The organism is Sphingomonas oligophenolica (genome assembly GCF_039522915.1).
GTDB lineage: Bacteria > Pseudomonadota > Alphaproteobacteria > Sphingomonadales > Sphingomonadaceae > Sphingomonas > Sphingomonas oligophenolica.
Genome location: NZ_BAAAEH010000010.1, coordinates 53,603 through 109,355, shown reverse-complemented (window position 1 = coordinate 109,355; position 55,753 = coordinate 53,603). Strand labels below are relative to the sequence as shown.

General features: G+C 66.7%; 53 protein-coding genes (2 of these 53 cut by a window edge). 27 read left to right on the top strand and 26 right to left on the bottom strand.

From position 1 onward, the window contains the following. The 6 genes from ABD050_RS07345 to ABD050_RS07320 form a co-directional block, all read right to left on the bottom strand. Positions 1 to 181, bottom strand: partial view of a head GIN domain-containing protein gene (locus ABD050_RS07345; RefSeq protein ID WP_343888604.1) — the 5' end (the start) only. The gene continues 530 nt to the left of window position 1, outside the view; the window shows 181 of its 711 coding nt (coding positions 1-181); it begins with the start codon at positions 179 to 181; its stop codon lies off the left edge, out of view. A 42-nt stretch (positions 182 to 223) separates the two neighbouring features. Then, positions 224 to 970: a head GIN domain-containing protein gene (locus tag ABD050_RS07340; protein WP_343888603.1), complete on the bottom strand. Its 747-nt coding sequence runs from the start codon at positions 968 to 970 to the stop codon at positions 224 to 226. Between the two features lie 112 nt (positions 971 to 1,082). Next, the gene (locus tag ABD050_RS07335; RefSeq protein WP_343888693.1) at positions 1,083 to 1,616 is read right to left on the bottom strand and encodes a CarD family transcriptional regulator; all 534 of its coding nucleotides are present in this window, start codon (positions 1,614 to 1,616) and stop codon (positions 1,083 to 1,085) included. Between the two features lie 270 nt (positions 1,617 to 1,886). Continuing rightward, positions 1,887 to 2,228: a ferredoxin FdxA gene (fdxA, locus tag ABD050_RS07330; RefSeq protein ID WP_343888602.1), complete on the bottom strand. Its 342-nt coding sequence runs from the start codon at positions 2,226 to 2,228 to the stop codon at positions 1,887 to 1,889. Between the two features lie 49 nt (positions 2,229 to 2,277). Then, positions 2,278 to 2,580: an RNA-binding S4 domain-containing protein gene (locus ABD050_RS07325; protein ID WP_343888692.1), complete on the bottom strand. Its 303-nt coding sequence runs from the start codon at positions 2,578 to 2,580 to the stop codon at positions 2,278 to 2,280. Positions 2,581 to 2,602: 22 nt separating this feature from the next. Continuing rightward, positions 2,603 to 5,098, bottom strand: a complete 2,496-nt coding sequence (locus ABD050_RS07320) for a helicase-related protein (RefSeq protein WP_343888601.1) — start codon at positions 5,096 to 5,098, stop codon at positions 2,603 to 2,605. A 250-nt stretch (positions 5,099 to 5,348) separates the two neighbouring features. Between ABD050_RS07320 and ABD050_RS07315 the strand changes: the two genes are divergently transcribed. Then, entirely contained in the window at positions 5,349 to 6,815 is a 1,467-nt protein-coding gene (locus ABD050_RS07315; protein ID WP_343888600.1) for a M23 family metallopeptidase, read from the top strand. Positions 6,816 to 7,107: 292 nt separating this feature from the next. Here the strand turns inward: ABD050_RS07315 and ABD050_RS07310 are convergent, their stop codons facing one another. The 3 genes from ABD050_RS07310 to ABD050_RS07300 form a co-directional block, all read right to left on the bottom strand. Continuing rightward, positions 7,108 to 8,778, bottom strand: coding sequence for an ATP-binding protein (locus ABD050_RS07310; RefSeq protein ID WP_343888599.1), 1,671 nt, complete (start codon positions 8,776 to 8,778; stop codon positions 7,108 to 7,110). A 107-nt stretch (positions 8,779 to 8,885) separates the two neighbouring features. Beyond that, positions 8,886 to 9,605 (bottom strand): TIGR02186 family protein, encoded by a 720-nt coding sequence (locus ABD050_RS07305; protein WP_343888691.1) that lies wholly within the window; start codon positions 9,603 to 9,605, stop codon positions 8,886 to 8,888. 38 nt (positions 9,606 to 9,643) lie between these two features. Continuing rightward, positions 9,644 to 10,558 (bottom strand): sulfite exporter TauE/SafE family protein, encoded by a 915-nt coding sequence (locus ABD050_RS07300; protein WP_343888597.1) that lies wholly within the window; start codon positions 10,556 to 10,558, stop codon positions 9,644 to 9,646. A 277-nt stretch (positions 10,559 to 10,835) separates the two neighbouring features. On the opposite strand from ABD050_RS07300, the gene ABD050_RS07295 reads away from it, so the two are divergent. After that, positions 10,836 to 16,577 (top strand): alpha-2-macroglobulin family protein, encoded by a 5,742-nt coding sequence (locus ABD050_RS07295; protein WP_343888596.1) that lies wholly within the window; start codon positions 10,836 to 10,838, stop codon positions 16,575 to 16,577. A gap of 107 nt (positions 16,578 to 16,684) precedes the next feature. Then, a complete protein-coding gene (gene pbpC / locus ABD050_RS07290) occupies positions 16,685 to 18,868 on the top strand; it encodes a penicillin-binding protein 1C (protein ID WP_343888595.1) in 2,184 nt (727 codons plus the stop codon). Between the two features lie 172 nt (positions 18,869 to 19,040). On the opposite strand, the gene ABD050_RS07285 is transcribed toward pbpC, so the two are convergent. After that, positions 19,041 to 19,547: an RcnB family protein gene (locus ABD050_RS07285; RefSeq protein WP_343888594.1), complete on the bottom strand. Its 507-nt coding sequence runs from the start codon at positions 19,545 to 19,547 to the stop codon at positions 19,041 to 19,043. A 136-nt stretch (positions 19,548 to 19,683) separates the two neighbouring features. Next, positions 19,684 to 20,172 (bottom strand): outer membrane protein assembly factor BamE, encoded by a 489-nt coding sequence (locus tag ABD050_RS07280; protein WP_343888593.1) that lies wholly within the window; start codon positions 20,170 to 20,172, stop codon positions 19,684 to 19,686. A 110-nt stretch (positions 20,173 to 20,282) separates the two neighbouring features. Here ABD050_RS07280 and ABD050_RS07275 point away from each other — a divergent pair, with 110 nt between their 5' ends. After that, complete coding sequence (locus tag ABD050_RS07275) at positions 20,283 to 20,789, top strand: ubiquinol-cytochrome C chaperone family protein (RefSeq protein ID WP_343888592.1); 507 nt, start codon at positions 20,283 to 20,285, stop codon at positions 20,787 to 20,789. Beyond that, the gene (locus tag ABD050_RS07270) at positions 20,786 to 21,316 is read left to right on the top strand and encodes a YceD family protein (RefSeq protein ID WP_343888591.1); all 531 of its coding nucleotides are present in this window, start codon (positions 20,786 to 20,788) and stop codon (positions 21,314 to 21,316) included. Before ABD050_RS07275 ends, ABD050_RS07270 begins: the two co-directional genes overlap by 4 nt. Here ABD050_RS07270 and ABD050_RS07265 read toward each other — a convergent pair. Then, positions 21,307 to 21,849 carry a SixA phosphatase family protein gene (locus ABD050_RS07265; RefSeq protein ID WP_343888590.1) on the bottom strand — a complete coding sequence of 181 codons (543 nt, stop codon included), beginning with the start codon at positions 21,847 to 21,849 and terminating at the stop codon, positions 21,307 to 21,309. The two genes, ABD050_RS07270 and ABD050_RS07265, sit on opposite strands and share 10 nt — an antisense overlap. An 11-nt stretch (positions 21,850 to 21,860) precedes the next feature. Further along, complete coding sequence (locus ABD050_RS07260; protein WP_343888589.1) at positions 21,861 to 24,563, bottom strand: ATP-dependent DNA helicase; 2,703 nt, start codon at positions 24,561 to 24,563, stop codon at positions 21,861 to 21,863. 115 nt (positions 24,564 to 24,678) lie between these two features. Here ABD050_RS07260 and ABD050_RS07255 point away from each other — a divergent pair, with 115 nt between their 5' ends. Genes ABD050_RS07255 through ABD050_RS07245 form a run of 3 tightly spaced genes read left to right on the top strand, consistent with a single transcriptional unit; the run spans position 24,679 to position 28,423 of the window. Next, complete coding sequence (locus ABD050_RS07255; RefSeq protein WP_343888588.1) at positions 24,679 to 26,244, top strand: lysine--tRNA ligase; 1,566 nt, start codon at positions 24,679 to 24,681, stop codon at positions 26,242 to 26,244. Continuing rightward, positions 26,241 to 27,422, top strand: a complete 1,182-nt coding sequence (gene nhaA / locus ABD050_RS07250) for a Na+/H+ antiporter NhaA (protein WP_343888587.1) — start codon at positions 26,241 to 26,243, stop codon at positions 27,420 to 27,422. The genes ABD050_RS07255 and nhaA overlap by 4 nt, the downstream gene beginning before the upstream one ends. After that, positions 27,419 to 28,423 (top strand): histone deacetylase family protein, encoded by a 1,005-nt coding sequence (locus ABD050_RS07245; RefSeq protein ID WP_343888585.1) that lies wholly within the window; start codon positions 27,419 to 27,421, stop codon positions 28,421 to 28,423. The genes nhaA and ABD050_RS07245 overlap by 4 nt, the downstream gene beginning before the upstream one ends. 10 nt (positions 28,424 to 28,433) lie before the next feature. On the opposite strand, the gene ABD050_RS07240 is transcribed toward ABD050_RS07245, so the two are convergent. The 5 genes from ABD050_RS07240 to ABD050_RS07220 form a co-directional block, all read right to left on the bottom strand. Then, the gene (locus tag ABD050_RS07240; RefSeq protein ID WP_343888584.1) at positions 28,434 to 28,970 is read right to left on the bottom strand and encodes an AAA family ATPase; all 537 of its coding nucleotides are present in this window, start codon (positions 28,968 to 28,970) and stop codon (positions 28,434 to 28,436) included. Between the two features lie 67 nt (positions 28,971 to 29,037). After that, a complete protein-coding gene (locus tag ABD050_RS07235; RefSeq protein ID WP_343888583.1) occupies positions 29,038 to 29,967 on the bottom strand; it encodes an electron transfer flavoprotein subunit alpha/FixB family protein in 930 nt (309 codons plus the stop codon). Further along, positions 29,964 to 30,713: an electron transfer flavoprotein subunit beta/FixA family protein gene (locus ABD050_RS07230; protein ID WP_343888582.1), complete on the bottom strand. Its 750-nt coding sequence runs from the start codon at positions 30,711 to 30,713 to the stop codon at positions 29,964 to 29,966. The genes ABD050_RS07235 and ABD050_RS07230 overlap by 4 nt, the downstream gene beginning before the upstream one ends. 46 nt (positions 30,714 to 30,759) lie before the next feature. Continuing rightward, positions 30,760 to 31,959, bottom strand: a complete 1,200-nt coding sequence (gene sucC, locus ABD050_RS07225; RefSeq protein WP_343888581.1) for an ADP-forming succinate--CoA ligase subunit beta — start codon at positions 31,957 to 31,959, stop codon at positions 30,760 to 30,762. A gap of 100 nt (positions 31,960 to 32,059) precedes the next feature. Continuing rightward, the gene (locus ABD050_RS07220) at positions 32,060 to 32,371 is read right to left on the bottom strand and encodes a hypothetical protein (RefSeq protein WP_343888580.1); all 312 of its coding nucleotides are present in this window, start codon (positions 32,369 to 32,371) and stop codon (positions 32,060 to 32,062) included. Positions 32,372 to 32,420: 49 nt separating this feature from the next. Between ABD050_RS07220 and ABD050_RS07215 the strand changes: the two genes are divergently transcribed. The 3 genes from ABD050_RS07215 (at position 32,421) to ABD050_RS07205 (ending at position 34,185) form a co-directional block, all read left to right on the top strand. Continuing rightward, entirely contained in the window at positions 32,421 to 32,954 is a 534-nt protein-coding gene (locus ABD050_RS07215) for a sterol desaturase family protein (protein ID WP_343888579.1), read from the top strand. Further along, on the top strand, positions 32,951 to 33,700 hold the full coding sequence (locus ABD050_RS07210) for a sulfite exporter TauE/SafE family protein (protein WP_343888578.1): 750 nt from the start codon (positions 32,951 to 32,953) through the stop codon (positions 33,698 to 33,700). The genes ABD050_RS07215 and ABD050_RS07210 overlap by 4 nt, the downstream gene beginning before the upstream one ends. Positions 33,701 to 33,939: 239 nt before the next feature. Then, positions 33,940 to 34,185: a hypothetical protein gene (locus ABD050_RS07205; RefSeq protein ID WP_343888577.1), complete on the top strand. Its 246-nt coding sequence runs from the start codon at positions 33,940 to 33,942 to the stop codon at positions 34,183 to 34,185. Between the two features lie 49 nt (positions 34,186 to 34,234). Here ABD050_RS07205 and ABD050_RS07200 read toward each other — a convergent pair whose 3' ends face one another. Both ABD050_RS07200 and ABD050_RS07195 read right to left on the bottom strand, forming a co-directional pair. Further along, positions 34,235 to 35,170: a ribose-phosphate pyrophosphokinase gene (locus ABD050_RS07200; RefSeq protein WP_343888576.1), complete on the bottom strand. Its 936-nt coding sequence runs from the start codon at positions 35,168 to 35,170 to the stop codon at positions 34,235 to 34,237. A gap of 157 nt (positions 35,171 to 35,327) precedes the next feature. Beyond that, the gene (locus ABD050_RS07195; protein WP_343888575.1) at positions 35,328 to 35,894 is read right to left on the bottom strand and encodes a hypothetical protein; all 567 of its coding nucleotides are present in this window, start codon (positions 35,892 to 35,894) and stop codon (positions 35,328 to 35,330) included. A gap of 194 nt (positions 35,895 to 36,088) precedes the next feature. Between ABD050_RS07195 and ABD050_RS07190 the strand changes: the two genes are divergently transcribed. From ABD050_RS07190 to ABD050_RS07150, 9 genes are all read left to right on the top strand, one after another. Beyond that, complete coding sequence (locus ABD050_RS07190) at positions 36,089 to 36,385, top strand: hypothetical protein (RefSeq protein ID WP_343888574.1); 297 nt, start codon at positions 36,089 to 36,091, stop codon at positions 36,383 to 36,385. Between the two features lie 42 nt (positions 36,386 to 36,427). Then, positions 36,428 to 37,756 (top strand): glutamate--tRNA ligase, encoded by a 1,329-nt coding sequence (gltX, locus tag ABD050_RS07185; protein WP_343888573.1) that lies wholly within the window; start codon positions 36,428 to 36,430, stop codon positions 37,754 to 37,756. Between the two features lie 110 nt (positions 37,757 to 37,866). Further along, positions 37,867 to 38,523 (top strand): energy transducer TonB, encoded by a 657-nt coding sequence (locus ABD050_RS07180; RefSeq protein WP_343888572.1) that lies wholly within the window; start codon positions 37,867 to 37,869, stop codon positions 38,521 to 38,523. 84 nt (positions 38,524 to 38,607) lie between these two features. After that, positions 38,608 to 38,928, top strand: a complete 321-nt coding sequence (locus ABD050_RS07175; RefSeq protein ID WP_343888571.1) for a hypothetical protein — start codon at positions 38,608 to 38,610, stop codon at positions 38,926 to 38,928. Positions 38,929 to 38,951: 23 nt separating this feature from the next. Continuing rightward, complete coding sequence (gene ribD / locus ABD050_RS07170) at positions 38,952 to 39,929, top strand: bifunctional diaminohydroxyphosphoribosylaminopyrimidine deaminase/5-amino-6-(5-phosphoribosylamino)uracil reductase RibD (RefSeq protein WP_343888570.1); 978 nt, start codon at positions 38,952 to 38,954, stop codon at positions 39,927 to 39,929. Next, complete coding sequence (locus ABD050_RS07165) at positions 39,929 to 40,537, top strand: riboflavin synthase (RefSeq protein ID WP_343888569.1); 609 nt, start codon at positions 39,929 to 39,931, stop codon at positions 40,535 to 40,537. Before ribD ends, ABD050_RS07165 begins: the two co-directional genes overlap by 1 nt. Beyond that, positions 40,524 to 41,687 carry a 3,4-dihydroxy-2-butanone-4-phosphate synthase gene (gene ribB, locus ABD050_RS07160; RefSeq protein WP_343888568.1) on the top strand — a complete coding sequence of 388 codons (1,164 nt, stop codon included), beginning with the start codon at positions 40,524 to 40,526 and terminating at the stop codon, positions 41,685 to 41,687. Before ABD050_RS07165 ends, ribB begins: the two co-directional genes overlap by 14 nt. Further along, positions 41,687 to 42,106, top strand: a complete 420-nt coding sequence (gene ribH, locus ABD050_RS07155; RefSeq protein ID WP_343888567.1) for a 6,7-dimethyl-8-ribityllumazine synthase — start codon at positions 41,687 to 41,689, stop codon at positions 42,104 to 42,106. The genes ribB and ribH overlap by 1 nt, the downstream gene beginning before the upstream one ends. Positions 42,107 to 42,187: 81 nt before the next feature. Further along, the gene (locus ABD050_RS07150; RefSeq protein ID WP_343888566.1) at positions 42,188 to 43,561 is read left to right on the top strand and encodes a cytochrome P450; all 1,374 of its coding nucleotides are present in this window, start codon (positions 42,188 to 42,190) and stop codon (positions 43,559 to 43,561) included. Positions 43,562 to 43,671: 110 nt separating this feature from the next. Here ABD050_RS07150 and ABD050_RS07145 read toward each other — a convergent pair whose 3' ends face one another. Then, positions 43,672 to 44,760, bottom strand: coding sequence for an alkene reductase (locus ABD050_RS07145; RefSeq protein ID WP_343888564.1), 1,089 nt, complete (start codon positions 44,758 to 44,760; stop codon positions 43,672 to 43,674). A gap of 57 nt (positions 44,761 to 44,817) precedes the next feature. On the opposite strand from ABD050_RS07145, the gene ABD050_RS07140 reads away from it, so the two are divergent. Genes ABD050_RS07140 through ABD050_RS07115 form a run of 6 tightly spaced genes read left to right on the top strand, consistent with a single transcriptional unit; the run spans position 44,818 to position 50,777 of the window. Further along, positions 44,818 to 45,768, top strand: coding sequence for a DMT family transporter (locus ABD050_RS07140; protein WP_343888563.1), 951 nt, complete (start codon positions 44,818 to 44,820; stop codon positions 45,766 to 45,768). Between the two features lie 18 nt (positions 45,769 to 45,786). Continuing rightward, positions 45,787 to 46,449 (top strand): COQ9 family protein, encoded by a 663-nt coding sequence (locus ABD050_RS07135; protein WP_343888562.1) that lies wholly within the window; start codon positions 45,787 to 45,789, stop codon positions 46,447 to 46,449. Between the two features lie 60 nt (positions 46,450 to 46,509). Then, complete coding sequence (locus ABD050_RS07130; protein WP_343888561.1) at positions 46,510 to 46,782, top strand: FeoA family protein; 273 nt, start codon at positions 46,510 to 46,512, stop codon at positions 46,780 to 46,782. A gap of 12 nt (positions 46,783 to 46,794) precedes the next feature. Then, entirely contained in the window at positions 46,795 to 48,657 is a 1,863-nt protein-coding gene (gene feoB / locus ABD050_RS07125) for a ferrous iron transporter B (RefSeq protein WP_343888560.1), read from the top strand. A gap of 10 nt (positions 48,658 to 48,667) precedes the next feature. Continuing rightward, on the top strand, positions 48,668 to 49,207 hold the full coding sequence (ssb, locus tag ABD050_RS07120; protein WP_343888559.1) for a single-stranded DNA-binding protein: 540 nt from the start codon (positions 48,668 to 48,670) through the stop codon (positions 49,205 to 49,207). A gap of 22 nt (positions 49,208 to 49,229) precedes the next feature. After that, a complete protein-coding gene (locus ABD050_RS07115; RefSeq protein ID WP_343888558.1) occupies positions 49,230 to 50,777 on the top strand; it encodes a sensor histidine kinase in 1,548 nt (515 codons plus the stop codon). Positions 50,778 to 50,791: 14 nt separating this feature from the next. On the opposite strand, the gene ABD050_RS07110 is transcribed toward ABD050_RS07115, so the two are convergent. From ABD050_RS07110 to ABD050_RS07090, 5 genes are all read right to left on the bottom strand, one after another. Next, positions 50,792 to 51,202: a response regulator gene (locus ABD050_RS07110; RefSeq protein WP_343888557.1), complete on the bottom strand. Its 411-nt coding sequence runs from the start codon at positions 51,200 to 51,202 to the stop codon at positions 50,792 to 50,794. 63 nt (positions 51,203 to 51,265) lie between these two features. Next, positions 51,266 to 51,865, bottom strand: a complete 600-nt coding sequence (metW, locus tag ABD050_RS07105) for a methionine biosynthesis protein MetW (RefSeq protein WP_343888556.1) — start codon at positions 51,863 to 51,865, stop codon at positions 51,266 to 51,268. Beyond that, positions 51,862 to 52,299 (bottom strand): GNAT family N-acetyltransferase, encoded by a 438-nt coding sequence (locus ABD050_RS07100; RefSeq protein ID WP_343888555.1) that lies wholly within the window; start codon positions 52,297 to 52,299, stop codon positions 51,862 to 51,864. Before ABD050_RS07100 ends, metW begins: the two co-directional genes overlap by 4 nt. Next, positions 52,296 to 53,414: a homoserine O-acetyltransferase MetX gene (metX, locus tag ABD050_RS07095; protein ID WP_343888554.1), complete on the bottom strand. Its 1,119-nt coding sequence runs from the start codon at positions 53,412 to 53,414 to the stop codon at positions 52,296 to 52,298. The genes ABD050_RS07100 and metX overlap by 4 nt, the downstream gene beginning before the upstream one ends. 57 nt (positions 53,415 to 53,471) lie before the next feature. Further along, positions 53,472 to 55,028, bottom strand: coding sequence for an FAD-dependent oxidoreductase (locus ABD050_RS07090; protein WP_343888553.1), 1,557 nt, complete (start codon positions 55,026 to 55,028; stop codon positions 53,472 to 53,474). Positions 55,029 to 55,128: 100 nt separating this feature from the next. Here ABD050_RS07090 and ABD050_RS07085 point away from each other — a divergent pair, with 100 nt between their 5' ends. Further along, a protein-coding gene (locus ABD050_RS07085; RefSeq protein WP_343888690.1) for a prephenate/arogenate dehydrogenase family protein crosses the window boundary here: on the top strand, positions 55,129 to 55,753 show its 5' portion. 284 nt of this gene lie beyond the right edge of the window; only the first 625 of its 909 coding nucleotides appear in the window; the start codon lies at positions 55,129 to 55,131; its stop codon lies off the right edge, out of view.

Here is a 55,753-nt window from a genome sequence, read left to right as displayed (position 1 = left end):
CGTCGGTCGCGTGCGGATCGCCCTCGGCGCGCGCGCCCGGCGACGGGCCGATCGCGAGCCGGACGTCGAACGGTCCCTCGACGCGGATCCGGTCGAAGCTGCCGATCGAATAGGTGCGATCGGCGGCCTGGGCGGAACCGGGGGCGAGGACGATAGCGAACAGCGGGAGATAGCGGATCATCCGCCCGACATTCACCCTATGCGCCGCGCTGGCAAGCCCGGCTCAGCTGCCGCAGTGAACGTCGCCCGAGCCCATCTTGCTCGTGCTGCATTTCGCGCCCGAGCCGAGATCGACATCGCCCGACCCCATCACCGAGACCTGGGCCGGGCCGGTGACGTCGGCGCGCACGCCGCCCGAGCCCGCTACCGAGACATCGGCGCCTTCGGCCTTGAGCCCGCCGGCATCGACATCGCCCGAGCCGGCGATCGCGATCTTCAGATGTCTGGACGAGCCCTTGAGCTTCATTCCGCCCGAGCCGGCGATCGAGAAATCGCCCGTCTGGACATTGAGCGAGGCGACGTCGAGATCGCCCGAGCCGGCGCTCTCGCCCTTGAAGCTCTGGCCATCGACGCGGTCGACGCTCATATTGGCCGAGCCGGCGATGGCCGCCTCGGCGATCCGCGGCATCGTCACGAAGACCGTCACGCCCTTGTGGCTGCCGCCACCCCAATGGAAGCCGCTGCCATTGATCCGGCCGATCCGGAGCGTGTCACCGACCTTCTCGATCTTGAGCTTGTCGAGCTCGGCCGAGGGGCCTTCGGCCCGCACCGAAAAGCCGGTGCCGACGCGGATATCGACATCGTCAGAACCGCGCAGATCGACGCCGGTGAAATCGGCGACCGCAAAGCTGCGCGACGTGCCGGTGCCCGAGCCGGCAACGCCCGGCTTCGAATCGTCATCCGAATGATAGGAACAGGCAACGAGCGGAAGGGCGGCGATCAGGGCTGCCATCAGGGCGACAGGACGCATAAAATCCTCCAATGTGTGTTGTTTCTATAATACACCGAGGAACGCCGCGCAACCAAAAAGGGCGGCCGTTGCCGGCCGCCCCTCATGGTCTTCTCGAAACAGGCTTCCCGAATCAGGCGGGAATCTTGTCCTTGTTGTGGATCGCCGCTGCCTTGCGCAGAATCTCGAGGATCTTCTCCTGCGCGGTCGGCTCGTCGACCTGCTCCATCGCGGCGAGTTCGCGCGCGAGGCGGCTGGTCGCCGCTTCGAAGATCTGACGCTCGGAATAGCTCTGCTCGGGCTGGTCGTCGGCACGGAACAGATCCCGGACCACTTCGGCGATCGACACGAGGTCGCCCGAATTGATCTTGGCTTCATATTCCTGGGCGCGACGCGACCACATGGTGCGCTTCACGCGTGGCTTGCCGGTCAGCGTATCGAGCGCTTCGCGCAGGGTCTTGTCGGACGAGAGCTTGCGCATGCCGACGCTCTCGGCCTTGTTGGTGGGAACGCGGAGCGTCATCCGCTCCTTTTCGAAGCGAAGCACATAAAGTTCGAGTTGCATGCCGGCGATTTCCTGCCGTTGCAGCTCGATGACACGGCCGACGCCGTGCTTGGGGTATACGACATAATCGCCGACGTCGAAGGACAGCGCCTTGGCAGCCATTCCGTTGAGCCTTTCCATGGACCGATTCCCCTGAGGATGCGCGGCGGCAGCTAAGCTGCGCGCGCGCGAAAAGGGGGTGTTGATTTCAGCTTCTCCAGGCGGATGACGCGAATCCACGCCTCCGTCTTGATCCATGTAGCATAGTCGTAATAAAATTACCAGCCAAACGTCGCCGAACGCTGGCCGTTACCGCTATTATCAGGACAAAGACGACGCTATCCGGCGTTTCTGCCCTTCGCGCCCACCCATTCGGGCCGACGGATCGGCCGATCAATCGCCCTTGCCGGGTTCGGGCGAGAAGAATTTGTCATACTTGCCCGTCTCGCCCTTGTGCGCGTCGGCATCTTCGGGCGTCTGATCATTCTTGCGCGTGACATTGGGCCATTGCGACGAGAAAGTATTGTTGAGCTCGAGCCACTGTTCGAGCCCGCTCTCGGTATCGGGCAGGATCGCTTCAGCGGGGCATTCGGGCTCGCAGACGCCGCAATCGATGCACTCGCTGGGATTGATCACCAGCATGTTCTCGCCTTCGTAGAAACAGTCGACGGGGCAAACCTCGACGCAATCCATGTACTTGCACTTGATGCAGGCATCGGTGACGACGTAGGTCATTACGGCACTCCCCTCGACCGGAACCCAGAACCGGCTGAACGCCCGTCTGCTATGCGCCGTCGCCGTCGCCGTCAACGCCCCTCGGCTCCTGCGAGACATTCTCAGCAAGCAGATCGACATAACAGGCCTGCGCTTCGGGTGCCGGGCCGCGGCGTGGCGGCAGCTTCTCGACCCGGATCGCGCGGACCCGGTCTCCCTGCAGAAAGGCAAGCGTCGAGCCGATACGGACCGGGACGTGCCCGCGCTCCACCCGGCGGCCATCGACCCGGACATTGCCGGCCTGGGCCAGCGCCTGGGCGGCGCTGCGCGTCCTGGCGAAGCGGGCGAACCAGAGGAAGCGATCAAGCCGCATCGCGCCGCCGCCGGCCCCGCCCTCAGCCAAAGGTCGACCCCAGGCCGGCGAGCGCGGCAAACGCATTGTCGCGCGACGGGGGCGCGACTTTAGCGCGGACGATGCCGCGCCACACCCAGCGCGGCGCACCCTCGACTGCGGCCGCGGTGCGGAAGCCGAGCGCCGCCATCAGGCGCGCCAGCGTCTCCGGCTTCACCCCCATCGAGATCGCCAGCGCTGGATCGGGCGCGAACGGCTTGCGGCCGGCGCGGGCATCATGCGCGGCGCGGGCAATCCGCTCGACCAGGTCGATCCGGACTGCCTGGGCGCCGAGCGGCCGATAGCCATCGGCCAGCGTGGCGCCTGACGCCGCGCGATCGAGCACGCTCGCGCTGTCGGGCGGGGCGGCGGCGAGTGTCTCGCCCCGGGCAATGCGCAACACCCGCCGCCAGCGTACGGGGCCGGGCTTGAGCAGCCTGGCATCGAACAGATCGAGCGCACCGATCGTCACGCCGTGCGCGCGAAGTTGCCTTCGCCCCGCCGAATCGAGCGAATCGACTGACGCGGCAATATCCGAACGGGCAGTGATGCCGCCGGCCGCCACCAGCGCGGCAGCGACGGCGCGAAGCGCGGGTGGCGCCAGCGGATCGCGCTGCGCCGTGTCGAGCGCGACCAGCCCGGGAAGCCGCCGGCCGAGCTGGCCGGCAAGCCATTGTTCGAGCCGGGCCTGGATCTTCGAGCGCAACCCGCGTTCGAGACAATCGAGCGTGCGATCGAGCATCACCCGCGGGCGAACCAGGGTCGGCCCGGCACCGAGCTGCGCCACTTCGAGGCCCTCCCAGCGAATGGCGGGCCGATCGCCCTCGATCGCCAGCGCCTCGTCGGCCGCCGCCGCCAGCGCAGCGCCGCGGCGGGCGCGCTCGTCACCGAGGCGGCGTTCCGCCGCGGCGAGGAGGAGGCGCTTGTCGCCGTGCCGGGCATCGGCCGCCACGGTGAATCGAAAACCCTCGAGCCGGCCGATCGCGTGATCCTCGACCATCACCTCGCCCTCGGGGCCGATGACGACGGGCAGCGCGCCGCGATCCGCGCCGATCTGGCGAAGCAGCATGGTCGTGCGCTTGTCGACGAAGCGCTGAGTCAGGCTGAGATGGAGCGCATCGGAGAGCCGCTCCTCGACCGCCGCCGCGCGGCCGGCCCAATGCGCCGGGTCAGCGAGCCAGTCGGGGCGATTGGCGATATAGGCCCAGCTCCGCGCCGCCGCGATCCGTCCGGCAAGAGTCTCGACATCGCCCGCGACATTGTCGAGCCGGGCGATCTCCTCGGCAAACCAGGCGTGCGGGACATGGCCCTGCCCTTCGCTGAGATGGCCGAACAGACGGCCGACGAAGCGCGCGTGCGGATCGACGCCGAGCTTGCGGAAATCGGGCAACCCCGCCGCCGCCCAGAGCCGCGCCACCATCGCCGGGGTACGGACACGGTCGCGCACCCAATCCTCCTCGGCGAGCCGCTTGAGCACCGCAAGGTCAGTCGCCTGCGGCGCGGCGCGCAGAACGCGCTCCGCAGGGCGCGCCTCGAGGCTCGCAACCAGCGCATCGATGCTCGACATGTCGGGCTCGCCGTCGCGCCAGTACAGGAAATCCAGGCGCGGAAAGCGATGCTCCTCGATCGCCGACACCTCCTCGGGAGTGAACGCCCCAGGCCCCTCCTCGACCAGCGCGCCGAACGTGCCATCGCGCTGGTGGCGCCCCGCACGCCCGGCAATCTGCGCCATCTCGGCGACGGTCAGCCGGCGCTGGCGGTGACCGTCGAACTTGTCGAGGCTGGCAAAGGCGACATGCGCCACATCCATGTTGAGGCCCATGCCGATCGCGTCGGTCGCGACGAGATAATCGACTTCGCCGGCCTGGAACATCGCGACCTGGGCGTTGCGGGTCCGTGGGCTGAGCGCCCCCATCACCACCGCCGCGCCGCCGCGCAATCGCCTGAGCATCTCAGCGACAGCGTAGACCTCCTCCGCCGAGAAGGCGACGATCGCCGAACGCTTGGGCAGCCGCGAGATCTTGCGCGCGCCGGCATAGCTGAGCGTCGAGAAGCGCGGCCGGTTGAGGATGTCGATGCCGGGCACCAGCGCCTTGAGCATTGGGCGCAGCGCCTCGGAGCCGAGAATCATCGTTTCCTCGCGGCCCCGGGCGCGCAGGATGCGGTCAGTGAAGACATGGCCGCGCTCGGGATCAGCGCCGAGTTGCGCCTCATCGACCGCGACGAACGCCAGATCGCGATCGAGCGGCATCGACTCGGCAGTGCACAGGAACCAGCGCGCGTCCCTCGGGACGATCTTTTCCTCGCCGGTGATCAGCGCGACCTGGCCCGCGCCCTTGATCTTCACCACCCGATCATAGACTTCGCGCGCCAGCAGCCTGAGCGGGAAGCCGATCATCCCGCTCGAATGGCCGCACAGCCGCTCGACCGCGAGGTGGGTCTTGCCGGTGTTGGTCGGGCCAAGCACCGCGGTGACCGGGCGTTCGCTGTCACGAGTCATGATGATCGATACATTAAGTGCCAATGGCCGCAGCGCAACCAGCGCTCCCGCAAAAACTGCGCTAACCATAGAGAATGCTTAGCGGATTTGGTGAATTCTCCCTTCGCCGCAGCGCTACAACGTTTCGCCGCACGAGTCCCGGCGCGGAACATTCCTTAATTTGACTTTAGGGGAATGTCGCCACAGTCATTTGACCTCGCGCCGGGGGGTTCGTTTCAGTCGGCGACATAACACGAAGGGCCGACACGCCTTGTTCCTGCGCAACGATCATGGCCTTGACCAGGCGGGTGGCACCGCCACCCTGCCGTTCGGGCGTGCCTTTGTGCCGATGGCCGAACCCGGCGCGCTCGACAAGATTCGCGACACGATCGCCCGGATCGACTGGGCGCCCGACCTCGGTTCGCGGATCGGATCGCTCGACTGGTGGCGCGGCGCCGCGACCTGCGCAGCGCTCTGCACCGCCACCTGCATGCTCGCGCCCGGCTTCCACCGCACGATCATCGGCGACACGCCGGCGGCGCTTGACGGCGCAAGCTGGGACGAGGCGCGCGCGCAATCGATCTCGCCGCTCGCCTGGGGCGCCGATACCGGCCGCCACATGGCAGCCAACGACCTTGTCGTGCCGCTCGCGGAAAGGCCCGAGCGGCCACGGGTCGAACTGACCGCGCCGCTCGGCCAGGGCGACAGCGTGACCCGCATGCTGCAGCGCGCCGGCGTCTCGGAGAGCGATGCCTCCAACGCGGTCAGGCTGATCTCCGGCGCTGTCCCGCTCGGCAACATCAAGCCGGGCACCCAGTTCGACATCACGCTTGGCCGGCGCCCCGACAAGACAGTCGCCCGGCCGCTCGAGCAGATTGCCTTCCGCGCGCAATTCGATCTCAGCCTGTCGCTCGCCCGCGTCGGCAACAGCCTGACCCTGAAGCGCCACCCAATCGCGATCGACCATACCCCGTTGCGCATCCAGGGACTGGCCGGCCGCAGCCTGTATCGATCGGCACGCGCAGCCGGTGCGCCGGCCAAGGTCGTCGAGGCCTATATCAAGGCGCTTGCGACTCACCTGTCGATCGGCCGCGACGTGAATGCCGGCGACACCTTCGATTTTGCCGTCGAGCAGGCCCGCGCCGCGACCGGCGAGGTCCAGCTCGGCGCACTGATCTTCGCCGGGCTCGACCAGGGCCGCAAAAAGACCCAGCTCGTCAAATGGACTGACGGGCAATGGTATGAGGCCTCTGGCCAGACCCAGCGGAGCGGCACCTTCGGCATGCCGGTCGCGGGGCACATCACCTCGAGCTTCGGCCTGCGCATGCACCCGATCCTCCACATGCTCCGCATGCACAAGGGGATCGATATCGGCGCGCCCTGGGGTACGCCGGTCCGTGCAGCGATGGACGGCGTCGTCTCCTTTGCCGGACGCAGCGCCGGCTATGGCAATTTCATCAAGCTCTCCTCGGGCGGCAACATCGCCACCGGCTATGGCCATCTCAGCCGGATCCTGGTGCGCAATGGCGAGCATGTCGCACGCGGGCAATTGATCGGCGCGGTCGGCTCGACCGGCCTGTCGACCGGGCCGCATCTTCACTGGGAAGTCTGGAAGAACGGCGTCTCGGTCAATCCACGCTCAATGTCCTTCTCGAGCGTGGCACAGCTTTCGGGCGAGGCGCTCCGCGCGTTCAAGGCGAAGTTCGCCTATCTGATGTCAGTGAAGCCGGGCCGCTGAAGCCCGCCGGCCATCTGGCCCGCAATTCTGCCCAGCAATGAGAAAGAGCCGCGCCATTTTTTGTGGCGTGGCCGGTCTATCTCGGTTTGACGCCCTGTTGAATCGGGACGCGTGCTACGCGCTGTGTTGGAAATGTCATGAGGGTTGCTGACATTTTGACAGGTCGCGCCCTCGCCACCGCCGTGGCGGCGGGAACAGGATAGCCTATCGTCTTCCCGATTTGAATCGGCGCGGGAGCCTTGGCGGCGGGCCGGGGAAGCGGGAAAGGGAGCGGCGACCGACGCGTGCCGCTCTACCGTCCCTGCGAGCGCCAGCGCTTGATGGTGCGTGCGATGATCTGATCTTCGTTGCCGACCTCGCGCCACAAATCGGAGAAGAGCGGATCGCCCGATGCCGGCCGCTTCGATTCCTCGAGATCGTCGAACGAGACCCGGATCGGGATGGCGACGCCTTCACCGCAGATGATGCATTCGCGGTTGCGCAGCGCGGGGATCGAATCGAGAAAGCCGCGCGCGCCCTCGGGCATCGCGGCGCGGACATAGGCCTGGTCGCGATCATTGTTGAGGCGCATCGCGATGATCGTGCCGAGCTGCGACAGCACGCCCTCGGCAAGATCGGACGGTCGCTGGGTGATCAGGCCGAGCGAGATACCGTATTTACGGCCTTCCTTCGCGATGCGGCTGAGGATCCGGCCGACCGAGCTGGCATCGGCATTGCGCTCGTTGGGGACATAGCGATGCGCTTCTTCGCACACGAGCAGGATCGGGCGCTGCGCCTCGCCGCGCGACCAGATCGCATAATCGAACACCATGCGGCTGAGCACCGCGACGACGACCGAGGTGATCTCCGACGGGACGCCCGATACGTCGATGATCGAGATCGGCTTGCCGTCGCCCGGCATGCGGAAGATACGCTGGATGAAATTCGCCATCGTATCGGCGACGAGCATGCCCGAGAACATGAAGCCGTAGCGCGGATCGGCCTTGATCTCGTCGATCTTGGTCTTGAGGCGGAGATAGGGCGCCGTATCCCCGGCGCGATCCATCTTGCCCATTTCGAGCTGGATCAGATTGGTGAGGTCGCTCAGCAGATAGGGGATCGGCGCGTCGACCGTCAGCTTCGTGATCTCCTGGCCAAGTCGCCCCTTGGCCCGCGCCATCAACAGGCATTTCGCGAGGATATCGGCGTCGATCTGCTGTTCGGATCCGCTCGAATTGATGAACACCTCGCAATGTTCTTCGAAATTCATCAGCCAATAAGGCAATTGCAGATTCGAGACGTCGAAGATCGCGCCATTGTCCTTGAACGCTGCGCTATATTCGCCGTGCGGATCGATCATCACGATATGGCCCTGCGGCGCGAGCTCGCAGATGCGGTGCAGGATCAACGCCGCCGAGGTCGACTTGCCGGTACCGGTCGATCCGAGCAGCGCGAAATGCTTGCCGAGCATCGCATCGACATACATGGCCGCGCGAATGTCCTTGGTCGGATAGACAGTGCCGATCTCGATCGTCGCGCGATCGTCCGCGGCGTAGATCTGTTTCAGGTCAGCGGTGGTCACCGGGAAGACCCGGCATCCGGGGGTCGGGTAGCGCGTGACACCGCGCCGGAACTTGTAGAGCTTGCCGGTCAGCCGCTCCTCGTCGCCCTCGCCGAGGAAATCGACCTGCGCGGCGATCTGGCCATTCGCGCTGTCAGCGAGCTTCAGCGACCGGATATTGGCGATCAGCCAGGCATTGCCGACGCGCATCTTGATCTGGCTGCCGACCTGGCCAGCACTGGCGGCGACCGGATCGCTGTTCTGCGCAGTCACGTCGAGCGCGGCTGAATCAAGCATGACCTGGCTGCTCGACCCGGCGATCTCGAAGACCATGCCGATGCCGTTCGCCGTAACATCGACAGGTGCGGTCGGAGCAACGGGTGCGGCGCTGGCAAAGGCATTGCTGCCCAACATTTCGGTCATTCGCTCTGATCCCCGATGTCAATCTCCCGAGCTATGGCGACGACAGGTAAATATTGGGTTTTTCATGATGCGTTCGGCTCGGCTGGCGCCGTTTGACCAACGAGGCTCTACAGCCGTTTCGCGATCCAGCCCGCGCCCCAGCCGAAAAACACCGACAACGCAACCGCGATCAGGCCGTACAGGATCGAATGGCGCTCGGCCGAGCGCGCGACGAATCGTTCGAACCCCGATTTACGGATATCGATGTCGCGCGTCGCCGCGGCCAGAACGCGGCCGTCGCGGATCAGGAAGGTCTCCGCGGTGAAACGCCCTACGGGCACGCGCGCCGGAATCGTCAGCCGGGCGCGATACAGCACGCCGTCAGTGATCTCGACGGCGCGCGGCGCCTCGAAATACAGGCCGGCGCGGCGCTTGAGATCGACCAGCCCGCGCGCGAAACGATCCTGCTCGGCAAGGGGGGCGCTGCTGGCGGGAGAAAGCTGAAGGCTGTCCAGCCCGAGCTCGTAGATCGCCTGGGTGCGATCGTCGACCAGCTTGCTGATCGGCCGCGACGACGCGATCGCATAGAAGCTCGGCGCCGAGCGATAGCGCAGTCGCGCCGCGTTGACCCAGATGCCGGCGACCTTCTCCTTCTCGCGGACCAGGATCGACTGGACCGGCCCCCGCACCACGACGACGATGTCGGTCGGCTTGTCGTCATTGGGCAAGCGGCCGCCGGGATAGAGGATCGCGCCGAACAGCAGCAGCTCGGCGCCGGTGAAGCTGTAGGCGATCTCGATATCGCGCTGCGACACATCGGGGACGAGCACCGGCTTTGCCTGGCCCATCAATAGCGGCGCGAGCAGGAGCGTGGCCCAGGCGCGCCTCACGAAAGCTCGACCGAATAGATCTCGTCAGGCCGCCAGCCAAGGCCGAGCCCGATCCGGAAGGCGACCAGCAGGACGATGACCGCGAGCGCGAACCGAAGATATTCGGGTTTTGCCCTGGTCGCGAGGCGGGCGCCGACCTGCGCGCCGGCGACAGAGCCGAGCAGCAGCAGGGCAGCGAGCACGATATCGACTGCCTTGGTCGTCGTCGCATGGACCATCGTCGCCATCGCGGTGACGAACAGGGTCTGGAACAGGGACGTGCCGACCACGACCTGGGTGGTCATGCCGAGCACATAGAGCATCGCCGGCACCAGGATGAAGCCGCCGCCGATGCCGAGCAGGATCGTCAGGATGCCAGTGAAGAAGCCAAGCAGCAGCGGCGCAAGCGGCGAGATATAAAGGCCGGAACGGCGGAAGCGCGTGCGAAGGGGCAATGCGGCGACCAGGGGATGATGGCCCCGCTTGCGCGGCCGCGGCGGCGTACCGGCGCGTGCGGCACTGATTGTCATCCATGATTCGCGCGCCATCAGCCCGCCGATCGAGCTCAGCATCACGACATAGACGATCGCGATGACGGTATCGATCTGCCCGCTTATCTGGAGCAGCCGGAAGATCCAGCCGCCGGCGATCGAGCCCATCAGGCCGCCCGCGACCAGCACCCCGCCCATCTTGGTATCGACGCCGTTGCGCCGGAAATGCGCGAACACGCCCGACACGCTCGCGCCCGTCACCTGGCTCGCGGCCGAGGCGGCAGCGACCGTGGGCGGGATGCCGTAGACGATCAGCAGCGGCGTCGTCAGGAAACCGCCGCCGACCCCGAACATGCCCGACAGCAGCCCGACGCCGCCGCCGAGAAGGACGATGACGAGCGCGTTCACCGAGAGATTGGCGATGGGCAGATAGATGTCCATTGCGGTTGCGGATATCCTGTTCGGGCGTCCGCGCAAAGCACCGGCGGGAGAAATCGGGCGACCAGCGGTGAGCACCGGATGCGCCGCCATGGCGTCACGCGACGGATGGCCAGCGATCGCCGGCCGACCGGGGTGTTATTCGCCGTGGAAGCAAGGGGCTTGGCACGTCGGGAAAATCCTGCCCTCTTAATCGCGTCAACCTCCCGCCGTGACGTCAATCCGCTGGACTCACCCCCTGCTCCGGCTTTAGCGTGCGGCCATCCTGGGGGAGGGTTCGATGAAGCTCGCAGTCCGTCTCGCACTCCTGGGGCTCGCGATCGCGCCCGTCACCGCGTTTGGCGACAACAGCCCGCAAATCGTGATGGCCACCCCGGGCATCGGCACCGGCGGATCGATCCAGGCCTTCACCGTCCGTTTCAGCCAGCCGATGGTCGCGCTCGGCGATCCGCGCGCAGCCTCCCCGTTCGGCGTCACCTGCGCGGTCGGCGGCGCCGGGCGCTGGGTCGACCCGCAGACCTTCGTCTATGATTTCGCAACCCCGCTGCCCGGCGGCACCACGTGCAGCTTCAAGCTGCGTGACGGGCTGAAAAGCGTTTCGGGCTATGCCGTCACCGGGCAGCAGCAATTCAAGGTCGATGCCGGCGGCCCGGTCGCGCGCGCCGTGCTGCCCGCGCAATTCGACGGCGAGATCGAGGAGGACCAGGTCTTCCTCGTCGCCGCCAACATGCCCGCCGCGCCGGCCTCGATCGCCGCCAATGCCTATTGCTCGGTCGAGGGCCTTGGCGAAAAGATTCCGGTCGACGTGCTCGCTGCCGACCTGCCGGGCACCTTGCTCGGCAAGCTCGGCACCGACAACTGGAACGTCCGCAGCTTCCTCGAAAATGCCGGCCTTCCCGCTGCGATTCCGGCGAGTGCCCAGGACCGTGCAAGAAACTTCGCCGGGGTCGTCGCGCTCAAATGCCATCGGCCGCTTCCCGCAGGGCATGATATGTCGCTTGTCTGGGGCGCGAAAATCGCCGGCGCCGGCGGCAAGATGGCGGGCGCCGACCAGCGCTTCGACTATACGATCCGCAAGCCCTTCACCGCCCGCTTCGAGTGCAGCCGGACCAACGCCCAGGCCGGCTGCAGCCCGGTCGAGCCGGCCAATGTCACTTTCTCCGCCCCGATCGCGATGAGCGTTGCGCAGGCGATCCGAATCCAGACCGCGGACGGCAAGCAGATCGCCCCGGTGTTCGACAAGGACGACCAGAAAAAGGCGACGATCGCGGCGATCAGCTTCAAGGCGCCGCTGCCGCCAGCAACTGCCGCCAAGCTGATCCTGCCGACGGGCATCAAGGACGAGAGCGGCCGCCCGCTCTCGAACGCCGAGCGTTTTCCGCTCGACATCCGCTTCGACCAGGCGCCGCCGCTGGTGAAGTTCGCTGCCTCGTTCGGTATCCTCGAGGCAGGCGAAGGCGGGGTGCTCCCCGTCACGGTGCGCAATGTCGAGCCGGCCCTGCGGGGCAATAACCTCGCCATCGGCGGGCAATCGCTGCGGGTCGAGAGCTCGGACGGCGAGATCGCCAAATGGCTCCGCACGGTCGACAGCGCCGATGATTATGCCAGCCATGAGATCAAGCAGGGCAAGACAAGCATCACCATCAACGACACGGGATCGAAACCGATCCTGACCGGCGGCGCCGGCAGCCCGCTCAAGCTCGGCTTGCCGGGCAAGGGCAAGGACTTCGAGGTCGTCGGCATTCCGCTCGCCAAGCCGGGATTCTATGTCGTCGAGCTCGCCAGCCCGGTGCTCGGCGCGGCGCTGCTCGGCCGCAAGACGCCGCGTTATGTCGCCTCGGCCGCGCTCGTCACCAACATGACGGTCCATTTCAAATGGGGCCGGGAAAGGTCGCTCGCCTGGGTGACCCAGCTCGATACCGGCAAGCCGGTCGCCAATGCCGATGTGCGGGTGACCGACAGCTGCACCGGCAAGCTGCTGGCGCGCGGCGCGACCGATTCGAGCGGCGGCCTGTTCGTGCCGCCCGGGCTGCCCGAACCGACCGCCGAGGGCGATTGCGGGACCGACAGCACCACCCATCCGCTGATGGTGTCGGCGCGCGCCGGCGACGATTTCAGCTTCACGCTGACGGCGTGGGGCGAGGGCATCCGCCCTTATGATTTCGACCTGCCTTATGGCTATGAAGCCAAGGGCGACATCCTCCACACCGTGTTCGACCGCGCGCTGGTCCGCCAGGGCGAGACGGTTCACATGAAGCATATCCTGCGCACCTCGGTCGGCGCCGGCTTCGGCATGGCGCCGGCGATGAAGGGGATGTTGCGCCTCTCGCATCGCGGATCGGACACGCAGTTCGACCTGCCGCTGGCGATCGATGCCAACGGCATCGGCGAGACTGAATGGACTGCGCCCAAGGGCGCGCCGATGGGCGATTACGACCTGAATGTGATCGTCGGCGACAAGACCATCTATACGGGCCAGTCGTTCAAGGTCGACGAATACAAGCTGCCGACGATGCGCGCGACCGTGACCGGGCCGAAGGAAGCGGCGGTCAGGCCCAAGACGCTGCCGCTCGACCTGTTCGTCGGCTATCTTTCGGGCGGCGGCGCGTCGAACCTGCCGGTCGACATGCGCGTCGGCTATTTCGGGCGGACGGCGACTCCCGATGGCTATGACGGCTATACGTTCGGCGGCGCCGCGGTGGCCGAAGGCACCAAGCCGCTCAACGGCGAGGGCGAGGAGGAGCAGACCCCGCTGCCGCCGACCCAGACCCTGCCGGCGACCCTCGGTGGCGACGGCACCGCCAAGACAGTGATCGACGTGCCGCAGACGCTCGACTCGGCGACCGACATGCTGGTCGAGATGGATTATCAGGACGCGAACGGCCAGGTGCTGACTGCCTCGCGGACGATTCCGATCTTTCCGTCGGCGGTGCAGCTCGGCATCAAGACCGATGGCTGGCTGATGAAGCAGGACGATCTGCGCCTGCGCTTCGTCGCGCTCGACACCCAGGGCAAGCCGATCGCCAACCAGAAGGTCTCGGTCGCGCTCTACAGCCGCAAGATCCTGACCGCGCGGCGGCGGCTGATCGGCGGCTTCTACGCCTATGACAACCAGATGACGACCACCAAGCTCGACAAGAGCTGCACCGCGACCACCGATGCTCAAGGGTTGGCGCAATGCGCGGTCGACCCGGGCATTTCGGGCGAGGTCTATGCGGTCGCGACGACCAGCGACGCAAACGGCAATGTCGCGCGGGCGACAACCTCGGTCTGGCTCGCCGGCAATGACGACTGGTGGTTCGGCGGCGACAATGGCGACCGGATGGACGTCGTCCCCGAAAAGACGAGCTATGCGGCCGGGGAAACCGGGCGCTTCCAGGTGCGGATGCCGTTCCGCGAGGCGACCGCGCTCGTCACGGTCGAACGCGAGGGCGTTCTCGCCAGCTATGTCACCCGGCTTTCCGGCACTGACCCGGTGGTCGAGGTGAAGATGCCGGGGAGCTATGCGCCCGATGTCTTCGTCTCGGTGATGGTGGTGCGCGGCCGGGTCCAGGGCGGCTTCTGGAGCTGGATACACGGCATCGCGCAGAGCCTCGGCCTTGCCGGCGGGCCGCCCCAGGCGCCCGAGCCGACTGCGCTGGTCGATCTCGCCAAGCCGGCCTACCGGCTCGGCATCGCCAAGGTGAAGGTCGGCTGGGAGGCGCATACGCTCCAGGTCGCGGTCAAGGCCGACAAGGAGAAATATGCAGCGCGCGACACGGCGCAGGTCGATATCCAGGTCAAGGCCCCGGACGGCAAGCCGGCGGCGAGCGCCGACGTCGCCTTTGTCGCAGTCGACCAGGCGCTGCTCCAGCTCGCCCCCAATGATTCATGGGACGTGCTGACCGCGATGATGGGCGAGCGCTCGCTCTCCGTGCTCACCTCGACCGGGCAGATGCAGGTCGTCGGCAAGCGCCATTATGGCCGCAAGGCAGTCGAAGCCGGCGGCGGCGGCGGGAACGACATGTCGGGCCTCAACCGCGAGAATTTCCAGCCGGTGCTGCTCTGGAAGGGCAAGGTCGCACTCGATGCGCAGGGCAAGGCGCGGATTCCGGTGCCGCTCAACGACGCCCTGTCCTCGTTCAAGCTGGTCGCGATCGCGACTGACGGATCGCAATTATTCGGCACCGGCATGGCCAGTGTCAGGACGGCCCAGGACCTGACGATCTTTGCCGGCCTGCCGCCCCTGGTGCGGAGCGGCGATTATTATGCGGCCGGCTTCACGCTCAAGAACGGCTCGACCAGGCCGATGACCGTCACCGCGACGGTCGATGTGACGCCAGCCGTAGCCCAGGGCCATCCGCTCACCGTCACCATCCCGGCGGGCGGCGCGGCGCCGATCGCCTGGAACCTGACCGCGCCCGGCAATGTCGCCAATTTGCGCTGGCATGTCAGCGCCAGGGCCGCGGACGGCAAGGCGGCTGACCAGGTGACGGTCAACCAGGATGTCATTCCGGCAGTGCCGGTCGAAATATGGGCGGCGACGCTGGCCCGGGTCGGCACCGGCACCGCGATTTCGATCGCGCCGCCGGCAGGCGCGCTGCCCGGGCGTGGCAGCGTCGATATCAGGCTCGACGATACGCTCGCGCCGCCGCTCAAGGGCGTGCGCGACTATATGACCGTTTATCCCTATGACTGCTTCGAGCAGCGCCTCTCAAAGGCAGTGGCGCTGGGCGATGCGGGCGCCTGGACCAGGCTCGCGGGCGATATCCCGACCTATCAGGCAGCTGACGGCCTGCTGCGCTACTGGCCGTCCGACAGCATGGAGGGCTCCGAAGCGCTGACCGCTTATGTCCTGTCGCTGACCGCTGATGCCGGGCTGCCGATCCCCGATGGGCCGCGCATGCGGATGATCGAGGGAATGAAGGCAGTGCTCGATGGGCGGCTTCGCCACGAACAATATGGCGATGTCCGCCTGCAACGGCTGGCCGCGCTCGCCGCGCTCGCCCGCGCCGGGGCCGGTACGCCAGCGATGCTCGGCCAGATCGGGATGGCGCCCAAGGAGATGCCGACCGCATCGCTTGCCGACTATCTCGTCGCGCTCGACCGCATTCCCGGCATCGCGAACGCGAATGCCCTGAAGGCGAATGCCGAGGCAGTGCTCAGGACCCGGCTGGTCTATGAGGGGACGCGCCTCGACCTTCGCGATCAGGACAGCGCTTCCTGGTGGCTGATGTCGTCGGGGGACGAGGCAGCGATCAAGGCCCTCATCGCGACGCTCGGCCGGCCAGGCTGGCAGGACGATGCGCCGAAGATGATGGTCGGCGTGTCGCTCCGCCAGTCGCGCGGCCATTGGGACACGACCACCGCCAATGCCTGGGGGACGATCGCCGCGCGCAAGTTCGCCGGCCTCTATCCGGCCGAAGCGATCGGCGGGACGACGACCCTGGCGCTGGGCACGCGGACGATCAGCAGGGCGTGGCCATTGACGGTCGACCTGCGCCAGGCGAGCTTCCCGCTGCCCGCCGCCACGACGCCGCTCAGGCTTTCCCAATCCGGCGGGGCGGGGCCATGGGCGAACGTCTCGGTATCGGCGGCGGTGCCGCTCACCCAGCCGCTGTTCGCCGGCTACAGGATGAGCAAGCAGGTCGAGGTCGTGCAGGCCCGCACCAAGGGCGTGCTGACTCGCGGCGATGTGCTCAAGGTGACGATCACCGTGGAAGCGAGCGCCGAACGTAACTGGGTGGTGGTGAATGACCCGATCCCGGCGGGCGCGACGATCATCGGTGACCTTGGCGGCCAATCGAGCATGCTCGGCACGATTACCGGCAGCGACACCGAGCCGAGCTATGTCGAGCGCGGCAATGATGCATGGCGAGGCTATTTCACCTGGATGCCGGCGGGCAAGTTCACCATCGCCTATACGCTCAGGCTGAACGGGGCCGGGCGGTTCAACCTGCCGCCGAGCCGGGTCGAGGCAATGTATTCGCCCGCCATCCGCGCACAGCTGCCCAATGCGGCGGTGACGGTCGTACAGCGGTGAGCACCCTGCGCCTTCCTTTTGGCCATCCCACCCGCAAAGGCTGGGGCCTGTCCCCAGCGGTATGAATTTTGGCTGACATCGGGAGACGGGTCCCCATTTTCAGGGGGATGGAAAAGGGGGTCGAGCGGCTTCGGGCGCTCATCGGCTCGGTGCGGCCCGAGCGATATTGGGCGGCGTTGCGGACGCGGAAAGGCGCAACGCTCGCGGCGCTGGCGCTGGCGGTTATCGTCTATGCCGCGATCGACTTCGCGACCTTGCCGCCGCCGCTGCCCGGCTATGCCCAGGTCCGCGCCGCGTGGCGCCCATCCGAATCCTGGCTCTATGACCGCAACGGCCAGCTGATCGACTCCGCCCGCGTCGATTTCGCCGCGCGGCGGCTTGCCTGGACACCGCTCGACCGGATCTCGCCGGTTACCCGCGATACGCTGGTCGCCGCCGAGGACAGGCGCTTCTTCAGCCATGGCGGGGTCGACTGGCTTGCCTTGCTCGGGGTGGCGCGCGACCGGGCACAGGGCGCGCGCGCCCGCGGCGCAAGTACCCTGTCGATGCAGCTGGCCGGTTTCCTCGCCCCTGATCTCGCCGCGCCCGGCTCGCGGCACTTCTGGGACAAGATCCGCCAGATGCGCGCTGCCTGGGCGCTCGAAGACCGATGGAGCAAGGACGAGATCCTCGAGGCCTATTTCAACCTCGCCGGCTTTCGCGGCGAGGCGCAGGGAATCGGCGCCGCAGCGCTCGGCCTGTTCGGCAAGACGCCCGACGCGCTTGCCCATGACGATGCGCTGCTGCTCACGGCGTTGCTGCCCGAGCCGCAGGCCAGTGCCGGGATCGTCGCGCGGCGCGCCTGCGCGCTGTCGCACGAGAAGGATTGCGCGCGCTTTGCCGGCGAGGCGGCCTCGATGCTGGGCCCGGCGCGCAGCCTCGCGCTCGATCCCGGCCTTGCCCCGCATCTTGCCGACCGGCTGCTCACCAAGGCCGGGCTGAAGATCACCACCACGCTCGACACGCGAATCCAGCAGCTGGCGATCATGGCGTTGAAGCGCCAGCTCCAGGGGCTTGGCGGCGCGCGGGCCCGCGACGGCGCGGTGGTGGTGATCGACAATGCCAGCGGCGACGTGCTCGCTTATGTCGGCGGGATCGGCGGTGCCTCGACCGCGCCCGCGGTCGATGGCGCCAACAGCTATCGCCAGGCCGGATCGACGCTCAAGCCCTTCCTCTACGCCCAGGCGATCGAGAAGGGCTATCTCACTCCTGCCTCTATCCTCGATGATTCGCCGGTCCAGCTCGACACCGCATCGGGGCTTTACGTGCCGCAGAATTACGATCGCGGCTTCAAGGGCCCGGTCTCGGCGCGGAGCGCGCTCGCGGGCTCGCTCAACGTGCCCGCGGTGCGCACCTTGCTGCTGATCGGGGTTGATCCGTTCCGCGACCGGCTCTGGGACACCGGCTATCGCGGGATGACCGAGGACGGCGCCTATTACGGTTTCTCGCTCGCCCTGGGTTCGGCCGAGGTTACCCTGCTCGAACAGGCCAATGCCTATCGCAGCCTTGCCAATGCGGGGCGCTGGTCGCCGCTGCGCCTGACCAGCAATGATCCGCGCGTCGTGCCGCGCAAGGTGACGACCCCCCAGGCCGCCTGGCTGGTCGCCGACATGATGGCTGACGCCAATGCCCGGGCGGCGACATTCGGGCTCGATTCGGCACTCAGGCTGCCTTTCTGGGCCGCGGTGAAGACCGGCACGTCGAAGGCAATGCGCGACAATTGGTGCATCGGCTTCAGCGACCGCTATACGGTCGCCGTCTGGGTGGGGAATCTCGAGGGAGATCCGATGCGCGCCGTTTCGGGGACGAGCGGCGCGGCGCCGGTCTGGCGGGATCTGATGCTCGCGCTGAACAGCGATCATGTGGTGAAACCGCCGCCGCGCCCGCCGGGGATCGAGCAGCGGGCGATCAGTTTCGCCAATCATATCGAGCAGCCGCGGCTGGAATATTTCCTCGCCGGCACCGCGCAGAGCCTGGTCGCCGCAGCGCCCGAGTCAGCGCGCCGGCCGCGCATCACCAATCCGGTGTCGGGCACCGTCTATGCAATCGACCCGGACATTCCGCCCGACCGGCAGCGGCTCGCGGTGATGGTGTCGGGCGAGGTGACGGCGCATCACCTGCTGCTCGACCAGCGCGATCTCGGCGCGGCCGATTCGCAGCCGCAGATCCTGGCCGCGCCGGGGCAGCACCGGCTGCGGCTGGTCGATGTGGCAGGCCATGTCGTCGATCAGGTATTTTTCACGATCCGCTGAGCGGAGAACGCAGCGCAGCGAACAAAATTGCCCGCTGTGCGTTACGTCAATGGTCCCACTCCCCCTTACGGGACCGTGCCGTCGGCACGCAGCGGCACCGGCCGCGCCCGCGCTTTCCCGGCGCGACGCGGCCGAACCCGGGCGAGAAACCCGCCCGGGCCGTGACGAACCCTTACCAGTAGAAGTTGCGGATCACGTCGATGACGATGCCGCGGCGGACATCGACCAGCAGCAGATCATTATAATGCCGCACCCAGCGCCGGTTGAAGCCGGCCGGCGGCAGATGATAGCGCCACGGATCGGCGACAAAGAAGCGCGGGCCATAATAGACGGGCGCAATACGGACGCCGGTGCGAAAGGCATTGTAGCGGAACGGTGCGTTCCAGTTGCCGCGCGCGAAGATCGCGCGGTTACGGTTGCGCCAGTCGCTCCAGTCGTTGCGCGCCCAGCGACGATTGCGGTCGTTCACATCCTCGCGATATTCCCGGCGGGCGTCGCGCAGGTCATGGCGTTCCTCGCGGATGTCGCGACGATCGCCGGTGCGGCGGGCATGATCGAGCTCGCGTTGCTCGTGCCGGATATCGCGCCGGTCGCGCCGAATCTCGCCGTTCGACTGAGCGCTCGCCGCAGCGGGAAGCGCGGTAGCCGCCATCAGCGCCACGATGATCAATTTACGCATGATCTCTTCTCCTTTTTGCCGGCGACCCGCCCGAACGGACGGCGACGCCATGCGCGCTTGTCGCCGACTCGCGCTGAACGGGCCGCGAACCGGCCTGTCAGGAGATAGAAAGGATCGAAAGCCTGATGAGACGCTATCAGGGCGTGTCGCGGCCGCCGCCTTCCTCGCCGGCGCCGCCGCCCGCTGCGTTGACCGTGCCGATATTGCCGAACAGTTCGTCGAACAGGTTGCGCTTGCGCCCGAGCGTCGGCGTGACCTTGCCATAGGGCCTGATCGACGCGACCTCTTCGGCACCCGTCCGGCGCACGCCGGTGACCACGCCCTTTGCATCGAAGCTGACCCTGAGCGTCGTCTGCTTCGTCACCTTGGGATTATTATAGGCGAAGTTGCGCGTGTCCCGCGCGACATAATACCAGTCGCCTTGATTGAACTCGCTGGTGAAGCTCGGCTTGCCCAGCACCTGGAGCACTGACTGGCGATTATCGACGCCCGGCTGCACCGAGTTGATGAGATCGACATCGAGCACATAGCCCTGATGCCCCTTCAGCTGGGTGCAGGCACCAGTGGCGATCGTCGCGAAACCCAGGGCGGCGCCCATCAACATGCGGGCGGAAATCACTCTCATCATATTCTCCAGGCACGCGATACGCGCACGCCAACGCATTGCATCGCGCAGCGCCAGCCTCAATATGCCGATGAAGGCGGCCAAACAAGGGCACGCTGAGGGAGTCGCCAGTGCATTGGATCGCAAAGCTGTTCGGGAGCCGGGATGAGACGGCGCTGCCGCTCTATGAGGCTATCGTCGCACAGGCGCGCGCGCCCCATTGGTATGAGGCGGGCGCGGTGCCCGACAGCATCGACGGCCGGTTCGACATGGTGGCGACGATCCTCGCGCTGGTGCTGCTGCGGCTCGAGGGCGATCCCGCCGGCGCTGCGCCCAGCGCGAGCCTGACCGAGCGCTTCGTCGATGATATGGATGGGCAATTGCGCGAGATCGGTATCGGCGATGTCGTGGTCGGCAAGCATATCGGCAAGATGATGAGCATGCTCGGCGGCAGGCTCGGCGCCTATCGCGAGGGGCTGGCGGGCGGCGATCTCGACGCAGCGCTGATCCGCAACCTCTATCGCGGCGCGGCGCCTGCCGCCGGGGCGCTCAGCCATGTCAGCGAATCGCTGCTGGCATTTCGCGATGCGCTGTCGGCAATGCCGACCGGGGCGGTGATCGAGGGCAAGCTGCCATGACCGCGCCCGAATTCTCGCGGCTGGAGCGGATCGATACGATCGGCGAAGGCGAGCGCGAGGTCTCGATAAGCGCGACGCAGGAGGAACGGGCGGCGCTCGCCGCACGATTCGAGCTGAAGTCGATCGACCGGCTCGACGGCGTTTTCCGGCTGCGGCGCGATGCGGCCGGGGTCGTTGCGCGCGGGCGGGTCAGGGCTGCGGTGGTTCAATCCTGTGTCGTTACCGACGACCCGTTGCCGGTAACGGTCGATGAGCCGGTGGCACTTCGCTTCGTTGCCGAGGATGCGCCCGACGCCGACGAGATCGAACTGAACGAGGATTCTCTTGACACGATGGGCTTTGACGGCGCGGCGATCGACCTCGGCGAAGCAGCCGCCGAGACGATGGCGCTGGCGCTCGACCCCTTTCCGCGCGGACCGAACGCAGCGGCGGCGCTGCGCGAGGCCGGGGTGATCAGCGAGGAGGAAGCAAAGCCACTTGGCGCGCTGGCGGGCCTGAAGGCGCAGCTGGAGAAGCGTCAGCCCTGATCGGGGCCAAGGCTCGGGTCCAGATCCCGCGGCCGGACGAACAGCGTGAGGGTTGCACTTCCCGCCGCCACCTCATGCCAGTCGCTGACGTCGAACCTCAGCTGCGCGGTGCTCGCGGTCGGGAATTTGGCTTCGACATCGTCGCGCAACGGCTGCTCGTCCGAATCGGGCACCAGCATCAGCACCAGATCCTCGAGCCCCGGATTGTGCCCGACCAGCAGGACATGATCCGCGCCCGCCGGCAACTCATGGACGAGATCGAGCAATGTCGTCGCCGAGGCGAGATAGATTCGGCGATCCCAGGCAGGCGCAAGCGCATCGCCATAGCCGGCTGCGACCTGCTCGATCGTCTCGATCACCCGCACCGCGGGCGAAGCAACGACATGATCGAAGGCAAGCCCCAGACTCCGCCAGTTGCGTCCGACGAGCTGGGCGGCGCGCTTGCCCTTGCCGTTCAGCGGCCGATCGAAATCGCGCAGCACCGGATCGTCCCAGCCAGACTTGGCGTGGCGAAGCAGCGTGAGCGTCTTCATTTCGGTCTCCGTCAGGCTTCCTCGCGGGCCTCATGCCCGACATGGATGACTGAAGGAAGACGCCCCGCGCGCATCACCGCCTCGTCGAGCGTGACGCGGCGCACCGCGACGCCGGGAGGAAAGGCAGTGAGCAGGCGTGACGGCATGGCGGCAGAGAGCAGCACGAACGCGCCGTGATCGTCCGCGCGGCGGATCAGCCGGCCGAATGCCTGGGCGAGACGCGCGCGGACGATGCGGTCGTCATAGGCACTGCCGCCGCCGGCCAGGCGCCGCGCGGCATGGAGCACGGTGGGCTTGGGCCAGGGCACGCCTTCCATCACCACCAGCCGGAGCGAGCGGCCCGGCACATCGACCCCGTCACGCAGCGCGTCAGTGCCGAGCAGTGACGCCGAGGCGTCATCGCGGAAAATATCGACCAGGGTGCCGGTATCGATCGGGTCGACATGCTGGGCGTAGAGCGGCAGGCCTTCGCGGGCGAGCCGGTCGGCGATCCGGGCATGGACGCCGCGCAGCCGCCGGATCGCGGTGAACAGGCCGAGCATGCCGCCGCCGGAGGCGACGCCGAGCCGGGCATAGGCGTTGGCGAGCGCCCCCATATCGCCGCGCTTCACGTCAGTGACGATCAGTACCTCGGCCTGGGACGCATAATCGAACGGGCTCGGCGCCTCGAACCGGCTCGCGCCGCGCAGGAGATGCTGCGCCCCGGTGCGTGCCTCGGCCACTTCCCATTCGCCGCCGCCCCTGAGCGTCGCCGACGTCACCAGCGCGCCATGCGCCTGTTTCAGCACGGTTTCGGCAAAAGGCTTGCTCGGATCGAGCCAGTGGCGATGCAGCCCGACATCATATTCGCGCCCCTCGACCCGGTCGACCGCGAGCCAGTCGACGAAATCGGGCGTGGCTGGCCCGCCGATTCGCGCAAGCAACGACAGCCACGCCGCGACCGTTTCCGCGCGCCAGCCGATCGACGCAATCGCGCCTTCGATTCGCGCGCGCGCCGGCCCGTCCATCCAGTCAGGCGCTTCGGCAAGCACCGCTTCGAGCCGCCGCCCGAGCGTGACGAGCGGGCGAACCAGCGCATCGAGCGCCTGCGCCGCAGGGGCAGCCGCCTCGATCAGCGCCGCATCGGGCTCGGCAAGTTCGGTTTCGAGGCCATAGCCGGCATCGCCAGCCGCATCGGCGCGGGCATAAGCGAGCCCGCGCACCGCGGCGAGCAGGATCTCGATCGGCCCGAACGGCGCGCCCTCGCTCAGCCGCTGCAGCCAGCCATCGCTCGCCAGCGCGCCGGCGGCCTTGATCGCTTCCGAGATGGCGATGCCGCCGCCTTCGTCATAGCTCGCGACATCCGACAGGCGCGCCGCCAGCCCGCGCCGGCGGCCGCGCCCGCCCGATTCGGGACCGATGATCCAGCGCCGCAACTCGATCGTCTCACCGCCGGTCAGCGCAGTCGAGAACATCGAATCGGCCGCATCGAAAATGTGATGACCCTCGTCGAAAACATAACGGGTCGGCCGGGTCGCCATTTCGCGACCCCGCGCCGCGTTCACCATTACCAGCGCATGATTGGCGATGACGATGTCGGCCTCGGCCGACGCGCGCGCCGCGCGTTCGATGAAGCATTTCCGGTAGTGCGGGCAGCCGGCATAGACGCATTCGCCGCGCCGATCGGTCAGCGCGGTCGATCCGTTGCGGCGGAACAGGGTCGGCAGCCAGCCGGGCAGATCGCCGCCGACCATGTCGCCATCGGCGCTATAGGCAGCCCAGCGCGCGACCAGCTGCGCCAGGATCGCCGCACGCCCGGCGAAACCGCCCTGCAGCGCATCCTCGAGATTGAGCAGGCAGAGGTAATTCTCGCGACCCTTGCGGGTGACGACCTTGGCTTTGCGGACCTCGGCATCGGGAAAGAGCCGCGCGCTCTCATGCCCCAATTGCCGCTGCAGCGCCTTGGTGAAGGTCGAGACCCATACCGCGCCGCCCGCTTTCTCCGCCCAGAGCGAGGCTGGTGCGAGATAGCCGAGCGTCTTGCCGATTCCGGTGCCCGCCTCCGCCAGCACCATATTGGGCGCGTCGCGGACCATGCGCGGGTCGAACGCCTCGATCGCCGCCTGAGCGAAGGCGCGCTGGCCGGGCCGCTGCTCGGCAGTGCTTCCGGTCAGATGGGCAAGGCGAGCCTGAGTCTCTTCGGGATCAAGCGCGATCGTGCGCGGTGCAGGGCGCGGCGCGACCTCGGACCATTCGGGGAGCCTGGTGAACAGCCAGCGTTCAGCCGTGGCGGGCTTGGCGATCCGGTCGGCAAGCGGCATCGCCCAGGGCCAGCGCAGGCGGAACAAGGACTGGGCCGAGGTCCAGGCGCCTTCGCGTTCGGGCCAGTCCTGCTTCGGCAGGTCGAGCAGCGCTTCGGCCGCGCGGAGGAGGAGTGCCGCCACTTCCTCGTCGCGCGCTGGCGGCTCGAGCCCCGTCACGCGAGCAAGGCCACGCGGCGTCGGTACCATGAAGCGCGCGGGACAGAGAAAGGCGAAGAGCTCGAGCAGATCGAGCCCCGACAGGTCGGCATAGCCGAGCCGCTGGCCGATCAGCGGTGCGTTGAGCAGGATCACCGGCGTGTCCGCGGCAATCCGGATCGCCTCGCCACGCCCGATCGGCCGTGTGCCCTCGGCATCGGCGATCCAGATGCCGCTATGACTGGCATGGAGTGCTGGATAGGGGAGCAACGGCATCGGGCGACTGTGGCGGGATGAGAACGAAAGGGCAACTCAATCCCGTCATTGTATCCGGCTTGCGTCGGGGCGACCCTATGTTGTCCCCAAACCCCCGTCGCGCTACTGCCGCGCCATGACTACCGAACTCCGCGCCGCCGCCCTCGAATCCAAAGCCTGGCCCTATGAAGAGGCGCGCAAGCTGCTCAAGCGCTATCCGGACGGGAAGAAAGACGCGCCGATCCTGTTCGAGACCGGTTACGGCCCCTCGGGCCTGCCGCATATCGGCACCTTCAATGAAGTGCTGCGCACGACCATGGTGCGCAATGCCTTCCATGCGCTCAGCGACACGCCGACGCGGCTGATCGCCTTTTCGGACGACATGGATGGGCTGCGCAAGGTGCCCGACAATGTCCCCAACAGGGAGATGCTGGCGGAATATCTCGGCAAGCCGCTCAGTCGCATCCCCGATCCGTTCGGCACGCATGAGAGCTTCGCCGCGCACAACAACGCTCTGCTGCGCGAATTTCTCGACCGGTTCGGCTTCGATTACGAGTTCGTCTCCTCGACCGATTATTATGCCGGCGGCCGGTTCGACGAGACGTTGAAGTCGGTACTGCGCCATTATCAGGCGATCCTCGACGTGATGCTGCCGACGCTTGGTGCCGACCGCCGCGCAACCTATTCGCCGGTACTGCCGGTCAGCCCGAAGACGGGCGTGGTTCTCCAGGTGCCGGTCGAGGTGATCGATGCCGATGCCGGGCTGATCGCCTTCATGGATGAGGGCGACCGGATCGAGCAGACGATCCTCGGCGGCCATGCCAAGCTGCAATGGAAGGTCGACTGGGCGATGCGCTGGGTCGCGCTCGGCGTCGATTACGAAATGGCCGGCAAGGATCTGATCGACTCGGTGGTTCAGTCCTCGAAAATCACGCGTGTGCTCGGCGGCCGCCCGCCCGAGGGTTTCAACTATGAGATGTTCCTCGACGAGAAGGGCGAGAAGATCTCCAAGTCGAAGGGGAATGGCCTCAGCCTCGACGAGTGGCTAACCTATGGGCCTGACGAGAGTCTCGCCTTTTATATCTTCCGCGAGCCGCGCAAGGCGAAGTCGCTGCACATGGGCGTGATCCCGCGTGCGGTCGACGATTACTGGCAGTTCCGCGGCAATTATGCGGGCCAGGAGCTGAAGGAAAAGCTCGGCAACCCGGTCCATCACATCCATGACGGCAAGCTGCCGACCGGCGAATTGCCGGTGACCTTCGGGCTGCTCCTCAACCTGGTCGGGGTGATGGGCGATGCGACCAAGGAGCAGGTCTGGGGCTATCTCGCCAATTATGTGCCCGATGCGACGCCCGAGCTGTACCCCGAGCTCGACCGGCTGATCGGCCATGCGCTCGCCTATGGCCGCGACTTCGTTGCGCCGACGCTGAAGCGCCGCGCGCCGGAAGGCGTCGAGATCGCGGCGCTCGAGCAGCTCGATGCCGATCTCGCCGCATTGCCGACCGAAGCGAGCGCTGAGGAAATCCAGAACATCGTCTATGAGATCGGCAAGACCGCCGGTTTCGAAAATCTGCGCGAGTGGTTCAAGGCGCTCTACGAGACACTGCTCGGATCGAGCCAGGGCCCGCGCATGGGCAGCTTCATTGCGCTCTACGGGATCGACAATACGCGCAAGCTGATCGCCGAGGCGCTGGCGCGGTGACCCGCCCGCGCGCCGCCTCGGTGCTGCGCGACTTCCTCGCGAACGAGGCGCTGGGCGGGATCGTGCTGATTGCCGCCGCGGCATTGGCGATGATCGCCGCCAACTCGCCACTTGCCGCCGCCTATTTCGGGCTGCTGCATTACGAGACCGGGCCGGTGATCGCGCCCGCGATCGGCGCGATGACGGTCCATCTGTGGATCAATGATGCGCTGATGGCGATCTTCTTCCTGCTGGTCGGGCTCGAGATCAAGCGCGAGCTGGCCGACGGGCAGCTCGCGAGTGCCGAGCGCCGGCGGCTGCCGATCATCGCCGCCGCAGCCGGGATGATCTGCCCCGCGATCCTGTATCTCGCGATCACCGGCGGCGCGGCGCCGCTGCGCCCTGGCTGGGCGATCCCGGCGGCGACCGACATCGCCTTTGCGATCGGCGTGCTGGCGCTGCTCGGCTCGCGCATTCCACCCTCGCTGAAGCTGTTCCTGACCACGGTCGCGATCGTCGACGACATGGGCGCGGTCGCGATCATCGCCGTGTTCTACAGCCATGGGCTTGCGCTGCTCGCTCTGGCGGGCGCGGCGGTCGTCGCGAGCGGGATGGCCGCGATGAACCGGTTCGGGATCGTGCGGCTCTGGCCCTATCTGATCGGCTTCGGCCTGCTCTGGCTGCTGGTGTTGATGTCAGGCGTTCACGCGACGATCGCCGGCGTGGTGGCGGCGATGCTGATCCCGATCGGCAGCGGTGGCCATGCCCGCTCGCCGCTCCACCGGCTCGAGCACGCGCTGAACCCCTGGGTCGCCTATGCGATCGTGCCGCTGTTCGGCTTCGCCAATGCCGGAGTCTCGCTCGTCGGGTCGTCATGGGGCGTGCTGGCCGAGCCGCTGGTGCTCGGCATCGCCCTTGCGCTGTTCTTCGGCAAGCAGATCGGCATTTTCGGCAGCATCAGGCTCGCCGTCCGCTTCGGAGTCGCGCGTGCACCGGCGGGGGCGAGCTGGGCGCAGATCTATGGCGTCGCCTTGCTCGCCGGGATCGGCTTTACGATGAGCCTGTTCATCGGCGGCCTCGCTTTTCCGGGCGACGGCGCAATGATGGACGAAGTGAAGATCGGGGTACTCGTCGGATCGATCCTGTCGGCAACTGCCGGCTTCATCGTGCTGCGCTTTTCATCAAGGGCGAAGACATGAAGCGCTTTTTCGACCCCCGCCAGCTGGCGCACGCGCCGCTGAAGGAGCTGCACAATGGCGGCTTCACCGATTTCGCCGAGAAGCCGATGCGCGCCGAGGCAATCCTTGCGGCGATCGGCGGCGCCGACCTGCCCGCCGATCATGGCGAAGCAGCGATCAGCGCGGTGCATGATGCGGGTTATCTCGATTTCCTGAAGACCGGCCCCGCGCGCTGGGCCGCCGCGGGGCGGCCGGGCGATGTGATCGGCTATATCTGGCCGATCGCCCGCCGCCGCCCGTTGAAACTCGACCGGATCGACGCGCTGGCCGGGCGCTACAGCCTGGACGCGTCGACACCGTTGACCGCCGAGACCTGGGACGCTGCCTATTGGAGTGCGCAATCGGTCCTCTCTGCGCTCGACGCCGTGCTGGCGGGAGACCACGCTGCCTTTGCCCTGTGTCGTCCGCCGGGCCACCATGCCGGCGCCGATTATCTCGGCGGCTATTGCTACCTCAACACTGCCGCCATCGCCGCCCAGGCAGCGCGCGATGCCGGCGCGAAGCGGGTCGCGATCCTCGACATCGACTATCATCACGGAAACGGCACGCAGGACATTTTCTGGACGCGCAGCGATGTGTTCTACGCCTCGATCCACGCCGATCCGGCGACTGACTATCCTTTTTTCTGGGGCCATGCCGACGAAACCGGCGAAGGTCACGGCGCCGGTACGACGCTCAACCTGCCGCTCGCGCAGGGGGCGGATCTCGCTGCCTTCCGCGCCGCCCAGACAGCGGCGCTCGACGCCATTGCGCGCTTTGGGCCCGACCTGCTGATCGTCAGTTTCGGCGCGGATACCTGGGAGGGCGATCCGATCTCCTTCTTCCGCCTCGCCACCGCCGATTATACGACGCTCGCGCGCGACATTGCCGGGCGCGGCTGGCCGACCGTGATCGCCATGGAGGGCGGCTATGCGATCGAGGCGTTGGGGGCGAATGTCACCAGCCTGCTGGCCGGGTTCTGACCCACGCTGATCAGAGTCGATCCACGACGAACCGTAGCCGCTCGGCCACCGGAACACGCGGCAGCTCGATCAGCGTATAGCCATAGTCGCGATAGGTTTCGGCCATGATCGCGTGAGTCGCCTCGGCGACGGCTGGCGTCTGCCTGCGTTCCCGATCGCCGGTGTAGATCGCATCCCAATAAGGCGCGATGAAGACATGGGGGTTGTAGCGGCAGCTGCGCGCCGCCGCATCAATGTGCGGCGGGACCGGGAGACCGGACACGCGCAGGAAGCCGACGACATCCGGCACGCCGCGATCGAGGACGACCGTCAGCCCGGAGGCGAGCGCCTCGGCATGGGCAGCGACCTCCCGCACCACCATGCGCTCGGCAAAGGCAAGCTCGTCAGCCCAGGGGAGGGCAGAACCGCCCGCTGCCATCTCCTCGCGGATGATGGCGCGGCCGACCTCGGCGCTGGTGGCGACTCCCGCCACCGCCAGCGCTTCGATCAGGGTCGACTTGCCCGAGCCCGGACCGCCGGTGATGACGAACAGACGGTCGGTGTCCATGGGTGGATCATAGGGAGACGACGACGCGGGAGTAAATCCCGCGTCCCGTCGGCCGCGGCTCTAGCCGTTACAGCTTCGACGTCAGCTCCGGCACGATCTTGAACAGATCGCCGACCAGGCCGATGTCGGCAACCTGGAAGATCGGGGCGTCCTCGTCCTTGTTGATCGCGATGATCGTCTTCGAATCCTTCATGCCGGCGAGGTGCTGGATCGCGCCGGAGATACCGATCGCGATATAGACCTCGGGCGCGACGATCTTGCCGGTCTGGCCGACCTGATAGTCGTTGGGGACATAGCCGGCATCCACCGCGGCGCGGCTTGCGCCGACGCCGGCGCCGAGCTTGTCGGCGAGCGGCTCGATGATCGAGTGGAAGTTCTCGCTGTTCTGGAGCGCACGGCCGCCCGAGACGATGATCTTGGCAGAGGTGAGCTCGGGGCGCTCAGACTTGGCAATCTCCGAACCGGCGAAGGTCGACAGGCCCTTGTCACCGGTCGCAGCGACCTTCTCGATCGTGCCCGAGCCGCCGCTGGTCGCTGCCTTTTCAAAGGCGGTGCCGCGCACGGTGATGACCAGCTTGGCGTCCTTCGACTTGACGGTCGCGATGGCATTGCCCGCATAGATCGGCCGGGTGAAGGTGTCGGCGCTCTCGACCGAGAGGATGTCGCTGATCTGCATCACGTCGAGCAGGGCGGCAACGCGCGGCGCGATGTTCTTGCCGTTCGAGGTTGCCGGGAACAGCACCGCATCATGATGCCCCATCAGCTCGACGATCAGCGGCGCGACATTCTCGGCCAGCGCATGCGCATAGGCAGCGTCGTCGGCGACATGGACCTTGCCGACGCCGGCGATCTTCGCGGCTTCAGCGGCGACGCCATCGACGCCCTGGCCGGCGACCAGCAGATGCACTTCGCCGAGCTTCGACGCGGCGGTGACCACGGCGAGCGTTGCGTCCTTGACGGCCGTGCCGTCATGTTCGACCCAGACGAGCGTCTTCATTTCGCGACTCCCATCGCCTTGAGCTTTGCCACAAGTTCGTCGACATCGGCGACCTTGACCCCGGCCACGCGCTTGGCGGGCTCGACCACCTTCAGCGTCGTCAACCGCGGCGCGACGTCGACGCCGTAATCGGCCGGCGTCTTCTGCGCCATCGGCTTCGACTTGGCCTTCATGATGTTGGGCAAGCTCGCATAGCGCGGCTCGTTGAGGCGCAGATCGGTGGTGACGATCGCCGGGAGCTTCAGATCCTCGGTCTCCGAGCCGCCATCGACTTCGCGCGTGACCTTGGCGACGCCGTCGGCGACGACGACCGCGCTCGCGAAGGTGCCCTGGCCCCAGCCGAGCAGGCCGGCAAGCATCTGGCCGGTCTGGTTGTTGTCGTCGTCGATCGCCTGCTTGCCCAGGATGATCAGATCAGGCTTTTCCTCCTCGGCGATCTTGGCGAGCAGCTTGGCGACGCCCAGGGGCTCGACCTTCTCTTCCGAGACGACCAGGATTGCGCGGTCAGCGCCCATGGCGAGCGCGGTGCGGAGCGTTTCCTGGGCTTTCTGCTCGCCGATCGAGACTGCGACGATCTCGGTGACCACGCCCTTTTCCTTCAGGCGGATGGCTTCCTCGACCGCGATCTCGTCGAACGGGTTCATGCTCATCTTGACGTTGGCAAGATCCACGCCCGTGCCGTCAGCCTTCACGCGGGGCTTTACGTTATAGTCAAGCACACGCTTGACCGGGACCAGCACCTTCATTGCAATCCACTCCTGTGTCTGAACGCTTCCCGGGGAGGAAAGAGGTTCAGGCCGCCTTCTTCACCTCGGCGACGATCTTGCGGGCAGCATCGCCCAGATCATTGGCCGGCACGATGGCGAGACCCGAGGTGGACAGGATCTTCTTGCCCTCCTCGACATTGGTGCCTTCGAGCCGGACCACGAGCGGCACCGACAGATTCACTTCCTTCGCCGCCGCGACGATGCCCTCGGCGATGATGTCGCACTTCATGATGCCGCCGAAGATGTTGACCAAGATGCCCTTCACTGCCGGATCGGCAAGGATGATCTTGAACGCGGCCGTCACCTTCTCCTTGTTGGCGCCGCCGCCGACATCGAGGAAGTTGGCCGGGAACATGCCGTTGAGCTTGATGATGTCCATCGTCGCCATGGCGAGGCCGGCGCCGTTGACCATGCAGCCGATATCGCCGTCGAGCTTGATATAGGCGAGGTCGTACTTCGACGCTTCGAGCTCCGAAGGGTCCTCTTCGGTCTCGTCGCGGAGCGCGAGCAGGTCCTTGTGGCGGAACAGCGCGTTCGAATCGAAGCCGACCTTGGCATCGAGCACCATCAGCTTGCCGTCAGTGGTGAGCGCGAGCGGGTTGATCTCGATCTGCGCTGCGTCAGTGCCCATGAAGGCGTCGTACAGCTTTGCCGACACATTGGCGGCCTGCTTGGCGAGATCGCCCTTCAGCCCAAGCGCATTGGCGACCGCACGGCCGTGATGTGGCATGAAGCCGGTTGCGGGATCGACGGCGAAGCTGTGGATCTTCTCGGGCGTGTCGTGGGCTACCGTCTCGATGTCCATGCCGCCTTCGGTCGAAGCGACCAGGGCGACTCGGCCGCTGACGCGATCGACGAGGAGGGCGAGGTAGAATTCCTTGGCGATGTCGACGCCGTCGGTCACGTAGAGGCGGTTGACCTGCTTGCCATGCTCGCCGGTCTGCACCGTGACGAGGGTGTTGCCGAGCATGTCGTTCGCCGCCGCGCGAACCTCGTCAGCGGTCTTCGCCAGCCGGACGCCGCCCTTGGCATCGGGGCCGAGTTCCTTGAACTTGCCCTTGCCGCGTCCGCCGGCATGGATCTGGGCTTTCACCACGTAAAGCGGCCCGGGGAGCTTGGCGGCTGCCTCGACCGCTTCGTCAGCGCTCATGGCGGCGAAACCGGCGGGCACGGGGACACCGAACTTCGCGAGAAGCTCCTTGGCCTGATATTCGTGGATGTTCATGAGGGCGCGAGCCTTTCGAAGATCGGGGATGCGGACGCCTTAAGCACAGCGTGCGCGGCGAATCCACCCCCGCCTGACCAGCTTCGCCCCGGCGGTGCGGTTAGCCGACACCGAGCGCGCAGAGCGCCGCGGAACTGGTCGTCACGCCGACGATCTTCGAATCGTTCAGCGAGCGGACCCGGTAGAGGAACTGATCGACCGACTTCGACTCCCCTGCCTTGCCGAGCCCCGCCAGCCGCCTGAGCTGGAGCAGCGACAGGCGATCGACCATGCGGTGCGCCATGCAGCCGGCCATCGGCTTAGGAATGCCGGCGCTTTCAAGCCCGGCCCTGGTCATCTGCTCGGGGGTCGAGCAGGCGGCGAGCGCCAGCAGGGGGGCCAGCACGAGGCCGGCCGGTAAAATGCCACGCATGTCCATACCTTTCGTGCAACCGCGCCACGCTGCCGCTATATCGGGCCGCATGCACTGGCAAACCGGCCTTATCCTGTTCATCGCGACCATCGTCCTGATGGAGGGATTCGCTTATGTCGCACACCGCTGGGTGATGCACGGGCCGGGCTGGTTCCTCCATGAAAGCCATCATAGGCCCCGCGCCGGCAACTGGGAGCTGAACGACCTTTATGCCGCGATCTTTGCGGTCCCTTCCTTCATTCTGCTGCTCGGCGGCGTGCAGCTCGGCTGGTGGCCGGGCTGCACCTGGATCGGCGCGGGGATCGCTGGCTATGGCGCAATCTATTTCGGCTTCCATGACGTGATCGTCCACAAAAGGCTCGACCACCACTATCTGCCCAAATCCAGCTATATGAAGCGGATCATCCAGGCCCACCGGCTTCACCATGTCGTAGAGACCAAGGCGGGCAATGTGAGCTTCGGCTTTCTCTGGGCGCCCAAGCCCGAGGCGCTCAAGGCCGAACTCAAGCGCCGCGAGCGCGCCGGGGTGCGCGCGCCGGCCGGACAAAATGCGCCGGCAGGGCGGGGCGCGCCGCTCGATTGAACGAATCGCCGCTCTTCTACGCGCTCGCCATTCCGGCGGTGACGTTGCTTGGCCTGTCGAAGGGCGGGTTCGCGGGCCTTGGCGCGCTGGCCCTGCCGCTGCTTGCGCTGGCGATCTCGCCGGTGCGGGCGGCGGCGATCCTGTTGCCGATCCTGATCGTGCAGGACGTCGTCGGCGTGTGGGCATTCAGGAAGAGCTGGGACGGACATGTGCTCGCCTGGATGCTGCCCGGATCGGTGATCGGCATCGGGCTCGCCTGGTATTTCGCCGCGCGCGTGCCCGAAGCGGCAGTGCTCGGCGTGGTCGGCGCGATCTCGATCCTGTTCGGTGCCTATCGTCTGTGGGCCGACCGGGGCGGGGCGCTGGCGGCACCGGCCACGTCGCCGGGCTGGGTCGGGACGCTGTTCGGGGTCGCTTCCGGTTTCACCAGCCAGATCGCGCATGCCGGACAGCCGCCCTTCCAGATCTGGGTGCTGCCAAAGCGCCTGCCGCGCGACGTGCTGGTCGGCACCACCGCGATCTTCTTCGCTGCGACCAACTGGCTGAAGGTGCCCGCTTACTGGGCGCTCGGGCAATTCAGCCGCGACACGATGCTGGCGGCGGCGACCTTGCTGCCGGTGGCGATCGCCTCGACCTTTGCCGGGGTGTGGCTGGTGCGGCGGGTTTCGCCTGCCCGTTTCTACACCGCCATCTACGCGTTGATGATATTGGTCGGCGTGAAACTGGCCTGGGACGCAATTTCTTGAGGTAAAGAGCAGTCTCACCAGAGATTTGGTCTGATTTTTATGGTCATTATACCAAATCTAAAGCAACGAGTGCCGCTACGTTACTGGTGATCGACTGATCAGTGACTTGAATAATTTTGCGGCCCCGGAAGCGGCACTGCCGTCCTTTTCGCCACAAAATCGATCGCGCGGACCCGGCCGCGATCCCGATTCCCGCTGTTCCCCGCTGTTATCGCAACTTTTTTATTTTCGCCGCTGTTATGTTGGATTTTGTGCTCGATTTCACCGTTCATTATCAACGCTTTACCGGCCATCCCGCTGTTATTCAGGAACAGCGGGATAACAGCGGGGGAACAGCGACGATAACAGCGGCGGAACAGCGGGAACAGCGGGCCTGGGGAATGGCGGCCCGCCCGTTGGAAAAACCGGTCATGTCAAAGAGCAGGGCGGCGGCGGGACAGCATCCCGCCCGCTCGCGCTCTTTCCACACTCTCTCTCGGGGTTGAATCAAACCGATCCATCCTGATCGCCTGATCAGGGTTCACGCATGCCGCTCTAATCAAAGAGCGACGACACCGAGGTTTCGTCGGCAATCCGCTTGATCGCTTCGCCGATCAACGGCGCGATCGTGAGCAAACGGATTCGCCTGGCATCCTTCACCACGTCATGCTGGCCGATTGAATCAGTGATGACGAGTTCCTCGAGCACCGAGCCCTCGACGCGCGCGACCGCGCCGCCCGACAGCACGCCGTGGGTGACATAGGCGACGACGCCCTCGGCGCCGGCCTCCTTGAGCGCCGCGGCTGCGTTGCAGAGGGTGCCGGCCGAATCGACGATGTCGTCGATCAGGATGCAGAAGCGGCCCTCGACCTCGCCGATAATGTTCATCACCTCGGATTCGCCGGCGCGCTCGCGGCGCTTGTCGACGATCGCGAGCGGGGCATTGTCGAGGCGCTTGGCCAGCGCGCGGGCGCGGACCACGCCGCCGACATCGGGCGAGACGACCATGATGTTGCGATCGCCGAAGCGGGTCTGGATATCGGCCGACATCACCGGCGCGCCGTAGAGATTGTCAGTCGGGATATCGAAGAAGCCCTGGATCTGCCCGGCATGGAGATCGACCGACAGCACGCGGTCGGCGCCGGCGACGGTGATCAGATTGGCGACGAGCTTGGCCGAGATCGGGGTGCGCGGTCCTGGTTTGCGATCCTGCCGGGCGTAGCCGAAATAGGGAATCACGGCGGTGATCCGCCGGGCCGAGGCGCGGCGCAGCGCATCGATGCAGATCAGCAATTCCATGAGATTGTCGTTGGCGGGAAAGCCGGTAGATTGCAGGACGAACACATCCTCGCCGCGGACATTCTCCTGGATCTCGACGAACACCTCCTCGTCGGCGAAGCGGCGGACGCTGGCATTGGTCAGCGGGATTTCGAGATACTCGGATACCGCACGCGCCAGCGGGAGGTTTGAATTGCCGGTCATCAATTTCATGCTGCGCGTCCCGCCTGATCCTTGCATCCCCTTAGCTCCACGACTTTCGAACGCAATGGCCACCGGGCACGGCGTTGCGGTATCGGGAGATTCCGGCACTGATATCGGCCGCAGACTGGCCATGCGCCACGTACCGATCGCCAGGTTCAAGACATCGTCACTTCCGGCGCAGATGCTTCTCCCAGTCGATCTGGCTGAGCGCGACCAGCAGGCCGAGCATCGCAAGCTGCAGCGCGATGCCGAGTGGGTTGGTGAGGCTGCGGCGGAAGGCGTCTCCGATGCTCGATTCGCGGATATGCTGGGCCGAGACGGCGTAGATCGAATAGGACACGACACGGCCGACAAAGAAGGCGGCGGTGAAGGGGAGCAGGCTGACCCTGGTCAGGCCGGCGGCTTCGAAAAGCTGCGCCGACGGAACCGGCGAGAGCGCGAACAGGCCGAGGCCGAGGATCGCGTTTCGCTTGCGCTGCCCGAGCGCCTCGCGTGCCGCGGCGAGATTGCGCTTCATCTTCTCCGGCAGGCGACCAGCGAGCAGGCGGAAGCCGTGTGCGAGAAGGAACCGGCCGGAAGCGGCTGCCAACGCGCCGATGAGGACAAGGGCGGGGACAGGCAGCTTGGTATTGAGGCCGTACAGGACGATGATCGACCAGGTGGGCGGCCCGAACGCCGGCATCAGGTTCACGCCAAGCACGATCATGAAGAAAATCAGATAATCAGCCATCATGGCCGGTTCATATTGCGGGCGGCGCGCGCCGGATAGCCGCCGCGGCGGCTGTGAAGCCGGGCTCGGGCGCTCGGCGTCGGCGGGGCGGCGGCATTCGGTGCCGTGCATTTCGGCACTTGCCGCCGGGACCGTTCCGCGAGATCGGATCCGACACGGGCCCGACACGTTGCAGTGCGGCTTGAAAGGTCGATTCGATGCCGCATGCCAGTAACGTCGTCAGCTGCACGGGCCCGGAAAGCCAGCATGCCTTCGACAATGTCCCGCTCCAGCCCCGCAACGGCACGCTCGATGCGCCCTGCCCGGTCTGCAAGGGCCATGGGCAATGGAACACCCAGATCGACCTGGTGAGCTTCCGATGCTCCCGCACGATCTGCGACCGGTGCTCGGGCGCGGGGTGGGTGGAGACCGGTCGCGACCCGATCGCCGTTCCCGATATCGAACTGAACCCGGAAGGCCGTCCGCAATGGATCATCCGTCACACCGCAGTGTAGCGGTGGTTGTTGCCGCCAGTTGCGAGGGGTACAGGCGCTGGCATGACCATTCTTACCCGTTTCGCGCCCTCGCCCACCGGGCAGCTGCATGTCGGCAATATCAGAACCGCGCTGCACAACTGGCTTTGGGCGCAGCAGGCCGGCGGACGGTTCGTGCTGCGGATCGACGATACCGATGCCGAGCGGAGCGAGGAACGCTTCGTTGATGCGATCCGGGCCGATCTCGCCTGGCTCGGGCTCAATCCGGATGGCGAGGAGCGCCAATCGGCCCGGTTCGCGCTGTACGAGGCGCGGTTTGCTGCGTTGCGCGAGGCCGGCCATGTCTATCCCGCCTATGAGACCGCGCAGGAACTCGACCTGAAGCGCAAGATCGCGGCGGGGCGCGGACTCCCGCCGGTCTATGACCGGGCTGCGCTCGCGCTGGGCGATGCGGAGCGGGCTGCGTTCGAGGCGGAAGGGCGCAGCCCCCATTGGCGCTTCAAGCTCGACCATGCAGCGCCGATCGAGTGGGACGACCTGATCCGCGGCCATCAGCGTTTCGATCCGGCGACGATGAGCGACCCCGTCATCCGCCGCGCCGACGGCTCATGGCTCTATATGCTGCCGTCAGCGATCGACGATGCCGAGATGGGGGTGACTCATGTCGTGCGCGGCGAGGACCATGTGTCGAACACGGCGCTTCAGCTGCAGATGTTCGCCGCGCTCGGCAGCCCGCCCCCGGCCTTTGCCCATGAGGCCTTGCTGGTCGGCAGCGAGGGCAAGCTTTCGAAGCGGCTCGGCTCGGTCGGCGTCGAGTCGTTCCGCGAGGCGGGGATCGAACCCGAGGCGGTGCGGGCGCTGCTGGCGCGAATCGGCACCAGCCTGCCAGTCGAGCCGTTGATCGATACCGCCACGCTGATCGAGACCTTCGATTTCGGGCGGTTCGGACGAGCGCCGGCGCGGTTCGACGAGGCCGAACTGGCGGCGCTCAATGCGCGGATCATCCATCAGCTCGATTTCGACCGGGTTGCGCCGCAGCTCCCGGCGGGGATGGGCCGCGCCGGGTGGGAAGCAGTGCGCCCCAATCTTTCGACACTGGCCGAGGCCGCTGACTGGTGGCAGGTAATCGAGGGGCCGATCGATGCCGATATCGACCCGGCCGACCGCAACTTTCTGGGCGAGGCGGCACGACTCGCCGCCGGGATAGACTGGAGCGGCGACCCCTGGCACGCGCTGACCGGAGCGCTCAAGGCAAGTTCGGGGCGTAGCGGCAAATCCCTGTTCCTGCCGCTCCGGCGGGCGCTGACCGGGCTCGACCATGGCCCGGACATGAAGACGTTGCTGCCCCTGATCGGCCGCGACCGCGCGATCGAACGCCTCGGCAAGACCTGATGAACCACGCCTGAAATGATATCTTGTATCTCTGTAGTTATGTTGTATCATCGCTATTGAGCATGGGCACAAGACCCGGCCACCACCATGGAGTTTGATGGAGACAGGCGATGTATGCTGACAAATATTCGCGGCGCATGAAGCTCGACCCCCGCAGCATGGCGCTGGCGGTGGCCCTGAACGGGACGATCGTTGCCGGGCTGGTCGCGTTTGCCGCCCCGCATTTCGTACGAACAATTGACGTTGTCCTGGAAGGCAGGAATATCCCGCTTCCACCACCCCCACCGCCCAATCCCGAGCCCACCCCAACCATCAAGCATCCGGTTCAGGCGACGCCCGTCGCCAAGCCGGTGGCACCCGACCCGATCGTGCACAGCGACACACCAATCGAAGTCGCCATCAATACTGGCCCCTCCCTTCCGCCCACCCCCACCGTGGGAACGGGCACCGTCTTCGAGCCGGTCAAGGCGCCGCCGGTCATTGTCGGGCCGGAGGTCGACAAGCGTTTCGCCGGCGTCTTCCAGCCTGAATATCCGCTCGGCGAGCGCCGCGCCGAGCATGAGGGCCGGGTGACGGTCCGCGTCCTGATCGGCACCGACGGCCGGGTGAAGCAGGTCGAGCGGATCAGCGCGACGAGCGACGAGTTCTTCGCCGCGACCCAGCGCCGCGCGCTCGAGAAATGGCGCTTCAAGCCCGGCACGCGCGACGGCGCGCCCGTCGAGGCATGGCGGACGATGTCGGTCAGCTTCGTGCTGAAAGACGAATAAATGCCCGGGATCGGGCGGGGCTGGCATCCGGCCCCGCCCGGGCCTATCTTCGCGGGTATGAACTTCCTGCGCTACTTTGCTCCGATGCGGGCTATCCGGGATCTGCGCCTCTTCCTGTCGCAGCGGCGCAAGCATGAGCTTGTGTTCCTGGCGCTTTCGGTCGCGATCACCTGGACGATCATGTTCTACATGATTCACGATACGAAGATCGTGAAGGACAGGCGCCCGGTCATCATCTATGTGCAGCAATGGCCGGCGAACCGGACCGATGCCGAAATCATCGCCCAGCAAAAGCTCGACGCGCCCGAACAGACCAAGCGCGAAGAAGCCGAGAAGAAGCGCGAGGCCGACAACCAGGCGGCCTGGAAGCGAATCGACGACAATCTGAAGAAGTACGGCATCTGAACCCGCGCAGCGACGTCGGCTGGATGGGGGCGGCACTGGCCCTCGCCGAGCGTGGCCGCGGCCTGACGGCGCCCAACCCCAATGTCGGTTGCGTGATCGTGCAGGACGGCCGCGTCGCGGGGCGTGGCTGGACTCAGCCTGGCGGGCGCCCGCATGCCGAGGCGATGGCGCTTGCCGAAGCGGCCGCCAAGTCGCGCGGCGCGACTTGCTACACGATCCTCGAACCCTGCGCGCACGAATCGGCGCGCGGGCCGGCCTGTGCCGACCTGCTGGTCGCGGCGGGGGTGGCCCGGGTGGTGATCGCGACCGGCGATCCCGACAGCCGGACCGACGGCAGCGGGATCGCGCGGTTGCGCGGCGCCGGGATCGAGGTCGTGACGGATGTCAGGGCCGAAGAGGCGCGGCGGACGATGGCCGGGTTCCTGACCCGTTATTTCCACGGCCGGCCGCTCGTGACGCTGAAGCTCGCCATGTCGCTCGACGGCGCCGTCGCCCGGGCGGACGGATCGAGCCGCTGGATCACCGGACCCGAGGCACGGGCGCATGCCCATCTCGAGCGGGCGCGCCACGAGGCGATCCTGGTCGGGCGCGGGACCTTGGAGGCCGATGCGCCGGCGCTCGACGTGCGGCTCGCCGGATTGGAAGGACGGAGTCCGGAGCGGTGGGTGCTGTCACATGACCATTCTTTTCAGCCGGCCAAAGGCGGGCGCGCCGGGAATTGGAAGGTTCTGACCTCTCCCGCAGACATCGCAGACCTCGACGGCGTCGATCATCTCTTCGTCGAGGGCGGCGCATCCACCGCCGCCGCGTTTCTGTCGGCCGACCTGGTCGACCGCCTGCTCCTCTACCGCGCGCCGATCCTGATCGGTGGCGGGCGGACGCTGCCCGATATCGGCCTGGCGAACCTTGCGGAGGCGCATGGCCGCTGGAATCTCCATGATGCGCGGCGGCTTGGCAGCGACCGGGTCGAGGTTTACGAGCGCGTCAGGGAACCCGCTTAATGTTTACAGGCATCATCACTGATATCGGCACGATCGGGCGAGTCGAGGCACTGGCGGATACGCGCGTGCGAATCGTGACCAGCTACGACACCGCCACGATCGACCTCGGCGCGTCGATCGCCTGTTCGGGCGTGTGCCTGACGGTGGTCGACAAGGGGCCGGGCTGGTTCGCGGTCGATGTCTCGGGCGAGACCATCAGCCGTACCGCGCAGGGGCAATGGACTGCCGGCCGCCGCCTCAACCTCGAACGCGCGCTGCGGCTGGGCGAAGAGCTGGGAGGCCATATCGTCACCGGCCATGTCGACGGCATCGGCGAAGTGGTCTCGGTCGTCGAGGAAGGCGGATCGCACCGGGTGCGAATCACGGCCGGGCCGGAGATCGCCCCCTTCGTCGCGCCCAAGGGATCGATCACGCTCGACGGCGTCTCGCTGACCGTCAACGAAGTCGAGGATGGGCCGCATGGCGTCACCATCGGCGTCAACATCATCCCGCATACCGCTTCGGTCACCACTTTCGGCAGCCTCGCGGCCGGCGACCCGATCAATATCGAGATCGACGTGCTCGCCCGCTACCTGCAACGCATGGAGCATTATCGTGCAAAAGCCTGAGCCCCGCAGCGGAGATTTGGCCCGGCTTCGCCACGGCTTCCTCTCTTCCCCCGAGGAAATCATCGACGAGGCCCGCAACGGCCGGATGTTCATCCTGGTCGATGACGAGGACCGCGAAAATGAGGGCGACCTCGTCATCCCGGCGCAGATGGCGACGCCGGAGAAGATCAACTTCATGGCGAAGCATGGTCGCGGGCTGATCTGCCTCGCGCTCTCCAAGAAGCGGGTCGACGAGCTTGGGCTCGACCTGATGAGCCGCCACAATGGCACGCGGCACGAGACCGCCTTCACCGTCTCGATCGAGGCGCGTGACGGGGTCACGACCGGCATTTCAGCCGCCGACCGGGCGCGGACCGTCGCGGTCGCGATCGATTCGTCGAAGGGCCGCGACGAGATCGTGACGCCCGGCCATGTCTTTCCGCTGGTCGCGCGCGACGGCGGGGTGCTGGTGCGCGCCGGCCATACCGAGGCAGCGGTCGATGTGTCGCGGCTCGCCGGGCTCAACCCGTCGGGCGTGATCTGCGAGATCATGAACGAGGACGGGACGATGTCGCGCCTCGACGATCTCGTCGCCTTCGCCCAGCTCCACAATCTCAAGATCGGCACGATCCGCGACCTCATCGCCTATCGCCGCCGCCATGACCATCTCGTCGAGAAGCGTGCCGAGACCATGTTCCACAGCCGGTGGGGCGGCGACTGGAAGGCAATGACCTTCTTCAACAAGGCGACCGGCGACGAGCAGGTGGCGCTGGTGAAGGGCAGGATCGACCCCGACAAGCCGACCCTGGTGCGGATGCACAGCCTGTCGATGTTCGCTGACGCGTTCGGCGAGGAATCGGCGCGGTCGGGGCTGCTGTCGCATTCGATGGAGGCGATCGCCGCCGAGGGAGCGGGCGTGATCGTCGTGATCAACCGGCCGATGAAGGATTCGATGACCCGGATCATCAGGCTGCGCACCGAAGGCAAGAATCTCGGCACGCCCGAGGCCAATGAATTGCGCGATTACGGCGTCGGCGCGCAGATCCTGGCCGAACTCGGCGTGCAGGACATGATTTTGCTGACCAACACGCACCATACCCTGGTCGGGCTCGATGGATATGGCCTGTCGATCGTCGGCGAGCGGGCGATTCCCGGCACCGGAGGCGAATGATGGCGAAGCTGCTGATCGTCGAGGCACGCTTCTACGACCATCTCAACGATCTCCTGCTCGAGGGCGCACGCGCCGCGATCGAGGATGCGGGACATGCGCATGAGACGATCACCGTGCCCGGTGCGCTCGAGATTCCCGCTGCCGTCGCGCTGGCGGCCGAGAGCGGGCGCTACGACGCCTTTGTCGCGCTCGGCGTGGTGATCCGCGGCGAGACCTATCATTTCGAGATCGTCGCGGGGGAAAGCGCGCGCGGTCTGATGGCGCTGTCCATGGATGGCGTGGCGATCGGCAACGGCATATTGACCGTCGAGAACGAGGCGCAGGCGCTCGCCCGGGCGCGTCGGACCGAGAAGGACAAGGGCGGCGAAGCGGCGAAGGCCGCGCTGGCGATGCTCGCGCTGAAACAGCGCTTCGGCTGAGATTCGCGCGGGTCGGGGGCTGAAGTCGGTTGAGGCCGGGACCGCCCTTACTTATACGGATGTAAGTAAGGGAGATCCGGGATGGCGCTGGCGCATAGTTTCAAGGCTAACCCGCACTGGCTGCCGCGGCAAAAGCCGGTGGCGATCTCGGCGATTCCCGGCGAGAACGGGCTGCCCTTTATCGGCAACACGCTGAAGCTGCTGCGCGATCCGGTCGGGTTCGGGCACCGGATGGTGAAGCTTTACGGACCGGTTTATCGCAACAACGCCTTTGGCGGCCCGTCCGTCACGCTGATGGGCGCCGATGCGAACGAGCTGGTATTGTTCGACCGCGACAAGATCTTCTCGTCCGAACAGGGCTGGGGCCCGATGCTCAACCTGCTCTTCCCGCGCGGGCTGATGCTGATGGATTTCGACAAGCACCGCGCCGACCGCAAGGTGATGTCAGTCGCGTTCAAGCCCGAGCCGATGCGCCATTATGCCGAGGCGCTGAATGCGGGCATCACCCGCACCGTGAGCGGCTGGGCCAACCGCCCGATGCGCTTCTACGACGCGATCAAGGCGCTGACGCTCGACCTTGCCGCCGACAGCTTCCTCGGCATGCCGCTCGGGCCCGAGGCCGACCGGGTCAACCAGGCATTCGTCGACGAGGTGCAGGCGACGATCGCGGCGATCCGCCTTCCGCTGCCCGGCACGCCGATGCGCAAGGGCGTGAAGGCGCGGGCCTATCTGATCGACCTGTTCAGGCGCGAGATTCCGAGGCGGCGGGTCGGTGACGGGCATGATTTCTTTTCGCAATTCTGCCGCGCGACCGACGAGGCGGGGCAGCCGCTCTCCGACGACGCGATCGCCGACCACATGAATTTCCTGATGATGGCCGCGCACGACACGATCACCTCGTCGGCGACCAGCCTCGTCATGCTGCTTGGCCGCAACCCCGAATGGCAGGACAAGCTCCGCGAGGAGATTGCCGGGCTCGGCCTGAACGACGATGCCGGGCTGCCTTATGGCCAGCTCGACCGGCTGGTGCTGACTGAATACGCCTTCAAGGAAGCCCTGCGGCTGATCCCGCCGGTGCCGTCGTTGCCGCGACGCGCGGTGCGCGATTTCGAGTTTGGCGGCTTTCACATCCCGGCCGGCACGATGGTCGGGGTCAGCCCCGCCTTCACTCACAAGATGCCCGAGCATTGGCCGGACCCGCACAGTTTCGATCCGATGCGATTCACGCCCGAGGAGAGCAAGGGCCGGCATAAATATGCCTGGGTGCCGTTCGGCGGCGGCGCGCATATGTGCATCGGCCTGCATTTCGCGACGATGCAGATCCGCATCCTGATGGTCCAGTTGCTGAGCCGCTACCGGATCGAGCTCGACGAGGGTTCGGGCGCTGAATGGCAGGCCTGGCCCATCCCCCGGCCGAAGGATGGGTTGCCGGTACGATTCGTACCGTTGGGGTAGCGACCCGCAACGTCATGCCGGACTTGTTCCGGCATCCACCGTACCGCAGGGCATCGACGCCTGGTTATGCGGCACGGTGGACTTCGGACAAGTCCGGGGTGACGGATAGACTATTCCGCCGCGACGCTCTCCAGCGTGGGGTAATCGATATAGCCCTCAGGCCCCTGGCTGTACCAGGTCGCCATATTATCCGGGTTGAGTGGCGCGCCCGTGCGCAACCGTTCGGGCAGATCGGGATTGGCGAGGAAGGTGCGGCCGAAGCTGATCGCATCCGCCACGCCCGAATCGAGCGCCGCTTGCGCGGTGTCGCCAAGATAATCCGAATTGAGCACCAGCGGCCCCGGGAAAACCTGGCGGATCTCGGGCGAGAGCCTTGGTTGATCGGAGCGGCCGAACGTGCCGTCAGGGCCGGGCTCGCGCAATTCGAGAAAGGCGATGCCGATCTCGGCGAGCGCCTTTGCGGCGGGAACGAACACAGCCTCGGGATTACTGTCCTTGACACCCTGTGAATTGCCGTTGGGCGACAGACGAACCGCGGTGCGATCAGCGCCGATGACCCCGGCGACGCGCTCGGTCACTTCGCGAAGCAGGCGGATGCGGTTTTCGGGGTGACCGCCATAATCGTCCGTCCGGAAGTTCGAATTGTCGCGCAGGAACTGGTCGATCAGATAGCCGTTCGCGGCGTGGATCTGGACCCCGTCGAAACCCGCAACCTTCGCATTCTTCGTCGCGCGCTCATAATCGTCGAGCAGGCCGGGGAATTCGTCGAGCCTGAGCGGCCGCGCTTCCTCATAATCCTGCTTGCCGTCATAAGTGTGCGCCTGGCCCGGCGCGGTGGTCGCCGAGGAGGACACGGGCTGGGCGCCGCCGATGCTCGAATGGACGATCCGGCCCATATGCCAGAGCTGCGCGACGATGCGCCCGCCTGCCGCATGGACCGCGGCGACGATCGGCTTCCAGGCCTCGGTCTGCTCATCGGTCCAGAGTCCGGGCGCGAAGGGCCAGCCGAGCCCCTGGCGGGAGATGCCGGTCGCTTCGGTGATGATCAGCCCCGCGCTCGCGCGCTGCGCATAATAATCGGCCATCAGCGGCTGGGGGACATGCTCGCGGGTCGCGCGGCCGCGGGTGAGCGGCGCCATCACAACCCGGTTGGGCGCAGCGATCGCACCGAAGCTGATCGGATCGAAGAGCGTGGGCATGAAAACTAGTTTCCTTTTGCTACCTGACGGCCTCGACATAGAGCGCTAAGGGGCGGCATGCACCAGCCTGCAGCCCCAAGAAAAACTGTGCCGTCACCAAATCCCGGCTCACGCCTGGCGCAAAACCCCGGCGCGCACCGCCTGGCGTTCGTGGCGCTGATCGTCGCCAATGTCGCGCTTGCTTTCGGCTCCTGGTTCGTGCGGCTTGCCGATACCGGCCCGGTCGCCTCGGGCTTCTGGCGGATCGCACTGGCGACGCCGGTGCTGCTCGGCCTCTCGCTGGCGAGCGGGTGGCGTCCGGAAAAGGTCGGGCGCGGGCTGCTCGCTGCGTTCGCGCTGGCCGGCCTGTGCTTCGCGGCCGATCTCGGCAGCTGGCATATCGGTATCCTGAAGACGACGCTCGCCAACGCGACGCTGTTCGGCAATTCGGCGACATTGTTCTTCCCGATCTACGGCTTCCTCGCGATCCGGGCCTGGCCGTCGCGAACCCAGGGGATCGCGCTGGCAATGGCCGGGGTGGGCGCGGCGCTGCTGATGGGCAGATCCTACCAGCTCGAGCCGCGCCACCTTGTCGGCGACCTGCTCTGCCTGCTCGCCGGGCTGCTCTACACTTTCTATTTCATCTTCATGGCGCGCGTGCGCCGCGCGATGGCGCCGCTGCCGGCGCTTGCGCTCGCGACCAGCGCGAGCGTCCTGCCGCTGTTGGCGCTTGCCCTCGTGATGGGAGACCGGATCTGGCCGCATGACTGGACGCCGCTGATCGCACTCGCCCTGGTCAGCCAGGTGTTCGGCCAGACGCTGCTGATCTATGCGCTCGGCCAGCTCTCGCCGCTGGTGGTCGGCATTGCGCTGCTCGTCCAGCCGGCAGTCGCGGCGAGCGTCGGCTGGGTCGTCTATGGCGAGCGCCTTGGCGCTGCCGATCTGATCGGTGCCGCGCTGGTGGCGATTGCCCTGGTTCTGGTCCGCCAGACCCCGACGCTTGCGCCGGTGGACGGCGAGCCTAGATAGAGTCCGAGGAGATTTCAGATGGCCGCCCTGCCCCAGGACCCGACGCTCGACGAGATTCGCGAAGGGCTCGCCGCGGGTATTGCCGCCAATGCCGCCTTTGATGGCTGGGGGGACGGCGCCCGCGATGCCGCTGCCGACGCCGCAGGCCTCGACCGCGATGTGGCGGCGGTCGCCTTCCCCGGAGGGGCGGTCGACATGATCGACGCATGGTTTGCGGAGATCGATCGCGCCATGGTCGAGGCGCTGCCGCCCGAAAGGCTCGCGACAATGAAGATCCGCGCGAAGATCACCGCGCTGGTCGAGGCGCGCCTCGCCGCGATCGGGCCGAATCGCGAGGCGCTACGCCGGGCGCTCGCGATCCTCGCCTTGCCGCAGAACCTGGTCCATGGGGCAAAGCTCGGCTGGCATGCCGCCGACCTGATGTGGCGCGCAGCCGGCGACACCGCGACCGACTATAATCATTATACCAAGCGCGCGATCCTCGCCGGCGTCTATGCAGCGACGATCACCGTCTTTCTCGATGACGAGAGCGCGGGCCACGCCGATACAAGCGCCTTCCTCGCCCGGCGGATCGAGGGGATCATGCGGTTCGAAAAGACCAAGGCGGGGTTCGTCGCCCGAACCGAGCATATGCCGAGCCTCTCGCGCTTTATCGGGCGGCTGCGGTATCCGGTCGTGTAAAGGCACAATGCGTATATTTACTCATTGCCTGGCCAATAGTTATTGATAATCACTCGCAGCATGGATATGTCCTCGCCTGTGATGATGCTCCCCAGCCTCGAATCGCTGCCGCAACGCCAGCGCGCCACCGTCGCATCGGTCGATTGGGCTGCACTGAGCGTGCCGGAAGCGCGGCGGCTGCGCGAACTCGGCTTTGACGAAGGCGTGGGTGTCGAGGTGCTGCACCGCGCGACGCTCGGCAAGGGACCAATCGCCTGCCGAATCGGCCGGATGACCGTCGCGTTGCGCCGTGCGGTTGCCGGCGCGATCCATGTTTCCCCGCTCGCCGGATAGATCGAACCACCCGTGAACGCTGCCCCGCTGGTGGCGCTGGTCGGCAATCCCAATGCCGGCAAGAGCGCCCTGTTCAATGCCCTGACGGGCGCACGCCAGAAGGTCGGCAACTATCCGGGCGTGACGGTCGAGCGGCATTCGGGGCGGCTCGCGCTGGCTGACGGTCGTCCGGTCGAACTGGTCGACCTGCCCGGCGCCTACAGCCTGGAGCCCTCGAGCCCTGACGAGCGCGTGACCCGCGACGTGGTGACCGGCACCCAGGCGGGCGAGCGCCTGCCCGATGCGCTGGTCGTCGTCGTCGACGCCGCCAATCTCGACAATCACCTGCGCTTCACGCTTCAGCTGATCGCGCTCGGACTGCCGATCGTGGTCGCGCTCAACATGTTCGACCTCGCCGAGCGCGACGGGCTGGTGCTCGACCCGGCGCGGCTTGCGGCTGAGCTGGGCGTGCCGGTGATTCCGACCGTCGCAGTGCGGCGGCGCGGGCTCGAAGAGCTGAAGGCGGCGCTGGCCGGCGTGATCGGCAGCGGCCCGATCCGGGTGCGGCCGAGCGAAGGCCATATCGGTGAGGATATCGTCACCCTCCAGCGCCGTGCGCGCATGATCGCGCTTGCCGCGACCGTATCCGAGACGCCGGTGCGGCGCTGGAGCCACGCGATCGACTCGGTCGCGCTGCATCCGGTCTGGGGCCTGGTGCTGCTCTTCACCATCCTGTTCGTGATGTTCCAGGCGGTGTTTTCCTGGGCGACGGTGCCGCAGGACGCAATCACCACCGGCTTCGCCGCGCTCCAGGGCCTGGTGAAGGAAGCGATGCCGCCGGGCATCCTGCGCTCGCTGATCACTGACGGCATCATTGCCGGCGTCGGCGCGGTGATCACCTTCCTGCCGCAGATCCTGATCCTGTTCTTCTTCATCCTGCTGCTCGAGGCGTCGGGCTATATGGTCCGGGCCGCCTTCCTGATGGACCGGATGATGGCGACGGTCGGCCTGTCGGGCCGCGCTTTCATCCCGCTGCTCTCCTCCTTCGCCTGCGCGGTGCCGGGCATCATGTCGACGCGCACCATCGAGGACGAGAAGGACAGGCTGACGACGATCCTGATCGCGCCACTGATGACCTGCTCAGCGCGCTGGCCGGTCTATACGCTCGTCATCGGCGCCTTCATTCCCGATACCAAGGTGCTGCCGTTCGTGGGGCTGCAGGGGCTGGTGATGTTCGCCCTGTTGCTGATCGGCATCGCCGGCGCCTATGTCGCCGCGCTTGTCCTGCGCAAGACGGTGACCAAGGGCGCCTCGTCGGGCTTCATGATGGAGATGCCGAAATATCAGTGGCCGCGGCTCGGCGACGTGCTGCTCGGGCTCTGGGGCCGGGCGATGATCTTCCTCAAGCGCGCAGGTACGATCATCGCGACGACCACCGTGATATTGTGGGTGCTGCTGAGCTTCCCGCAGGTGCCCGAAGGCAGCAAGGTGTCGCAGGTCAATTATTCGATCGCCGGGCGGATCGCCAATGGCGTGGCGGTGGTGGTGAAGCCGATCGGCTTCAACCGCGACATCGCGCTCGCCCTGATCCCGGCGATGGCGGCGCGCGAGGTGGCGGTGGCGGCGATCGGCACCGTCTATGCGATCGACAACCCGGAAAGCGATGCCGGCGGCGCGGCGATGGCCAGGAACCTCAAGGCGCAGTGGAGCCTGCCGACCGCGCTCGCCTTCCTGATGTGGTTCGTGTTTGCGCCGCAATGCATCTCGACCATCGCCGTCACCAGGCGCGAAACCAATGGGTGGAAATGGCCGGCCTTCATGGTTGGCTATTTGTTCGCGCTCGCCTACATCGCAGCAGGGGCGACTTATTGGGCCGCCGTGGCACTCGGATTGTAGGAAGAAGACTATGGCGGGCAGCGTCAACAAGGTGATCCTGGTGGGCAATCTCGGGCGGGACCCGGAGAGCCGTTCGTTCCAGAATGGCGGCAAGGTGGTGAATCTGCGGATCGCCACGTCCGAGACGTGGAAGGACAAGAATACCGGCGAGCGCAAGGAAAAGACCGAATGGCATTCGGTCGCGATCTTCAATGAAGGCCTGGCGAACGTCGCCGAGCGCTATCTGCGCAAGGGCAGCAAGGTCTATATCGAGGGCGCGCTGCAGACCCGCAAATGGCAGGATGCCTCGGGCGCGGACAAATATTCGACTGAGATCGTGCTCCAGGGCTTCAACTCGGTGCTGACGATGCTTGACGGCGCGCCCGGCGGTGGCGGATCGGGCGGCGGCTTTGGCGGCGGTGCCGGCCAGCGCGACGATTTCGGCGGCAATGAGGATTTCGGCGGCGGATCGTCGGGCTTTGGCGGCGGTGCGAGCCGTGGCGGCGGCGCGCCGGCGAGCAGCGGCCGGAGCAGCTTCGCCGACGATCTCGACGACGACGTACCCTTCTGACGTTTTCGCGCGTTCGATCAGCATGAGGGATATCGTTCCGGCCGCACCGGCCGCTGCATCTGGCTGGCGAATCGACGAGGCAGTCCGCGCCGAGGCACTGGTAGCGCATGATATCGAGTCGCTTCGAGACACCAGTGGACTGACCCGGATCACCGACTTCGCCGCCGCCTTGTGCGAGGCGCCGGTTGCGCTGGTCAGCCTGGTCGAGGAGCGGCGTCAGACCTTTCTGGCGCGAACCGGCCTCGACGCCACCGAGACGCCGCGCGAAACGTCATTCTGTGCCTTTGCGATGCTCGGCGACGCAGTGATGATCGTGCCCGACGCGTCTCTTGATCCGCGCTTTGCCGACAATCCGCTCGTCACGGGCGCGCCCCACATCCGCTTCTACGCCGGCGCGCCGCTGATCTCCGATGAGGGCGTGCCACTCGGCTCGCTCTGCGTGATCGACTCCAGGCCGCGCGAGGGGCTGACCCCGCTTCAGCATCAGGGCCTGGCGACACTGGCCGAAGCGGTCATGGCGCGGCTTCGCGACAGCCGCGGCGCCGCCTCCTGGCGCGAGACCGAGAACGCCACTCATCGCGCTCTCACCGAAAGCCATAACCGCTTCCGCGTGCTCGCCGACGCGATGCCGCAAATGGTGTGGTCCACCCTCCCCGACGGCTATCATGATTATTATAATGCGCGCTGGTATGAATTCACCGGCATGCCGGAGGGATCGACTGACGGCGAGGAATGGAACGGCATGTTCCACCCCGATGACCAGGCGCACGCCTGGGAGACGTGGCGCCGTTCGCTCGAGACCGGTGAGCCCTATCAAATCGAATATCGGCTGCGCCGTGCCGACGGTGCCTATCGCTGGACGCTCGGCCGGGCACTCCCCTTGCGCGACGAATGGGGAAAGATCATTCGCTGGTTCGGTACCTGCACCGACATCCATGAGCAGAAAGAGGCGAGCGAGGAGCGTGAGATCATCGCGCAGGAGCTGAGCCACCGGATCAAGAATATCTTCGCGGTGATCTCCGGACTGGTCGGCTTCGCCGCGCGCGCGAACCCGGAAATGAAGGGAATCGCCGAGGATCTGCGCGAGCGGATCACCGCGCTCGGCCGCGCGCATGATTTCGTCCGGCCGCACAGTGCGCGATCGCGGCCTTCAGCGGCGCAGAACAGCCTGCACGGCCTGCTCGACGAGCTCTTCCGCCCCTATCAGGCGGCCGATGCGCCACGCATCATGATCAGCGGTGCCGATATCGAGATCGACGATCGCTCGGCGACTCCGCTCGCCTTGCTGTTCCATGAGCTTGCAACCAACGCGACCAAATATGGCGCTCTTGCCGGCGATCACGGCCGCATCGCGGTCACCATCGCGCCGAGCGACGCCGGCGTTGCGTTGACATGGGTCGAAAGCGGCGGCCCGCGTGTCTCGGAACCGGTCTCAGCGCCCGGATTCGGCTCGCAGCTGATGGAACTGAGCGCGGTGCGGCAGCTTGGCGGCACCTTGACGCGCGACTGGCGGCCCGAGGGCCTGATCGTGAATATCGAGATTCCGCGGAGCGCCTTCAGCCGTCGCTGACTGAAGGATGATTATCAGCAGGCGCCGGCGGGCCGATCGAGCAGGATCAGATCGTCATTGGCGGCCGGCTCATTCAGCCCCGCGGCACTCGCCAGCGCTGCCGCCGCCAGGATCGCCGCCTCGCTGAACGGCTTGCGAATATAGCCGAGCGCTCCCTTGCCTTCGCCGATCTGGGCCGGATTGGCGGTGACGAAGACGACTTTCAGGCCATAATCGCGGGTCAAGGTCGTCGCGAGGCCGGGGCCGGTCGGCCCGTCGCGCAGATTGACGTCAACCAGGGCAAACTGGCAATCGCGCGCCGCCTCGATCGCGCCGTCGCTGTCAGCCGCGATCGCCGCGACCTTGTAGCCCGCATCAGTGAGGATGCGTTCCAGATCGAGCGCGACGAAGATCTCGTCTTCGACGATCAGGGCGGTGGCTGGCATGAATTCTCCAAAGAATATCATGCGATCAACCCCGGGTGCGGGTTGTAAGTTCCCTGATCCAGATCAATTTTTGAGCAGGAACACCGCATGTTCAGCGAAGAAATTGGCACCGGCCGAGGTCGTGCTCTTGTCGCCCGACAGGAACCACGCGCCCTCGACGGCGATCCCGCGCTCTTTCACAAAGGCGCGGAAATCGTCGATCGTGACGTGGTGGATGTTGGGCGTGTCATACCATTGCTCGGGCAATAGACGAGTCACCGGCATCCGCCCGCCCCAGAGCAGGGACGTCCGCACCCGCCAATGCGCGAAATTGGGAAAGGAAACAAAGGCGCGCCGGCCGATGCGGAGAAGATGCTCGAGCACCAGATCGGGCCGGCGCGTCGTCTGCAGCGTCTGGCTGAGGATCGCATAATCGAAGCTCGAATCGGGATAGCCGGCCAGATCCGAATCGGCATCACCCTGGATCACCGACAGCCCGCGCGAGACCGCCGCGGCGACATTGCCGGCGTCGATCTCGAGCCCACGCGCGTCGACGCCTTTGGTGTCGCGCAGCGCAGCCATCAGCGAACCGTCGCCACAGCCAACATCGAGCACGCGGGCGCCCGCCGCGACATTGGCGGCGATGATCGCGAGATCTGGGCGGAGAGCCGCCTGCACACTCATGACGCCACACCCTTATAGACGTCAGGGAAATGGCGCTGCATCAGCCGTGCTGCGTCTTCCAGGGGCGTCCAGCCGAGCGGCGCATACACACTGTGGGCATCGCGGGTGAAGAGAAGCCAGCGTCTCAGCCCCTGAAGATCGGGATGATCCTGCAGCCGCTGCACCATCGCGCGGGCGATGCCGCGGCCGCAATGCGCCTCGAGCACATAAACGTCAGCGAGATAGGCGAAGGTTGCCCGATCGCTGATCACCCGCGCGAAACCGATCTGCGCATCGCCGTGAAAGGCACCGACACAGAGCGAATTGGCGACCGCGCGCGCCACCGTCTCGCGGGGGATGCCCGCGGCCCAATAGCTGGTGCCGAGAAAAGCGTGGATCGCATCGATCTGCAGCTCGGCGGGATCGGTCGACAATCGGTAGGGCGCTGCGATCATGCGCCGGCCCTCAAAAAGCCGTCGATCACCCGGTTCATCCCGGGCGAATCGAGCAGGAAGGCGTCATGGCCGAAGGGCGAGTTCAATTCGACAAAGCTGACCGGCGCGCCGGCGGCGTTGAGGGCATGGACGATCGCGCGCGATTCGGACGTCGGATAGAGCCAGTCAGTGTCGAAACTGATCAGGCAGAAGCGCGCCTTGCTCTCCCTGAAGGCATTGGCGAGGTGGCCGCCATGCTCCTCCGCCAGATCGAAATAGTCGGTGGCGCGCGTGATGTAGAGATAGGAATTGGCGTCGAACCGGTCGACGAAGCTGATCCCCTGGTGGCGGAGATAGCTTTCGACCTGGAAATCGGCGTCGAAGCCGAAGCTCTTGGCTGAGCCGGTCTGGAGCCGGCGGCCGAACTTCTCCGTGAGCCCCGCTTCGGACAGATAGGTGATATGCGCGGCCATGCGCGCGACCGCGAGGCCGGCCGCGGGCGGATCGCCATCGGCATAATAATCGCCGCCGCGCCATTTCGGATCGGCCATCACCGCCTGGCGGCCGACCTCGTGAAAGGCGATATTCTGCGCCGTGTGGCGTGCCGCCGACGCGATCACCACGGCCGCGCGCACCCGGTCAGGGAAGGTCGCCGACCAGCTCAGCGCCTGCATCCCGCCCATCGAGCCGCCGATCACCGCGGCCAGGGTTTCGACGCCGAGATGATCGAGCAGCATTGCCTGGGCGCGGACCATGTCGCGGATGGTGATGACCGGAAAGCTCATCCCCCAGGGCTTGCCGGTCGCCGGATTGACCGTCGCCGGCCCCGACGAGCCGGTGCAGCCGCCGAGCACGTTCGCGCAGATGATGAAATGACGCGCCGGATCGATCGGCTTGCCCGGGCCGACCAGCCGGGTCCACCAGCCGGGCTTGCCGGTGACCGGGCTGATGCTCGCGACATGCTGGTCGCCGGTCAGCGCGTGACACACCAGGATCGCATTGCCGCCATCGGGGGCGAGCGTGCCATAGGTTTCGTAGCCGATATCGATCGGCGACAGCAGCGCGCCGCCATCGAGCCGGAGCGGCCCGGGCAATGTGGCATGGCGGTCAAGCCCGAAGCGCGTGTCGTCAAGCATCGCTGCGCGGGTTAGGGTTCAAACTCGCTCCCCGCAATGGCCGTGACAAGCGCCCGTTCAAGCGCGGTGCGCGGCAAGGATCGCTTCGGCCGCGAGGCGCCCGGTCTGCGCGCCGCCGTTCATATAGCCGGGATAGGCATCCGAAAGATGCTCGCCGGCGAACTGGACCGGACCGGACAGCGTCCGGTGGCGTGGCGCATCAGCGCCCTCGACCCAGACCAACTCGCTGAAACGGGTCAGCTGGCCGGGGCGGAAATTGACATAGGCGCCGAGCGTCAGCGGATCGCGGTGCCAGCCGGTCCGGCGGGCAAGGCCGGTCATCGCAGCGCCGAAGCCGGGAACGGCGGGCTCCGCCATCGCAGCAAAGCGGCGTGCGAGCGTGGCGGGATCAGCTGAATCGGCAGCGGTCACCTCGTCGCCGCCGAGGAACCAGGTCCAGACGCTGCCCGCCCCCTCCAAGGGACGAACGCCGCCATCCCAGCCAAGCGCGGTACCGGCGCCGGGGTCAGTCTGCCACAGCTCGCCACCCCTGCCGAAGGCCGTCTCCCAGGGCCTTGACGCCATGACGGCCTGGACCTTCTCGTTACAGCCGAGCTCGATCTCCCGGATGAACCGGCGCCATAGGGGCGGCAGGGGCACGCGGAAATCGATCGTCCGCATCAGCGGCGCCGGCACCGCGACGATGACCGCCCCCGCGTCGACGATGCTGCCGTCGAGAAAACAGAGCCTTGCACCGTCGCCCTGCGACTCGATCCGCGCAAGGCGCTTGCCGGTCTCGATCCGGTCCGCCAGCTTCGCCGCCATCGCCGCGATCAGGGCGCCGCTGCCGCCCTCGATCAGATAGCGCTCGTCGCTGCGGCCAAGCACGTCGATCCGTTCGCCCTCCACCGTCGGCAGGTTGAAGACCAGCTCGATCGCCGATGCCTGGCCCGGCTCGACGCCATATTCGGTGCGGCTGGTCGCCTCCATCAGCTGGCGCACCCAGGGCTGAGTCAGCTTGTCGGCATGGGCGTCGAGATAGGCGCTGATCGACAGGCGATCGAGATCACGCGCGGTGCCGGCATAATCCTTGTCGAGCCGGTCCGAATCAACGCCGATCTGCGCCGCGATCGGCCGCAATGCTTCGGCGAGCGGGCCCGCCGGCACCTCGGCGCCATTCGCCAGCACCAGGGTGCGATGCGCCTCGCTCTTGCGATCGATCAGCGCGAGGCCGAATTCCTTTACGAGGCGGTGCATGTCCGCATGGTCCGAATTGACGAGCTGGCCGCCAATCTCCATCGGAACGCCGCCATCCGCCGGCCGGTGCGTGAACATCCGCCCGCCCAGCCGGGGCCGCGCTTCATAGAGTCGAGCATCCATCCCCGCCCGGGTCAGGTGCCAGAGCGCGGTCATCCCCGCGATGCCGCCGCCGATGATCGCGACCCGGCCCTTGAGCGGTGCGGCATGGAGAGGCCGGGGCAGCGCGGCCGACAGGCCGGTAGCGCCGAGCGCGACCAGCACGGCGCGACGCGTCTGGCCCGGAGTGCCCTGGACGGGCGGCTTCTCGCCGGCGGCGGCAAGGTTCATCCGCCGCGCCTGGCCGAGCGCCTCCCAGAATGTCGAGCTGCCGCGCATCGAGCCTCCCCTTTCGGCTTCCCCCAGCGGGAGTATAGCGAAGCCGGTCCGGACTCCAGCCAGCTTGCCTTAATGGAGCCCTTCCGCCATGCGCGCGGTCATGCTGCCCTTTGCCCGCATCACCATCATCGGCATCGGCCTGATCGGCTCCTCGATCGCGCGCGCGGTGCGCGTCGAAATGCCGACAGTCCGGCTGACCGGCTATGACGCCGATCCCGAGGTGCGCGGCATCGCCGACCGGTTGCAGTTGTTCGACGACGTCACCGACACGGCAGGCGCGGCGGTGATCGACGCCGATCTCGTCATCCTGTGCGTACCGGTCGGGGCGATGGGAGCCGTCGCCGCCGAGATCGCCGCCGATCTTCCGGCCGACGCGGTCGTCAGCGATGTCGGCTCGTGCAAGGAAGAAGTCCTGCGCGCCCTCACCGAGGCGCTGCCCGGTGCGACGATCATCCCGGCGCACCCCGTCGCCGGCACCGAGCGCAGCGGCCCGGAGGCGGGCTTCGCCACCCTGTTCCACAAGCGCTGGTGCATCATCACCCCACCCGAGGGCGCAGACGCCCTCGCGGTCGAACGGGTCAGCGAGTTCTGGCGCCGGCTCGGCGCTGAAGTCGAGCTGATGGAGCCCGGCCATCATGACCGGGTGCTGGCGATCACCAGCCATCTGCCGCACCTCATTGCCTATACGATCGTCGGCACCGCCTCCGACATGGAGGAGGTGACGC

What these genes read in the sequence shown, in the direction of transcription:
- ABD050_RS07190 (WP_343888574.1), top strand. Translation starts at nt 36,089, where the DNA reads ATGCCGCATGCCAGTAACGTCGTCAGCTGCACGGGCCCGGAAAGCCAG.
- ABD050_RS07240 (WP_343888584.1), bottom strand. Translation starts at nt 28,970, where the DNA reads ATGGACACCGACCGTCTGTTCGTCATCACCGGCGGTCCGGGCTCGGGC.
- ABD050_RS07270 (WP_343888591.1), top strand. Translation starts at nt 20,786, where the DNA reads ATGACCGCGCCCGAATTCTCGCGGCTGGAGCGGATCGATACGATCGGC.
- ABD050_RS07135 (WP_343888562.1), top strand. Translation starts at nt 45,787, where the DNA reads ATGGCCGCCCTGCCCCAGGACCCGACGCTCGACGAGATTCGCGAAGGG.
- fdxA (WP_343888602.1), bottom strand. Translation starts at nt 2,228, where the DNA reads ATGACCTACGTCGTCACCGATGCCTGCATCAAGTGCAAGTACATGGAT.
- ABD050_RS07215 (WP_343888579.1), top strand. Translation starts at nt 32,421, where the DNA reads ATGCACTGGCAAACCGGCCTTATCCTGTTCATCGCGACCATCGTCCTG.
- ABD050_RS07340 (WP_343888603.1), bottom strand. Translation starts at nt 970, where the DNA reads ATGCGTCCTGTCGCCCTGATGGCAGCCCTGATCGCCGCCCTTCCGCTC.
- metX (WP_343888554.1), bottom strand. Translation starts at nt 53,414, where the DNA reads ATGCTTGACGACACGCGCTTCGGGCTTGACCGCCATGCCACATTGCCC.
- ssb (WP_343888559.1), top strand. Translation starts at nt 48,668, where the DNA reads ATGGCGGGCAGCGTCAACAAGGTGATCCTGGTGGGCAATCTCGGGCGG.
- metW (WP_343888556.1), bottom strand. Translation starts at nt 51,865, where the DNA reads ATGAGTGTGCAGGCGGCTCTCCGCCCAGATCTCGCGATCATCGCCGCC.
- ABD050_RS07180 (WP_343888572.1), top strand. Translation starts at nt 37,867, where the DNA reads ATGTATGCTGACAAATATTCGCGGCGCATGAAGCTCGACCCCCGCAGC.
- ABD050_RS07310 (WP_343888599.1), bottom strand. Translation starts at nt 8,778, where the DNA reads ATGACCGAAATGTTGGGCAGCAATGCCTTTGCCAGCGCCGCACCCGTT.
- ABD050_RS07280 (WP_343888593.1), bottom strand. Translation starts at nt 20,172, where the DNA reads ATGAGAGTGATTTCCGCCCGCATGTTGATGGGCGCCGCCCTGGGTTTC.
- ABD050_RS07265 (WP_343888590.1), bottom strand. Translation starts at nt 21,849, where the DNA reads ATGAAGACGCTCACGCTGCTTCGCCACGCCAAGTCTGGCTGGGACGAT.
- ABD050_RS07325 (WP_343888692.1), bottom strand. Translation starts at nt 2,580, where the DNA reads ATGCGGCTTGATCGCTTCCTCTGGTTCGCCCGCTTCGCCAGGACGCGC.
- ABD050_RS07200 (WP_343888576.1), bottom strand. Translation starts at nt 35,170, where the DNA reads ATGAAATTGATGACCGGCAATTCAAACCTCCCGCTGGCGCGTGCGGTA.
- ABD050_RS07235 (WP_343888583.1), bottom strand. Translation starts at nt 29,967, where the DNA reads ATGAAGACGCTCGTCTGGGTCGAACATGACGGCACGGCCGTCAAGGAC.
- ABD050_RS07195 (WP_343888575.1), bottom strand. Translation starts at nt 35,894, where the DNA reads ATGATGGCTGATTATCTGATTTTCTTCATGATCGTGCTTGGCGTGAAC.
- ABD050_RS07140 (WP_343888563.1), top strand. Translation starts at nt 44,818, where the DNA reads ATGCACCAGCCTGCAGCCCCAAGAAAAACTGTGCCGTCACCAAATCCC.
- ABD050_RS07175 (WP_343888571.1), top strand. Translation starts at nt 38,608, where the DNA reads ATGCGGGCTATCCGGGATCTGCGCCTCTTCCTGTCGCAGCGGCGCAAG.
- ABD050_RS07305 (WP_343888691.1), bottom strand. Translation starts at nt 9,605, where the DNA reads ATGGGCCAGGCAAAGCCGGTGCTCGTCCCCGATGTGTCGCAGCGCGAT.
- ABD050_RS07130 (WP_343888561.1), top strand. Translation starts at nt 46,510, where the DNA reads ATGGATATGTCCTCGCCTGTGATGATGCTCCCCAGCCTCGAATCGCTG.
- ribD (WP_343888570.1), top strand. Translation starts at nt 38,952, where the DNA reads ATGGGGGCGGCACTGGCCCTCGCCGAGCGTGGCCGCGGCCTGACGGCG.
- pbpC (WP_343888595.1), top strand. Translation starts at nt 16,685, where the DNA reads ATGGAAAAGGGGGTCGAGCGGCTTCGGGCGCTCATCGGCTCGGTGCGG.
- ABD050_RS07100 (WP_343888555.1), bottom strand. Translation starts at nt 52,299, where the DNA reads ATGATCGCAGCGCCCTACCGATTGTCGACCGATCCCGCCGAGCTGCAG.
- ABD050_RS07110 (WP_343888557.1), bottom strand. Translation starts at nt 51,202, where the DNA reads ATGCCAGCCACCGCCCTGATCGTCGAAGACGAGATCTTCGTCGCGCTC.
- ABD050_RS07115 (WP_343888558.1), top strand. Translation starts at nt 49,230, where the DNA reads ATGAGGGATATCGTTCCGGCCGCACCGGCCGCTGCATCTGGCTGGCGA.
- sucC (WP_343888581.1), bottom strand. Translation starts at nt 31,959, where the DNA reads ATGAACATCCACGAATATCAGGCCAAGGAGCTTCTCGCGAAGTTCGGT.
- ABD050_RS07300 (WP_343888597.1), bottom strand. Translation starts at nt 10,558, where the DNA reads ATGGACATCTATCTGCCCATCGCCAATCTCTCGGTGAACGCGCTCGTC.
- ABD050_RS07205 (WP_343888577.1), top strand. Translation starts at nt 33,940, where the DNA reads ATGTTGGATTTTGTGCTCGATTTCACCGTTCATTATCAACGCTTTACC.
- ABD050_RS07145 (WP_343888564.1), bottom strand. Translation starts at nt 44,760, where the DNA reads ATGCCCACGCTCTTCGATCCGATCAGCTTCGGTGCGATCGCTGCGCCC.
- ABD050_RS07295 (WP_343888596.1), top strand. Translation starts at nt 10,836, where the DNA reads ATGAAGCTCGCAGTCCGTCTCGCACTCCTGGGGCTCGCGATCGCGCCC.
- ABD050_RS07165 (WP_343888569.1), top strand. Translation starts at nt 39,929, where the DNA reads ATGTTTACAGGCATCATCACTGATATCGGCACGATCGGGCGAGTCGAG.
- ABD050_RS07255 (WP_343888588.1), top strand. Translation starts at nt 24,679, where the DNA reads ATGACTACCGAACTCCGCGCCGCCGCCCTCGAATCCAAAGCCTGGCCC.
- ABD050_RS07150 (WP_343888566.1), top strand. Translation starts at nt 42,188, where the DNA reads ATGGCGCTGGCGCATAGTTTCAAGGCTAACCCGCACTGGCTGCCGCGG.
- gltX (WP_343888573.1), top strand. Translation starts at nt 36,428, where the DNA reads ATGACCATTCTTACCCGTTTCGCGCCCTCGCCCACCGGGCAGCTGCAT.
- ABD050_RS07320 (WP_343888601.1), bottom strand. Translation starts at nt 5,098, where the DNA reads ATGACTCGTGACAGCGAACGCCCGGTCACCGCGGTGCTTGGCCCGACC.
- ABD050_RS07090 (WP_343888553.1), bottom strand. Translation starts at nt 55,028, where the DNA reads ATGCGCGGCAGCTCGACATTCTGGGAGGCGCTCGGCCAGGCGCGGCGG.
- ABD050_RS07335 (WP_343888693.1), bottom strand. Translation starts at nt 1,616, where the DNA reads ATGGCTGCCAAGGCGCTGTCCTTCGACGTCGGCGATTATGTCGTATAC.
- ABD050_RS07285 (WP_343888594.1), bottom strand. Translation starts at nt 19,547, where the DNA reads ATGCGTAAATTGATCATCGTGGCGCTGATGGCGGCTACCGCGCTTCCC.
- ribH (WP_343888567.1), top strand. Translation starts at nt 41,687, where the DNA reads ATGGCGAAGCTGCTGATCGTCGAGGCACGCTTCTACGACCATCTCAAC.
- ABD050_RS07230 (WP_343888582.1), bottom strand. Translation starts at nt 30,713, where the DNA reads ATGAAGGTGCTGGTCCCGGTCAAGCGTGTGCTTGACTATAACGTAAAG.
- ABD050_RS07220 (WP_343888580.1), bottom strand. Translation starts at nt 32,371, where the DNA reads ATGCGTGGCATTTTACCGGCCGGCCTCGTGCTGGCCCCCCTGCTGGCG.
- ABD050_RS07245 (WP_343888585.1), top strand. Translation starts at nt 27,419, where the DNA reads ATGAAGCGCTTTTTCGACCCCCGCCAGCTGGCGCACGCGCCGCTGAAG.
- ABD050_RS07260 (WP_343888589.1), bottom strand. Translation starts at nt 24,563, where the DNA reads ATGCCGTTGCTCCCCTATCCAGCACTCCATGCCAGTCATAGCGGCATC.